Below are 57671 nucleotides of genomic sequence, written 5' to 3' on the forward strand. Positions count from 1 at the left end.
GATTTGGTCCTACCTGTGAAACATTGTGTCACCTTGGAAATAAAGAGGAGGCTCAGCGTTATGGGCAACTAATTCTGGCAAATATCGGATTCAGTAATGATTACAGAGTGCAGAATCCGGATCGCTGGTGGGAAGCTTTGTCGTATATGATTCATTCCCTTTGGGGTGGATTGGTAGCAGGAGCATCCCGGGTTGCCTATGAATTCCTTGGAGACCCTGAATATTTGGAAGCCGCTTACCGTTCTACGATGGCAGTATTCAATTGTTACGATTGGAATGTACGCTCTACTCCACGCCGTTTGTTGCCTGGAGAGGCAGCCTCTACATATAGTGTGGCAGCTCCTAACCTGAACATGCCAGAATTGTCGCGAAACCGTTTTGGGCAATCCGTATTTGTGGGGGCAAGTGATTCCTTGTTTGCTTCGCTGTTCTCGGGTGTGACAGGAGATGATTGGGATATGGGGGAGGAGCTAGTGGCCTATCTAATGGGCTTCGGGACAACCACATATTTGTACAGGGATCCACGCGGAAAGATGCGCTGTATTAACGGTTATATTGAAGAAGACTCGGAGGGCTGGATCGTAACAAGTTACGCTGCATATCCGTCAAGATATGTGCTGCTTGAGGATAAGCTCGAATATCGCACAACTGAGGGGATACTAGAGCCTCGCGTAAGACTGGCAGGCGGAGGAATATTCAGCCCTTGTCTGTAATCGCTAAGAATGACAAACCATGATGATTTTAGGCTAAAGCTTTAAATGCTTGGCTTGAAATAAATAGATATGAAAAAAAGGGAGGCAACAAACATGAAGTTTGGAAAACGTACTCTAGTTCTATCTTTAGCATCAATGATGGTTTTTTCCGCACTGGCAGGCTGTTCGGGCGATTCCAACAACGCGGCTCCAAAGGCATCTGAAGGGTCTGGAGCAGCCAACAAAGAAACTACGCCTGATAAAGATGTAACCTTGGAATTATTGTATTGGGGTGATGATGTACAGAAAAAGCTGGTAGAAGCGGCAGCAGAAAAATATACAGCCGACACCGGAGTGAAAATCAATGCACAAGTACTTCCAGCAGATGGCTCCTTTGATACATTTATTCAGACCCGGCTCGAATCCGGTGAACTTCCAGATATCAGTTATATGGGTGAAGGCGATATCCAAAAGTACAATGAAATGGGAATTATCGAAGATATCAGCGATTTATTAGCGGACGGAAGCATTCCTGAAAAACTATCAGCGATTACAATCCATTCACCTGAGCAAAAAGTGATTGGAGTCGGCCTATCCAACCAGTTGGAGCTGCTTTACTATAGCAAGTCCAAATTTGATGCAGCAGGTCTTGAATATCCACCCTCCAAAGTTGAAAATGCGTGGGATTGGGATACATTCGTGACAAACGCGAAAAAGCTAACGACAGATACTAAAGGAAAAACAGCGGCAGATGAAGGCTTTGATGCTGCTCTGACCGAGAACTACGGGCTTGGTATGACAGCGGGACGGGAGTTCCACCACTTCTGGGCAGCTTATGCCAACGGTGGCGGGATTGTTTCCCCGGATGGAAAGGAGTTTCAATGGGATTCTCCCAAAACGGTTGATGCCATCCAGAAGCTAGCTGATCTCGTTAACAAAGACAAGGTTGCATCCGCTTTCAATTACACTTGGAATTCTGGAATTGGTTCTGCGGTAGACGCTTTGAGTGGTGGTTATGCCATGGCAATCAGCGGCTCTTGGGATCTAGCTAATATCAAAGGTAATGAAGATATCGGCGTTGGCGTTCTGCCTAAGATGGAAAAGGCAGTAACGATGAACTGTGGTGCTCCGCTTGTTGTGTACAATACATCGAAGCACATTGAGGAAGCCAAGAAATTCTATGCTTACATGGTCAACCCTGAGAACAGTCTGGAGCTGCTGAAGAGTGGTGCGTGGTTGCCGAACCAGGCAGATTGGTATACCGATCCTACCTTGGTTGAAAAGTGGACCTCCGATCTTCCTGAAAGCGCAAAAGAAACTATCCTTAGTTATTCCACAACGAAAGACTCTATCGCACAATGGCCTGCATATTACGTTCCTGCCTACCTCAAGATGAATACTGAATATGAGAAATCTATTGATCAGGCGTTGGCAGGTAAGAAAAGTGTTAAAGAAGTCTATGACGCGATCATGCCAGCGATCAAGCAGTTGTTCGAGAGCGGCAAGGTTTCCTAATTAGAGCTTATATTTGAAAAGAGGGCTATTGCTTATGAACCCAGAGAGCAAAACCGAAACGGCTGCGGTCTATGTTAAAAAGCATGCCAGAGGTGTCACCAAAGAGGCGGTGGCTGGATATTTGTTTGCAGCACCGGCCATTATTGGATTTTTGGTATTGACGCTTTATCCGATGTTGGCCAGTTTGTTTTACAGCTTTCATAAAATAACGATTATGAGCGGAAGCCAAGTTATGGAGTGGATTGGGCTGGATAATTTCCGGTACATATTCACCAATACCAGCTCCGAATTCAAGAAATCCATAACGGTAACCTTGATTTATGCCTTCATTAACGTGGCACTTGTAATCACCTTTTGTCTGATTGTTGCACTCTTATTGAACCGTAAATTTATCGGCAGAAACTTGATGCGGGCTATATTCTTTCTGCCGTCTGTAGTTCCGATGCTGGCGACAACGATTGTGTGGCAGATGCTTCTACAGAACCAAGCCAAGGGTGGATTGCTTAACTGGATTTTATTGCAGATAGGAATAGCCCCTGTTGATTTCCTGACAGATCCCATCCGTATTTTTGAGACATTGTTTATCATGAGCTTGTGGACCTGTGGTGGGACGATTGTTGTGTTCATCGCTACGCTGCAGGATGTTCCGGGAGAATTGCTGGAAGCTATCGAGATGGACGGGGGAAATGCTTGGCACAAGTTCCTCAAAGTAACCTATCCGACGATCAAGCCTGTCCTCTTTTTCCAATTGATTATGTGCATGATGACCTCTATCCAGATTTATACGCAAAGTGTGGTGTTGTCCAGAAATGGTGCACCCGATCGGATGACTTATTTTATCAACGTTATGATCTATGACCATTCATTTGTTCAGGTAGGGATGCGCGGTTTGGCGTCTGCTGAGGCATGGGTCGTCTTCCTAATCACTATGGCCATTACTGGTGTGCTGTTCTACTTCCAGGGCGCATTTAAAAGGGACGATTCGATGGGCAAAAGAAAGAAGGCGAGATAATGGCGGCTACCGCAATTATGAATTATACAAGTATCCAGAAAAAAAAGAAAAGAGCTAAAGCCATCAATACCGGGCTGATTCTGCTCTCCTGTCTGCTCGCAGTGGTGTTTGCTTTTCCGCTTTATTGGCTGCTGCGAGGTGCCTTCGTGAGCCATACAGAAATACTGGCGCGGCCGCCTGTGTTTTTCCCTGAGTCACTAAATGTCGATAATTTTCGGCTTGGGTTGGAACGTATTCAGTTCCTGCGGCAGCTCTGGAATTCAGTTTCGATTGTAGTTCCTTATGTGATCGGGACGGTGCTGACGACAAGCTTTGCGGGGTATGCCTTTGCTAAGCTGAACTTTCCGCTGCGCGGGATGTGGTTCGTGCTGGTCATCAGTACGATGATGCTGCCTAGTGCCGTAACCCTGCTGCCACAATATTCTCTGTACACTTCTTTGGGACTGGCTGGCAAACCTGCTCTTATTATTCCGGCCTTTTTCTGTGCAGGCGGCAACGCGTATTTTGTCTTTTTGCTCCGGCAATTTTTCATGACGATTCCGCTAGAACTCAGTGAAGCTGCCAAGATTGACGGTGCGGGTTACTTCCGTATCTACTCCCGCATCATGCTGCCGCTTATACGTCCCGCAATGATTGTTGTGGCGTTGTTCAGCTTTATCAACTGTTGGAATGAATTTTTCTACACCATGATTTATTTGAAGACTGAAGCAGATTATACGCTGCCTATGGGCTTGTATATTGTGAACGGGATGCGCATTCCGAACTATGAACAGGTCATGGCACTGGCGCTCGTCGTTACAGCTCCTTGTCTAGTATTTTTCTTGATCGGCAACAAATATTTTGTTGAGGGCATTACATTAACAGGAATCAAGGGATAAAAAGGAGGAATTCATCCAAATGACAAGTCATAAATGGCCCAGAAGAGCTTCTGTAGCGGCATTATGCGCGGCTGTGGTATTAAATGCAGGGATTGTTCCCGTATCGGCTAACTACACGACTGATTTCTATCATGAAGGTGTAGGCACCGATTACGGGCAGGCGAAGTGGAAGGATAATTCTATTGTTAAGGAAGGCGTTAATTTCAGCGATGTCACCGTCGGAGAAATGATGCAAGCGATTGAAGCTTTTGATTTTGAGGCTTTTGCAAAAGATAATTCCGATTTGCCTTGGCTTGACGCCTTGCTAGTTAACGAAGGTGTCATTCCGGATGATGTCAACGACGAAGTTAGCGCCAATACTCTGTTCAGCCGGGGAAGCGCTTTGTACATGAAGACTCAGGATAATACCAAACTGGGTTTTGTGGGAACAGTGCATTACGCGGATACTTTGAACAAGGACACGATGTATAACATCACCCTTTCTACAGGAGACTTGGCGGAACAGAAAAATGTGCGGAAGAACTACCCGAGTCATGAGAATCAGACCTACACAAGCGGAGGCCTGGAGATTAACCAGCGGAAATTTATTTCCAGCTATAACAGTGCTGTAACGCTGCTTCAATTGAAGAATCCTACAGCCAGCGATATAACGTTGACGATGAAGGTTAAATCACCTTTCGTCTCAGCGGCTGAGGGTGATGAGCTGGTGGGTTACAGAGTGGCTGCTCCGCTAATGATAGGCAAGGCCGGGCAAAAGGTAGTTGAAGCAATGTCCTACGTGGATGTTCACCTGAGCGGAAACGGCATGAGTCCTTCCGGAAATGAACTGGTTAAAGAGATTACAGTGCCCGCCGGTGGCTCCGTTGACCAAAAGGTAGTCATGGGTTGGCTCGCGGATGAAATACCAGGCTCAAAGCTGCATTATGAGAGCTTTAAGGCTGCTGACAGCAATGATACAGCCTTCTCCGCACAGGTGCGGGAGTACAACGAGTGGTGGGCAGAGAACATTCCATATATCGATGTTCCCGATGAGAATGTGAAGAAGGTACTTTATTATCGTTGGTGGTGTAACCGCTTTAATTTGCTGGATGCCAACATTCCGGGCAATGACTGGCAGTTCCCGATGAACATGGAGGGCATTCTCGGCTACAACAACGGGATTACGGTCAGTGTACCTTGGGCGATGCAGGATCTGAAATGGCTGCGTGATCCTTCCTACTTGTATGGAACCTGGCTGGCTCAAGGGGAATATTCCGAGAATAAGAACTATAAAAATAATCCCGGACGTCCTAACATCTGGACTTGGGATATGATGCAGAACACGTCGCAAGTAGGCTGGGATGCTTACAAGATTTACGGTGGTGGTCAGGAAATATTGAAGAAGTTCGCTGATTTTTCCGCCACTGATGTTACCGGCACACTTGAACATTTTAAAGGCACTAATCCAAATCTTGTTTATTATAACCATGGTCCGATTACAGGTAATGACGGAGATACCGTATCCATGCACTGGAATGGCAGTGGTAACTATGCCCGGCTGGATGGCTCTTCTACTACCTACGCCAATGCAGTGGCAACAGCGAAGATGTACGAGCAGCTTGGGGATACTGCGGGTGCAGCTAAAATGAACACTGTGGCGCAGAATATTAAGAATTCAATTCTGAATGAGATGTGGTACGACAAGGCTGACTTTGATGGTGACGGTGTGGCAGATACGAATGGTACAGGCAGCTTTTTGCACAAAAAAGTTGTAGGCGGTACCGATGTATTCAACCCTTGGCGGGATAATAACATGTTTGTCTTTAACTTTGGTGTAGTACCAACTGAAGGTGAAGAAGGATATGAGGCGAAATATTTATCCCAGTTGTCTGATTACGCAGATCCGAATTATTATCCGATCTTTCCTTTCTTTACAGCGGATCAGAACAGCATTATGAAGCGGGTGGAAGATTTCAAGAATGGCAAGACGGATGCCTTCGGTACAGACCAGTTCGCATGGTGTAACTTCGGCAACTATATTAATACCGTTCGTGCCTCTCTGCGCTATTATCCTATAGATAACATCAATAGTGACGTTTACAAAACACTGTTTGATTGGGGCGCTTGGTTGCATACAGTGGAGCCGGGCAATACGGACCACCTGGACTCTAATGAATTTTTCTGGCTGGAGGATTACTTCTTCGGCACGCCATGGACAAAAGACAATCCTCCTAACCCTAGTGGAGATATGGTACGGGCATGGATTCACCACGATACGCTTGGCATGATGAATTACACTGTGGTTGAAGATATGGCGGGTATTCAGCCACGGACAGATGACAAGATCGAGCTATGGCCGATTAATGTTGATTATGACTATTTTGCTGTAGATAACGTGCGTTATCATGATGCTAACTTATCTATCGTATGGCAGGATCCTGCTAAATACAGCGACAATCCTCATTATCAAGGTATTCCAGCAGGTTATTCGCTCTTCATTAATGATGAACTCGTAATGACAACTAACGAAATGTCCCATCTGATTTATGATACAGCTACTGGTAAGGTGGAAAAACCTTCAGGTGATGTAACTGGGGCTGTTGGCGATAACTCGAAGACACAGGTGTTATATGAAAAAGGCAGTGCTACGACACTTGCTGCGGCAGATCAAACATCCCTAGCTAGCAATGAGAAGACTGTCGATATGTTTAATAAAGCAGGCGTAGATATTGTTAATGAAGGTACGAATCTGGCTGTTGCTTCAGGCACTACTGTTGAATCGACTTATATCAAGAGCGGTTCGAACATCCGCAACCTGGCGGACAATTCGACAATCGCATCGATTAATCATACGTCAAACACAGCTTTATTCGGAGGTTCGCCGAATTCCGTCGATACGGTTACGTTCAAATTTGATGGAGTCCAGGCTGTGGACAATGTAAAAGTCTATTTCTATAATGACCGGCTTCTGAACGGTTATGGTACACCACAGACATTCGGTGTCGAATATCAGGATGCTGATGGAAGCTGGAAACCAGTGGAGGGGCAATTCCGCTATCCGGAGTATATTGCTTCCAACTATAACAATGTAGAGTTCCAAAAGGTTAACACTGCAGCGATTCGCATTCATGTGACGCATTCGCTGGAACTTGCGACCGCCATAAAGGAGATTCAGATCTACAACAATAATCTGGAGGTTAAGGCGGCTGCCAATCAGGCACCAAAGGTTTATCTAGAAACACCATTGAAGGTTGAGCAAAATGTGCCTCTGACGATTATGCCGCAAATCGTTGATGATGGATTGCCAAGTGGCAAGCTGACTTATACCTGGGAGAAGATTTCAGGTGAAGGAGAAGTAGAGGAGACAGGGCTTGATAAGGCCATGCTGCAAGCAACCTTTAAGGCGACTGGTGAATACGAATACCGCCTGACTGTCAGCGACGGGGAACTTGAAACTGTCGTGAAGGTTCCAGTCACCGTATTTGTAGCTACTGCAGAACTGACAGAGATGATCGCGAAGTTTGCGGATCGGGATTCCGGCAGACTTGTCCGGAACAAGGATGATTTTACTGCGGCAACATGGCAAGAGCTGCAAGCTGCACTGACTGCTGCCAAGGCATTGCTGGCTCAGGGAGAATATACACTGGAAGAGATCAAAGTGGTAACGGATCAAATGCGGATGGCGGTGGATAACCTTAGATACAGAAATGCTGCCCTTTTGGCTACCCCTAGTGCCTCTTACACTTCGGCATGGGAGTCTGTGTATGGCATTAATGATGGTTATATCCCTTATACTTCAGCAAGTATTTACAATAGCGAAGCAGAAACTCAGTATGGGAACTGGGGCGGTCCCGGTGAAAGCCATTGGCTACAACTGACCTGGAAAGAGCCCGTGACTTTGTCAGGCAGCTCCGTGTACTTCTATGATGATGAAGGCGGTGTACAGGTACCGGGAGATTACAGCTTCGAATATTGGGATAAGGATGCCGGAAAATATGTGCCGGTAACGGGCTTGAGCGAGAAAGGCAAAGCAAGAAATGCATTTAACGAGGTAACCTTTGACGAGGTGAAGACGGATAAACTCCGTTTGATTCTTAATAAGCAGTCCACTAGTATTTGGACAGGCGTTAAGGAATGGCGGGCAATTTCGTCTAAGCCAGAAGGAGAAGTTCCTGCTCCCGGCGACCATGGTGCGATTGTAAGCATTGAACAGATTGCGGTGAGTACGACAGTTAACGTCGTGCCTACTCTTCCAGCTAAGGTTACGGTAACTTACGCCGATAAAACGACAGGCTTGGCAAGTGTGGTATGGGAGGAAATTCCCCTTAACAAACTCACCATTGCTACAGACTTCACTATATTTGGTAAAGTGGCGGGCACCGATATTGCTGCCAGCTGCCGCATCAGTGTGAGGTACGATAAATCTAAACTTAAAGCAGCCATTGATACAGCGGAAGATCCTTCGGTAAATGAAGAAAATTATACCGGAACGCCTGAGCAATGGGAGGCACTACGCATTGCACTAGAGGCTGCTAAAGCCGCTTATGCAAATGACGGTGCTACCGATGGTGATATTAATGTGGCATATTCCAATTTGAAAAATGCCTTTGAAGCCTTACAGCCTGTCGAAGCTCATGATGCAACGATCAGCGGAATCACAATTCCGGGCGGATCTATTGATCAGGTAGCCAAAGAAATTATTTTACCGGATACGACTACACTTGATGAGCTGAAGGAAGGACTTACTGTTCCGGTAGGGGTTACCTTCGCTGTGTATGAACCCGATAGCATTACTATTGCGGGAGAAATTCAAACGGGTTACAAGGTCATTGTGACGGCACTGGATAAAACAACGACCAGAACGTATACCTTAACATTAGTTTCTGTAAATCCACCTCTCATAACTGCAGCCTTGGAGGAGAAGCTTAGAGCAATAGAGGCTCTGGATAAGAGCCTTTATGTAGAGGAGAGCTGGAATACTCTTGAGAAAGAGGTAGCACGTGCAGTGATGTTGCTGGAGAGTGGAACTGCTACTCAGGCAGACATTGATGAGGCATTAAGTCAGCTTACTGGGGCGGTTGCGGGCCTGAAGTTGCTTTCAGAAGCTACGCCAACACCTACGCCAACATCAACACCTGCACCGACAGCGACACCAACGTCAACGCCGAAATCAACAGAGGCACCGGGTACTTATGTGCCGGTAGCCACGGCAAAACCGTCGCCTAGCGCGTCTGCGACAGCTGCCCCTGCTGTAAGCAATGGTAAAATCGTTGTCCAGACGGTCATCGGAGCAGATGGAAATGCATTGGCTGAACTGGCTGCCGCAGATGTTGAAAAGGCAGCAAAGGATGCAAAGGATGGTATTCTGTCCATTGTCGTGAATCCTACCGGAAACGCGAAACAAATTGTAGTTGAGCTGCCACTGCAGTCACTGGCAGCAGCGGGGAATGTTAAATCCCTCAAGATTGATACAGGAACAGCAAGCATAATGCTGCCGGAAAATTTCCTGAAGACTTACAAAGATGCTAAGAACAGCAAACTTAAGCTTATTGTGGGCACTGGAGATATATCCGGATTGCCACTTTCGGTAAGCAGTCAGTTGAATGCAGGTACAATTAAAGACATCAGTCTTTGCGTAGATGGTGTGGTTATTCCAGGCGATGTACTGAAGACATCGGGGATCAAGCTGGCACTTCCTTATACGCTGAAGTCTGGTGAGAAAGCTCATAAAGTAGTGGTTTATTACTTGAACAGTAATCAGCAACTAGAGATCGTTAAGAACGGAAGATTTAATACAGGAACACAGATGCTTGAGTTAAATTTGCAACAGCTTGGCAGTTATGTAGTGGTTCACTCGAATGTTTCATTCAAAGATATCGCTACAGCTAATTGGGCGGTAAACAGTATTGAAGCACTCGCAGCACGAGGCGCAATCCAAGGGATGGATGCTGAACACTTTAATCCAAGTGGAAATGTGACCCGTGCAGAATTCATCAAAATATTGATGAACGCTTTTGATTTACTAGATGAGACGGCTGTAAGCACATTTACAGACGTTAAGGATGGGGCATGGTATGCCAGTCCGATTGCGAGCGCTCAAAAGCTCGGTATTGTTAAAGGCAAAGCGGATGGCAACTTTGGTGCAAGCGAGGAGATTACTCGTCAGGAAATGGCGGTCATGATTTATCGTTTGGCTCAGACGATTAATATCCCATTGACCGACGGAACAAAGGCTTCTGGTGAAGCATTCTCTGATGTGAACCAGTTGTCTGCGGATGCAGCCAAAGCTGTAGAAGCGATGCGTATTAGTGGAATTATTAACGGTATGACATCCAACCAATTTGGACCAAACGGCAAGGCTACAAGAGCGCAAGCAGCGACCGTGATCTTCCGCCTGTTTGAGCAGCTTCAATAATCATGCAGCAATACAAGATATAAAAAAGACGCAGGTGTCCCGTAGTCATGATCATGACTGCTGGGCACCTGTGTTTTTTTGCTGCCAACCCCAAACACCTAATCTCATGCTCGTATCCACCACGCTCTTAAAACAAACTTTGCTTCATGGTATGTAATTTGCACGCAAGAGATCGCTAACGGACCCAGGAGCCCCTAAACGTTGCATTTATCGACTTTTGGTGTGCTATCGGACCCCATAGTCGCTATTGGCATGAAAACCGCCCGATTAGAGCCACTTTTGATGAGATAGCTGCACTGGAGTCCGAAACTGTGCCCAAAAGGCGATAATTGAGCAAATAACGCCTCCTGAGTCCGTAAGCGTCTGAGGATGCACTCGGTGTTATCGTGACTGAGTCCGTAAGTTCCAAGGGATGACTGGGATGCGGCGCTAACGGACCCAGTAGCCCCTAAACGTTGCATTTATCGACTTTTGGTGTGCTATCGGACCCCATAGTCGCTATTGGTATAAAAAACGGCCGATTTGAGCCACTTTTGATGAAATAGCTGCACTGGAGTCCGAAAATGTGCCCAAAAGGCGGTAATTGAGCCAATAACGCCTCCTGAGTCCGTAAGCGCCTGAGGATGCACGGGGTGTTATCGTGTCTGAGTCTGTAGGCCTCAGGGGATGTGTCCGGTGTTATTGCGCTAGGTCAGTAAGCCCAAAGGATGAGTGTGACTCGGCGGCAACGGACCCAGGAGCCCCTAAACGTTGCATTTATCGACTTTTGGTGTGCTATCGGACCCCATAGTCGCTATTGGCATGAAAACCGCCCGATTAGAGCCACTTTTGATGAGATAGCTGCACTGGAGTCCGAAACTGTGCCCAAAAGGCGATAATTGAGCAAATAACGCCTTCTGAGTCCATAAGCGTCTGAGGATGTATGCGGTGTTGCGTGCCTGAGCCGAAAGCGTCTGAGGATGTATGCGGTGTTGCGTGCCTGAGCCGAAAGCGTCTGAGGATGTATGCGGTGTTGCGTGCCTGAGCCGTAAGCGTCTGAGGATGTATGCGGTGTTGCGTGCCTGAGCCGAAAGTGTCTGAGGATGTATGCAGTGAGTCGCTATTGGCATGACCCCAAGGGCTGATTTAGTGACTTACCTGCGGAATCCAGCCTATGGAGCAGTCTCATTTTCTTTCTTGTTGATCCCTTTTCAGTATAATTTTGGCGGATAGGATTTGGAGAGACGGGGGATAATTTCTAGGAAACCTAATTCTGACAGGAGTGACTACTGTGGAGGAACGGCCAGCAGGTGGGAACAGCAATACGTCTCAAAAAAACACAAAATCTGAGCAGACTCTGAGTACGTCACTGGATGAAATGATGACTTTGTTTAGAGACATATTCAAGAACGATGGAACGCTTAGAATCAGAGTGTTTAGCAACATGTTTAGTGATAGTCTTCGCTTTGGATTAGTCTATGTTGACGGAATGGTTGACAAACATATGATCCAAGAGGGGATTATCAAGCCCGTCATGGCATTTGATTTTACCGAAAAGGATTGTGGCAATAAAGCCGAGCTGATGGAGAACATCCGGACGCAGGTCATTAGTATTAGCGATGTGGTTGCCTCTGAGAATTTTGATGAAATGATCTATGCGATTATAGCTGGCAAGACCTTACTGTTGATGGACGGTTATGCCGGTGTTCTGAACATTGGTGCACAGGGTTGGGAGACGAAAGCTCTTGCGGAACCGGTTACCGAAAAAAGTGTGAAAGGTCCAAGGGAGGGATTTACGGAATCACTGTTAGTAAATCTCACTCTTATTCGGCGCAGGGTACAAGATTCCGAGTTAAAATTTGTTTTTAGTTCACTGGGAACACGGTCCAAAACACCGATATGTATCTGTTACATGGAGGGGTTAGCATCACCGGCTATTCTCAAAGAATTACAGAATCGAATGGAACAGATTGACATAGATCTTATTCTAGATACGGCATCTCTGGCGGAATTAATTAGAGACGAGCCCTATTCGCCCTTTGAAATGACAGGAAGTACAGAGCGCCCGGATGCCGTAGTCAGTAACATGATGGAGGGCAGAGTTGCCGTGCTCATTGAAGGCAGCCCGTTTGCAATGACTGTTCCCTATGTATTTGTAGAGAATTTTCAAGCCAGCTCGGATTATTACATTAACTTTTATTTTGGTTCCTTCAATCGAATGTTGAGAGTTTTTGGAGCTTTTTTGTCGATCAGTATACCTGCTCTTTACGTAGCTTTAGTTACCTATAGCCAGGAAATGATCCCAACCATGTTGTTGCTCAGTATTTCTACTGCAAGAGTAGCAGTCCCTTTTCCTACAATAGTAGAAGCGTTATTCATGTTAACTATATTTGAAATATTAAGAGAGGCGGGTGAGCGGATACCTACCTATATAGGACAGGCTATCAGTATCGTAGGCGCTCTCGTGTTAGGACAAGCAGCAGTGGAGGCTAGAATAGTTAGTGCTCCAATGATTATTGTAGTCGGTTTAACAGGGATCATGACGCTACTTAACCCTAGGTTGACCGGTCCTTTAATTATCGTAAGAACATTGCTGCTGGGTGCGAGTTTTTTTCTAGGGATATATGGTTATTTTCTTGGAATGCTTGGTTTAGTAGTTCATTTGATGAGTCTGCGTAGTTTTGGGGTTCCATACATGCTTGGAGTAGGCTCAATCCGTCCTCAGGACATTAAAGATACAGCGATCAGGGCGCCGTGGTGGCATATGTATCTGCGTCCGGCGTTAATTGGGGCACGAAATATGAGGAGAAAAGGTTCCAATAAAATAAGGAGAAGACCATGAGCAAGCTGAAAAGGATACTTCTGATTGTTACATCCATGATGCTTCTGATCTGCAATACAGGCTGCTGGAACTACTTTGAAATTGACGATATGTCGATTGTTGCCGGGGTCGCGATTGATAAGGGGAAAAAAGACGGTCAGTTATTGGTGACAACAGAGATTGTAGATACAAAGGAAGGAATGAAATCAAGTCAGGCTGGCTTCAAAATGATCACGCTCGCGGGCGAGACCATGTTTGATATTGTGAGGGGAATGATCTCGATCACTGGAAAAAAGTTATTTTGGAGCCATTCTAAGGCGATTATCCTTAGTGAGGAGATTGCAAGGGAGGGAGTCACCAAAGTAATAGATTGGTACAACAGGGATACGGAAACCCGATCGGATGTGTATATTTTTGTCGCTAAAGAGAAGTCGGCTCAAGAAATCATAAGTCTCAGCAGTTCGACTGAGAGTATTATGTCCTATGCACTTGCACAGCAGATGAGGACTGAGAAAAATGTAAGTACAGCGCCGGTTGTGGAAATTTGGGACTTCATAGATAAGCTCGAGGCTTCTGGTGAATATGCCATCGCTCCATTAATTTATGTTCATGAACAAAATAAGACGAAGAATGCACGAGTTAGCGGAACAGCTATTTTCAGGATGGATAAAATGATCGGTATGATCAGTGGCGAAGAAACGAAATACATGTTGTTTGCCAACAATCAAATCCAGGGAGGTGTGTTAATCGTAAAGGATGAAAGTGGAGAACCTGCCTTTTCCCTCGAAATTTTATCCAATCGTACAAAAATAAAACCTGTATGGATAAACGGTAAGCTCCAAATAAAGCTTAATACACTGACACACGCAGGACTGGACGAGGTCAAATCTTCGGGGGAATTCAATAATCTGGACAGCAAGAAGACTATAGAAAGGTGGGCTGAAAAAGAACTGGAGGAGCAGATTCTCTCCGTTATTCATAAGGTTCAGAAGGATTACCAAGCAGATATTTTTGGATTTGGAGAGCTTCTTCATGAGAAAATGCCACGGACCTGGGAGAAAATCGAGAAAAACTGGGGGAAGGAATTTTCCAACGTAGAGATAGTAGTGAATTCCAAGGTGATTATCGAGAGCAGTGCACAAACGTCAAGGTCTATCAAGATTCATCAAAAATAGGTGATAAAATTGGTTGTTGTGGTCATATTTATCTATGCGGTAATTGTTTTGAGTGATCCTTATGGTCTATGGAAACAGGGGATGAAGCGGGATTTTTATGTTTCTTCCGCACTATGTCTGGTATCATTCTGTATTGCTTTTGCATTGGCAATGAGATGGTCACTCCCTAGTCCTTCACCATACCTAGAACACTGGATTAAGATGCTATTTTAGGGGACAAGCCTAAGGGAGAATAGAGTATGAACAAAGAGATCGTATCAACAGGGCATGCTATTAGTATTGCTGTCTTGTTTATTATGGGGACTTCAATATTTATGGGTGTGCCGGGAGAATCCGGTAACAGTAACTGGATCGCCGTATTATTAGCCATGGTACTGGTGGTCCCACTGCTGCTGATATATGCCAGACTACACATCCTATTACCAGGCAAGGATCTATTTGATATGTTGATTACCGTGTTTGGAGGCGTCTTGGGTCGAATCATTTCTTGTCTCTATATTTGGTATACCTTTCATCTAGGGACACTAATTCTTAGGGTTTTTGGAGAATTCAGTAGATCCGTTACTTTAACCGAAACACCAATGATAGCACCTATGGCATGTCTTGGACTGTTGTGTATATGGATAGTTAAGGCTGGGATTGAAGTGCTGGGGAGAAGTTCTAAGCTTCTATTACTGTTCGCAATATTTGTTAATCTAGTCATTGTCACCTTAGCTTTTTCCAAAATGGAATATCATCACTTACTTCCGCTGTTGGATAAAGGCTGGAAGCCATTATTTAACGATACGCTGGGCACATTTTCTTTTCCATTTGCAGAGGTTGTAGTCTTTCTGGGGGTATTCGGTAATTTATCGAAGAAGAGCTCAGCGAAGAAGGTATTATTTGGTGGCGTAGCGATTGCTGGGGCAATTATTATTATGGCTACACTACGGAACCTATTGATGCTGGGTCCTGAGGTCTTGTCTAGTTTATATTTTCCGGCTTATGTGTCTGCAGGGCGTATTAATGTAGGAGATTTTTTGACCCGAATTGAAGCGTCATCGGCAGTGGCTTTTGTAATCACAACATTTATAAAAGGAAGTTTATGCCTTTACGTATCTTGCATTGGAGTAGCTAAAGTATTCAAGCTCAAGAGTTACCGCTCCGTTGTGCTTCAGATGGGACTACTCATGATCTATTTTGCCGATTTTGTGTACAAGGATATTATGGAAATGTACTATTTCTCTTACCATATTTATAAAATATACGCCTTTCCTTTCCAGGTGATTATTCCGTTGATATTATGGATTTTCGCTGAAATTGTTGTGAGCCGAGGTAAAAATAAACAGATAGCACCGCAGTCGCAGCAATAGCTCTAAATAGGAGGATACAGGTGTCTCGTGAGCCATAAAAGGTGGCTGTTGGGATGCTTGTGTCCTTTTTTGTTATGAGTAATTAGGTGAAATCCCACATTCGGAATCTTAGCGGAGCGCATAGTTGTTATTGATTAGCGTCCTCTGAGTCCGTAAGTTTCAGGAGAGGGCGATGATGCTATAATGATAGATACATAGAATAGAGGTTACTTTTTTTGAGAACAGGGGAGCTGATCCATCATTGAATACATATATTCTTATATATGATAGCTTTGTGCAGTTTGAGGTTACATTGGCAGCTTATTTTATGAAAACAAAGGGTGAGGTTTATACCTTAGGTTTGGAAGATAAGGCGTTAATCTCCTGCGAGGGTTTTTCTGTGAATCCATCCGTATTGGTTGAAAATGTGGACGTTAGCACCATAGATTTATTGATTATCCCTGGTGGGGAAACAGATAATTTAATAGGGCAGGAGGCTCTATTAGATTTAATCAGAAGCCTGAATCGAGCAGGCAAAGTCATCGCGGGCATTTGCGGTGGGGTATCCATTCTTAAGGCTGCCGGAGTACTGGATGGTAAGGTTTATGTGGACAATGAATCCGGCGTATCTAACGTCGTTGTCGATGGAACAATCATTACCGCTAAGCCGAATGGATATGTAGATTTTGCGCTTGAAATTGGGCGAGTAATGAGTATCTATAAAGATGAGGCAGATTTGCAAGAAACGATAGATTTCTTTAAACATTTTAAATCCGTCTAAGGAGCAGAAGAGGGGAAACATGTATGAACGTTAGCAATATCATTATGTCCTCTTATTGGGGTAGAGAGGTTAAACATAAATATATCACCCAAGGTTCCAAAGCGCTGGCTGTTATTTTTCCGGGTAAAAATTATTCAGCTGATCGCTCTCTTCTGGATTATGCGGCTAAAGCTGCCCGGGAGCATAATTGTGATGTTCTGCTTTTAGAATATGGTTACCAGAGTGCTAGGGTGGATTTCAAGCGTGAAGAAATGAGTATTATCATTGAGGAATGTAAAGCCGTGATTGCTTCTCTGCCGGATTATAAGAGGTTTCTTTTTATAAGTAAAAGCATGGGAGCTGTTATTGCAGGTAGAATAGCTGATGAGCTAGAAATACAGAAGAAGACGTCTCATCTATATATCACCCCGTTGCCTGAGGCGGTGCCGCTGATTCAGCGGAGCCGGGGGACTGTAATTTATGGAGGCAGTGACCCCTTATTTGGTGAAGAGCATTCGGGTGAAATTAGTGGGCTGAATCATTTGAAGGTGTATAGAATCGATGATGCCAATCATTCGCTGGAGGTAGGCAGTGTCAACGAGTCACTAGCAATACTGCTGGTCATCATTAATTTCTATCATGAATTTTTCCGGGATGCTTTAAATCCATAACTTTAGGAGATGATGAGTGTGATTTTGGAAGCTGCGATGCTGCAAGTGAAGCCTGGTTTGACTACCGAATTTGAGCAAAGCTTCAAGGAGGCATCAAGTTTAATCTCCTCGATAGAAGGTTATATGGGCCATGAATTACAACATTGCTTGGAGGATGATCATAAGTATCTGTTGCTGGTGAAGTGGAGAACGCTTGAAGACCACACTGTTGGGTTTAGAGAATCCAGCCAATATCAGGAATGGAAAGCACTCCTTCACCATTACTATGACCCATTTCCGGTAGTTGAGCATTTTACCCGCATTAATCTGGACTAAATGGAGGATGCCGAATGAAGGCGAAGCTTGTTGGGGAAGGCAGAACAGCGGAGATCTGGCAGCATGACGATCAGAGGATTCTTAAATTGTACCGGGAGGATATAGCAGAGCAACACGTCAGCCGGGAATATAAAATCAGCCAGTTTGTACATGCGCGGGGTGTTCGGACCCCCCAGCCTTTTGAGCTTATTTCTGAACATAATCGACAAGGTATCGTTTTTCAACAAATTCAGGGTCCCTCTTTACTAAAGGTGATGGGTGAGAAGCCTTGGAAAGTTACCCAATATGCCAGGCTGATGGCGGGGCTTCATTGTGATTTACATAAGCTTGAAACTACAGAGGAAATCGGCCAGCAAAAGGATATGCTGAAAAGTCAGATCATGGTTGCCCCTATGCTGAGCGAAGAGGAAAAATCCGTCATTTTGAAGTATCTGGAGAAGCTGCCGGAAGGCACTCGTTTATGTCATGGGGATTTTCATCCCGACAATGTGCTTATGGATGAACAGCTCTGGGTGATCGACTGGATGACGGGTGTAGTGGGAGAACCTGCTGGAGATGCTGCGCGTTCCGTAGTGATGTTCAGTTTGGGAGCTATGCCTCCGGGAGCTTCGGCCTTCTCCAAATTAATGTTAGGTTTTATAAGAAAAAGATTAACTAAGGGGTACATTCAAGAGTATCTCAGATTATCAGGACACACTTATGAGGACGTAGACCGCTGGATTTTGCCGATCGCTGCCGCACGTCTGGTGGAGGGGCTTTCGCCTCCAGAGAAGGAGCTGCTGGTAAAAGAAGTTCGTAAACGTCTACACACCTTAGCCGCAGAGGTAAGCTGATCATGGCACAAAAACGGAGGCGTATTCTATGATTACCTATATAGCGCTGCTGCGTGGAATTAACGTGGGCGGGAACAAAATTATTAAAATGTTGGACCTGAAGGCGATGTTTCAAGCGCTTGGATTTGCAAATGTACGAACGTATATTCAGAGCGGAAATGTCGTGTTTGAGAGTGATGAAGGTTCGGTGAGCCTGCTTAGCGGAGTCATTGAACGTCAGATTCATGAGGTTTTTGGATTCGAGGTCTCTGTTATTATCCGTACTTTAGCAGAAATGGAGAATGTGATCGCTAACGATCCCTTTCAGCTGTCCGAGCCAGAGGAATTCAAAAGATGGTATGTTACTTTTTTATCAGCCGAGCCTTCAGTGGAAGCATTGGATAAACTGCGCACTTATGAGAATGGACCGGATAAAGTGCGTTTTGACGGCAGAGAGATGTATATATTATATGAGGTCAGTGTGAGCCAATCGTCGCTTTTTAAAGTCCCTTTTGACAAAATACTCGGGATGCCCATTACCGCACGCAACTGGAACACGGTGAATAAGCTTGTTGCCATAGGCAAGATGGAATAACATAGTTTGGATTGAACAGGGTACCGAAAGGCTCCACATTGTGGGGTCTTTTTTGCGTGCCGGCAGCCTCATTTATTCAGCAAACATTCAGCTTGCACTCATTGAGAGTTAAGGTATGGATGAAATAATACACCTACGGAAAGCTTGGGCCGGAGTTACAGAACTGCCGGCATATAGAATGATCAAGGGATAGGAGTGAAATGGAGATGAGTTTTGCTAGAAAAATAAGCTCGGATCTTATACTGTGGCTCATTTTAATACTCGCTGCTTTTTTGTACGGTTATGGAGTTTGGAATGACCACTATGTGAATACATACTACACCACTGCCGTGGGAAGTATGCTGCAAAACTTTCATAATTTCTTCTTCGCTTCACTCGACTCTGCAGGTTCAGTCACGGTGGATAAACCACCAGTCACCTTTTGGATTCAGACTCTTAGCGCACTCATTTTCGGGCTGCATGGCTGGAGTGTGATTTTACCTCAGGCGCTTGGGGGCGTGGGCTCCGTGTTGCTCGTATACCTTCTGGTAAAACCCACCTTTGGTAAAGCAGCAGCACGTTTAGCAGCGCTGGCCATGGCAACAACTCCAGTAGCGGCGGCTGTTAGCCGGACGAATAACATTGATGCTCTGTTAGTATTCACGTTACTGTTGGCGGTTTGGTTTTTATTTAAAGGAACGAAGAGTAATAAGCTGGGCAGTCTCCTTGCCGCATTTGCTTTAATCGGTGTTGGGTTTAATGAGAAGATGCTGCAGGCTTATATGGTTTTGCCGGCTTTTTATCTCTTTTATGTCTTGGCTGCGAAAGTGAACTGGAAGCGGAAAACCGGAGTATTAGCGGCTTCGACAGCTATATTACTCGTGGTCTCGTTATCCTGGGCAGTGATAGTGGATTCAATTCCCGCTAGTAAACGACCTTATATCGGCAGCAGCGGTACTAACTCCGTGCTCAATCTTGCCTTTGGTTATAATGGTGTCGCCCGATTGACGGGTGATCGGGGGACAGGTGGTGGCGGAGGTGGAATGCCTTCAATGAATGATGGTGAGATGCCGAACATGAATGGCGAGATGCCAGCTATGAACGGTGAAAGACCCGCTATGAACGGGGCAGATGCTGAAAATGGTACGGATAGCGGACGTGGAGCATTTTCGGGTCGGCAAGGTATAAATTCAACCTCAGACAGTCAAAATGGCGCCGATGATGGAGGTTCTCCAGGGCAACCACCCGGCGGTGGAACAGATAATCAAAACCGGCAATTTGGTGGTGAAGGTGGGGGCCAAGGACAACGCGGCGGCATGAATGGCGGCGGTGGCGGAATGTTCAATACTGGAACCGCAGGTCCACTGCGCCTGTTCCAATCAGAGCTGTCAGGTCAGGCAAGCTGGCTGCTGCCTTTTGTATTGTTTGGTTGTATTGGATTATTCGCTAATCTGCGGAGAAGGAACTTTACGCAAGGGCATAAAGAAGCTCTATTCTGGTTAGCATGGCTGGTGCCGGTGATGGGATTCTTCAGTATTGCGGGATTCTTCCATCAATATTATCTGGTGATGATGGCTCCGCCGATAGCCGCGCTGGTCGGTGCAGGCTGGTCAAAGCTCTGGAGTCTGTATCGCGAGCACTCTGGTTGGCTGTCATGGCTATTGCCAGTTGCAACGCTGGTTACAGCAGCTTTTCAGTGGTACATTATTCATCCTTATGACGATACGATTGGCAGTGGCTGGTCGATTGGTATTCTGGCTGCCGGTATAGTTGTTTCTCTGGTGCTGGTCGTTCTTAAAGGCAAACAGAAGCCATTTGTTTTCTCGGCAAGTATTGTTGCTGTACTAGTATTGTTAATTGGCCCGCTCTACTGGGCAGCTACCCCAATTACTTATGGCCTGAACAGTCAAACCCCTGAAGCAGGACCAGGCAGCAGTGAGGGCAGAGGAGGAATGGGCGGCAATTCTAGCAACTTTGGACGTAATAGCGCCACAAGTGCGAATGAGAGTCTGTTGTCCTATCTGGAGGAAAATAATACTGGGGAGCCTTATCTGTTTGCCGTATTGGATTATGGCACAGCAGCTCCTTATATCGTCGATAAGGGGGCATCGGTTGTTATTCTGAACGGGTTTTCCAATTCGGACACAGTATATACCACAGATACCCTAGAGGCGTTAGTAAAGAGTGGAAAGGTGAAATACTTCCTGCTGAGCAGCGGCGGTATGGGGGGGGGACGTGGAGGGAACTCTACGCTATCTACCTGGATTACTGACAATGGTACAGAGGTTCCAGCAGCGGATTGGGCAGGAAACGATGCTGGTAACAGCGGAACGTTATACAAAGTTACAGTTAACTAGTTCAGTGTTTTAGAGTACGAAGCGTGCTAATACATTTGCAGGCACGCTTCAGCATTCAAATTAAAGGAGGAGCTGCTCATGAGCATCAACGTGCGCTATTCCATTATTATACCGATGTTTAATGAAGAGGCAGTCATTCAGGAAACGTATCGCCGTATTAAAAAAGTGATGGCAATGACGGAGGAAGTGTATGAGCTGATCTTCGTGAATGACGGCAGCACCGACAACTGTGCCCAGATGATCGAGGAATATAGCTACTGGGATGAGAGTGTGAAGCTGATCGATTTGTCACGTAACTTTGGACATCAGATCGCTATTACTGCCGGAATGGACTATGCCCTTGGGGATGCAGTTGTCATTATTGATGCTGATTTGCAAGACCCGCCTGAGCTGATCTTGGACATGATTGCGGAATGGAAGAAGGGGTATGAAGTTGTATATGCTAAACGGGTGAAGCGTAATGGTGAATCCTTATTCAAAAAGTGGACGGCCAGCCTCTTTTATAGAATTCTGCGTTATTCAACCGATATTTCTATCCCTGTGGATACGGGTGATTTTCGGCTCATAGATCGTAGGGTCTGCGAAGAGCTCAAACGTCTACCGGAGAAAAACCGTTTCGTGCGCGGACTGGTCAGCTGGGTTGGTTTCCGTCAGAAGGCGATTGAATATGAACGGGATGAACGTCTGGCGGGGGAAACTAAATATCCACTAAAACGTATGATCAAGCTCTCTTTGGACGGAATCACCTCCTTTTCCTATAAGCCGCTGAAGCTGGCAGGATATTTGGGCGCACTGCTGTCGGCTTCTGGTTTTCTGTACCTTATGTATGTTTTGTACCTGGTGATTTTTACAGACTCAGTTGTTAAGGGCTGGGCTTCGATGATTGGAATTACGCTGACCTTCAACGGATTTGTACTCATTATGCTAGGAATACTAGGTGAATATGTCGGCCGGATTTATGACGAAACTAAGGGACGTCCGCTTTATATTGTCCAAGAGTTCTATGAAGGTAAGGGGCAGCAAAAGAACATTCGTGAGCACCCTGTGACCCATCTCCGTAAATAAACTGCAAGGGAGGGATTCATGATGAAGATTAGAAAAGCTGTCATTCCCGCCGCGGGCTTAGGCACTCGTTTCCTGCCTGCCACTAAGGCTCAGCCAAAAGAAATGCTGCCCATTGTGGATAAACCAGCGATTCAATATATCGTAGAAGAAGCCGTCCGCTCTGGTATTGAAAGTATTATCATCGTGACCGGCCGCAATAAGAAGTCGATTGAAGATCATTTTGATAAATCGGTGGAGCTGGAGCAGACGCTTTTGGAAAAAGGGAAAGAGGATCTACTTCGTGAAGTCCAGCTAATCAGTGAGCTAGCGAGCATCCATTACATTAGGCAGAAAGAGCCGCTGGGACTAGGCCATGCCATCCTTTGTGCGGAACAATTTATCGGTGATGAACCTTTTGCTGTTTTGCTTGGTGACGATATTATGGTTTCGGAGGACCCGGCGCTGCTGCAGATGATGAGATTGTATGAGCAAGAAGAGCAGACTATCGTCGGTGTGCAGCAGGTGCCACGGCAGGAGGTTAACAAATATGGGATTATAGCCTCCAGCGGCTCACTAAATGGAGTTCATGAAGTAAAAGGATTGGTAGAGAAGCCCTCGCCTGAAACAGCTCCTTCAGAATACGCCATTATGGGGCGATACATTTTGGAGCCTTCGATATTCTCAGTGCTGGCTAACCTCAAACGTGGAGCGGGCGGTGAATATCAACTGACGGATGCTTTGCACGAGGTATGCCGGCAAGAAGGATTGCTGGCGCTGGATTTAATCGGCAAACGTTATGATATTGGTGATAAATTTGGTTACATTAAAGCCACGCTGGAGGTAGGTTTGATGCGGGAGGATTTGCGCCCATTATTGGTTCCGTATTTGCAGGAGCTGGCTGCTAGTCTTAAGGGAAGAGAAGAAGAAGTGGATTCCTTGCATTGGAGTATACACAGTTGAGGGAGAGAAACTGTTTCAAACGATCATAACATCGGCTTCGGTGGTGGGATGAGGTTTTGAAGCAGTTTTTTTGCGTGTGGTGTTCAAAGGACGGTGAGGGACGAGCAAATAAGTGTACTTTATACAATTAAAAGTATGGGGGGACAGCTGCAAATCGATTTAGTTGCACTTGATACATCTATATCTTTACATTTTAGCTAGAATGCTCAGTTAGCCTGTTTTTAGTTGCATAAAATACACTTAAAACAGCCGTGTGGGTGTTATTGTATGAAATAGCTGCATCAAGTGCAGTTATTTTAAAATTTCGTAACTTGTTTCTCCTGGGTGACGAAAAAATCCGAAAGACCGATTCCTAAGAATCATCCTCCGGATTTATGTTTTGAGTATAGATTAAGCTTTCAGCACATCATGATCAACGTAACGCGTACCATTTAACTCGCTAATTACATTAATAGCTACCTTCGCACCATCGCCTGCGGTAATAATGGCATGTACACTTACTCCAGCAACAGTACCAGCAGCCCAAATACCTGCGATATTCGTTTTGCCTTCAGCATCAACGGCTACTACAGTTTTGATTCTTGGCTCTGTACCATCCTTAGTCTCCACACCAGCTTTGGCAGCTAGATCTGTAAGGGCGCCTGTGGCAAGAATGACATGTTTTGCTTCATAGATAATTCCATCTTCAGTTTCAATGACAAAACCATTGCCGCTGGAGGTGAGGTTGATAGCCTGTTCGGAAACCAGCTCAGCGCCAAATTTAACGGCTTGCTTATGGCCGGTTTCGACCAGCTCAGGACCACCTACTTCGGAAATTCCATAAAAGTTCTCAAACCAACCTCTGCGGGTCATGCCCTTATCGTTGTCGATCAGCAGCGTTTTTTTGCCCGCCTTGGCGGCGAACAGGGCTGCGCTTGCACCGGCAGGACCGGCGCCAATTACGGCGATTTCGTACATGTATTTACCTCCTAAAAGTTTTGTGGAGCGATGCTCCTTAGAATGGACTACATAGCAAAACTGGCAACGAAAGCATACGCTTAAGTTTTGTGGAGCGATGCTCCAGTTCCTCTTAATTATAACGGTTGTTACTCTTCCTTGGCTAATCCTTCCTCGCAAGGCAGACTAACCGTAAACGTTGTCCCCTCGCCAACGGTGCTATTTACACTAATCTTGCCGTGATGTGCCTCGACAATAGATTTTGTGATGGAGAGACCCAACCCTGATCCGCCGTATTTACGTGTGCGAGAGGAGTCACTGCGGTAGAATCGATCAAAGATATGTGGGATGTGCTCTCCGGGAATTCCGTAGCCATTATCCCGCACGCTTAATAGAGCCTGATTTCCTTCCGCTTGTAAAGAGAGATGAATGCTCCCTGTCGTGGCATTGGTATGCTGAACTGCATTGTGGAACAGATTCAGAATCACCTGCTTGAGCTTATAGGGATCATATTTACCACGGATGCCATAGGAGATATCAAAGGTAACTTTACGTTGATCTGCGAGCAAAAGCAGATGCGGCTTCATTTCGTGAATTACCTCGCTGAGAATCAGATCAGTCATCTGCAGCTGTGGAGCTCCATCCATTCGAGCGAGCAGTAGCAGATCCTCGACCAGCTTGTTGATCCGTTTCGATTCACCATGCATGCTTCGCAACGAGTTATATAACTGTTCTTTATTATCGGCGGCGCCCCGCAGCAAGACCTCAAGAAAACCGTGTATTGAGGTAAGCGGAGTTCTAAGCTCGTGGGAAGCATCGGCAGCGAACCTGCGCATCTGCTCCTTGGCCTCCCGTTCATTATGAAAGGATATTTCGAGACGTTCGAGCATACCATTGAATGAATGAGCAAGCTTGTCGATCTCGGCCTGTCCTTGGTCAACTGGAAACCGAATGTCCAAATTACCGGCATTAATGATCTCAGCCGATTCTCCCATATTAGATAGAGGAACTAACGTCTTTCGCAGGGCCGGTAAGTATAGGAATAATCCAGTCAATAAAGCAATCACTGACAAACCTGCGTAGATCAGCAGCTGCTGCATTATCACATCCGTCAATGGCCCTGTGCTCACACTCATTTGCAGCAGCAATCTAGTATTTCCAGGTCTATAAAGATTCATGAATATAGCTAGATGTTCAGTTCCGTCTTCAGCTTGGATGAGCTTGTAATTTCCTGTTGCCCTATCCGTGGTGTGAATCAGCAGCGCATCGTATTGCTCATTGGTCAGCCTGGGTGCTGCTATATCTGAGAGGGTTAATTGCTGTAAATCCCTGAAGGTGCCATCCGAGCTGTACATGGCGAGAGTTGTATGGGCATCAAGCAGAAGCGGGCGCCGGTTCTCGCCAGTTCGCAGCCCACTTGGCATTTTATTCATGTCTTCTCTTTCCAACGGGAAATTGCTGTTAAACTCGTTGTTCGTGTCATTTATACCTGTGCTGTCCTCGTCATAGGAATTAAAAAAGTTAAAAAACATCTCACGGGGGACAGAACGTATTTGCGCTTCCATAGACTCGGCTCTATTGCTGTATATAAAATCTCGCATAAGGATATATTGTAAGACTCCAATTAGCAGCAGCAATCCTGATAGAATAAGCAGCGATGTGGCAAGCAGCTGTTTACGCAAGGAACGTGGTGCAGGCAGTCTGCGAAGCCATCTGAAGATGGGAGTGCTCATAGATCCACCCGGTAGCCTGCGCCCCGCAGGGTACGGATAATACGGTGCTCCTTATCTCCGAGCTTCTCACGAAGCGAACGGATATAGACCTCAACAATATTTTCCTCACCGCCAAAATCATAGCCCCACACTTTATCAAGAATCATAGGCTTGCTGAGTACAAGGCCGTGATTGATAACGAGATACTGTAATAACTCGTATTCCGTAGGGGAGAGTTCAAGTACTTCCTCCCTGAAGCGAATTTCCTTTCGCCGACTGTCAATTCGGAAAGGACCGCAGCGGACCTCACCTAGCAGCCCCGGAAACTGATTCCGCAGCCGCGCTTGGATCCGCGCTAGTAATTCATCAAAGCTGAAGGGCTTGACCATATAGTCGTCAGCACCAATAGATAGTCCTTTTACGCGATCATCCACTTCGTCTTTTGCAGTAAGCATGATGACAGCTACCTCTGTCTCTTCTGAGCGCAGATAGTGACATACCTCGAATCCATCCATACCCGGCATCATAACATCCAGGATAGCTACATGGGGCTTGAATTCAGCTGCAATCGAAATGGCGCTTAGCCCGTCCGACGCGGTTCGTACTTCAAAACCTTCGTTAAGGAGACCCAGCTCCAGGAACTGTAATATATGAGGCTCATCATCTACGAGCAGAAGTCGAACTCCTTGTACTGCTTTCATCATAGGTTCCTCCAAATCGGTGATAGATAGCTTCATTATGCCATATCCGGTTGAATGTTTGCTGAAGACCGAATGATTCTTTTTCTAGAATAAATGAGTGAATTTCTTTCACATGGCTTTAAATTGGTTAATCTAGTTATAAGGAATATTAACGTGTTTAATGACAAACAGGGTTAAAAATTCCGGATTTTCGGAATTGCGATAAAGGGTTTTGACGAAGAATATAGAACACTTTACAATAAGGATAATCTCCTGATTCAGGCTCCTGATTTTGGAGAATGCTCTCCCTATTTTAGGTTAGATCATCCGAACGTGTAAAATTTCCTTCCTCGTTTTTTCAACTTTGTCATCTTCCTATCAAGGCTCATTTCTTTCTGGTGTATTTCTTTTCTAATTCACTTCTTTTTGGAATTCTGTTCATTCATCCTAGGTTTGCTGAACTTTATATTACCCATAAGTCAAGGGAGGCTTTTCCATGAAGAAAAAAGAAATGGTAGCCATGCTATTGGCTGGAGGCCAAGGCAAAAGATTGAAAGGTTTAACCAAATCGCTTGCCAAGCCCGCTGTCTATTTTGGGGGCACTTATCGGATCATCGACTTTCCTTTAAGTAACTGCTCCAACTCGGGTATTGATACTGTTGGTGTATTGACACAGTATGAGCCACTTATACTACATTCTTACATCGGAGTAGGCAGTGATTGGGATTTGAACCGTAAGAATGGTGGAGTATTCGTATTGCCACCGCATGAACGTGAGAATGGAAGCAGCTGGTATCGGGGAACAGCCGATGCGATTTATCGAAATCTTAAATTTGTAGATCAGTTCGACCCCGAGCATGTTCTTATTCTATCCGGTGATCACATTTATAAAATGGATTATCATGCTATGCTGCAATACCACAAGGAGAGAAACGCAGATTGCACGATTTCTGTGATTGACGTTCCGCTGGAGGAAGCAAGTCGATTTGGAATCTTAAATACGGAGGACGATCTGAAAATTTACGAATTTGAAGAGAAGCCTGCACAGCCAAAAAGCACGCTAGCTTCTATGGGTGTGTACATCTTTAAATGGGAAATTCTCCGCAAGCATTTGCTGGAGGACGGAGAGAATATAGGGTCATCTCACGATTTTGGTAAAGATATCATTCCTTTGATGCTGGAAGATGGGAACTCTTTATTTGCGTACCCTTTTGAAGGGTATTGGAGAGACGTTGGTACGGTAGCAAGCCTGTGGGAAGCGAATATGGATTTACTGAGCGATAATCCACCGCTTAATCTAAATGATCCCAGCTGGCGCATATTTACACGTAATCCGAATCAACCTGCCCAATATGTCGCGCCTGGGGCGAAAGTGTCAGGATGCATTATTAATGAAGGCTGCATTGTGCATGGTGAAGTGAAGCACTCGGTTCTTTTTTATGGCGTAGAGGTAGGTGAAGGCAGTGTGATTACGGACTCCGTAATTATGCCTAAGGTTAAGATTGGTAAGAACGTACGCATTCATAAAGCGATTATTAGTGAGAATACGATAATCGACGATTATATGGAAATAGGCATCGAGCGGGAGAACGAGAACGAAATTCTGCTGATCGACAATAAAAGCAAGAAACGTAAATCAGCTGTGGCCAAAACCATATAATCAAGCTAAAACGCCTTCGGCGTCCTTCTAGGGACGGTAAGCGTTTATGCGAGATTTATAAGGATAAAGTATATAGTGAAACTTATACTTTCTTATAAATTATAAGAGGACGGTGGATTCCGATGAAGCAACTCATGGGTGTAATTAATCTGGATCATGAACTCGATAAACTAAATGAACTCACTTATTTCCGCTGTGGTGCAGCCGTACCTTTTGCCAGTCGTTATCGGTTGATAGATTTCGTGCTTTCCAATATGATGCGTGCGGATCTGGAGAGCGTGGGCCTGTTTGTTCGCCGTAAATACCGTTCTTTAATGGACCATTTGGGTGACGGGAAATCTTGGGATATGAATCGCAAGCATGGGGGACTATTTATTTTGCCTCCGGACTGGAATGATCCCACCGATACTTCTCTTGGCGACCTTCAGCATTATCATAATAATCTGGATCTTTTTAAACGGGGATCTGCAAAATATATTGTGTTTTCCGGCAGCCAGCATATTAATACTATCGATCTCCAGGACTTGTACAGCTACCATTTGGAGAAGGGTGCCGATGTTACAGTAGTATACAAAAAAATAGAGCAATTGCAGCCAGAGCATGAGTTATGCCAGCGTATTGAAGTGGACGAAGAGAATAATGTGACCAATATCCATCATGAGAAGGATCATCCCAATTTATATCTCGATATCTTCATTATGGAGAAAAAACTGTTCCTGGAGCAGGTGGAACATTGCATTGCACATGGGGAGAGCTACTTTTTCCGTGATGTCATTCAGAAAAACCGCCATAAATTCAAAATCGCTGCTTATGAGTATCATGGCTATCATGCCGTAATTAATTCATTGGAAAGCTATTATAAGAATAGTCTGGAGCTGCTTCAGCAGGAGAATTACTTTAGTCTGTTCAAAGAAAGTCCAGTACAGACGAAGATTAAATATGAGGCTCCTACCCGATATTTAGAGAGCGCAAATGTCAGCAATTCACTGGTGGCTAACGGCTGCATTATAGCGGGAACGGTGGAGAACAGCGTGATCTTTCGTGGGGTTCAGGTACGTAAAGGAGCGAAGATCATCAACTCTGTAATTATGCAGAAGTGCATTATAGAGGAAGATGCTGTTATTGAGAATGTGATCATGGATAAGGACGTACATTTAAGTAAGAATCGAATTCTCGTCGGGGATAGTAAACGTCCATTTGTCATCGCCAAGAGCAGCAAAATATAAACCAACTGGATTAGATGAAACGAAACAGTATAACCTATCTGATCTACAGGCATAGTCTAATGCATCCCTAAAAAAAGCTTTTGTCAGGAGGAACCTGCTGTTGTTTAACGATAAAGAAACTTTCAAACAGGTGTTTCGCGAGACGCTCATCAGCAAATTGGGCAAACCTTTGGAGGAAGCCTCGAATGCTGATGTCTATAAAATATTAGGCAACATGATTCGCGAGAATGCCGGGAAAAATTGGGCGGATACCAATCAAAAGTACAAGACGGATAAGGATAAGCAGGTATACTATTTTTCTATGGAGTTTCTGATCGGAAGACTTCTGGGGAACAATCTGCTGAATATGGGCGTGCTGGAGGTCGTGCGTGAGGGATTGGCCGATCTTGGTTTCTCGCTGCAGGATATTGAGGAGGTAGAAGCCGACGCTGGGCTTGGCAATGGAGGACTTGGACGTCTAGCTGCTTGTTTCTTGGATTCACTGGCCTCCCTGCAATATGCGGGGCATGGTTGCGGCATACGTTATAAATACGGCCTGTTCGAGCAGAAAATCGTTGACGGGTATCAGGTGGAACTGCCCGATTACTGGCTGCAAAATGATAATGTATGGGAAGTGCGTCGTGAAGACAAGCAGGTAGAAGTAAGGTTCTGGGGCGTGATTGAGACTCGGGAGGAGAACGGGCGGCTTATCTTTGAGCATAGTCAATATGAGGCCGTTCGTGCAGTTCCGTATGATGTGCCTATCATTGGTGCAGATCGGCGGCATGTGAATACACTGCGCAACTGGAGCGCGGAGTCCATCACCCAGCCTACCAGAACCTTTGGCTCTTTTGCCGGATCAGACTATCATAAATTCCTGGAATATAAACGTTCCGTAGAATCCATCTCGGAGTTCCTGTATCCGGATGACTCTCAATACGAAGGCAAGCTGTTGCGGTTGAAGCAGCAATACTTCCTCTGCAGCGCTGGCCTGCAAAGTATTCTGCGAACCTTTGGAAAGCTTGGACTCCCTATACAATCGCTGCCCGACAAGGTTGCACTTCATATCAATGATACACATCCGACGCTTGTAATTCCTGAATTGCTGCGGATTCTGATGGATGTACATGGATTAGGATGGGATGAAGCGTGGAGTATTACAACTCGTATGGTGTCCTATACAAATCATACGATCTTGAGCGAAGCCCTGGAGAAATGGCCTATTCAAATGGTCAGGGACTTGCTTCCACGTATTTTTCTTATTATTGAAGAGATCAATGCCCGCTTCTGCGGCGAGCTGATGAGTCGTTATCCCGGTGATCAGGACCGGATTTCACAGATGGCAATTATTCATGACGATCAGGTTCGCATGGCTCATCTGGCGATTGTGGCGAGCCATAGTGTCAATGGGGTAGCAGCGCTGCATACAGAAATATTGATGAAACGCGAAATGCGGCTCTTTAATGAAATGTACCCGCACCGCTTCAATAATAAGACGAATGGGATTACTCACCGGCGCTGGCTGATGCATGCCAATCCGGATCTGGCTAACCTTATCAATCAATCGATAGGAACCCGCTGGATGAGCCATCCGCAAGAGATGATTGGCTTGATTAAATATTGTGAGGATGCATCCTTCCAGGAACAAGTGGCCAGCATTAAACGGCGGAATAAGCTCAAGTTGGCTGAATACATCTACAGCAAGCATTCGGTACATGTAGACCCCGACTCTATTTTTGATGTCCAGGTGAAGCGCCTGCATGCTTATAAGCGGCAGCTGCTAAATATTTTGCATATTCTGCATATGTACAACCAAATCAAAGATAATCCTTCGATGGATATGGTACCGCGCACATTTATATTCGGAGCAAAGGCGGCACCAAGCTATCATTTGGCGAAGCGAATTATCAAGCTGATCAATACTGTGGCGGAGGCTGTCAACAAGGATCCGGATGTTAAAGGCAAGATCCGTATCTTTTTCCTTGAGAATTATTCGGTATCCTTGGCCGAGAAGATCATTCCTGCTGCGGATATTAGTGAACAGATCTCTACTGCGAGTAAAGAGGCCTCCGGCACGGGGAATATGAAGTTTATGATGAACGGTGCATTAACCGTAGGTACGATGGACGGTGCTAACGTGGAAATGCATGAGATGGTAGGGGACAACAATATGTTCCTGTTCGGTCTTCGTGCTGAGCAGGTAATGGATTATTATCAGCATGGCGGCTATCACGCACGTGATATCTACAATGGGGATAGCCGTGTGAAGGAAGTATTGGATCAGTTGGTTAATCCGGGACCTATATGCTGTCATGGTGCGGAGTTTGAGACCATTTTCCATTCTCTTTTGGATAATAACGATGAATTCTTTGTGCTTAAGGATTTCGCAAGTTATGTCGAGACTCATGTCGAGATTGACCGGGCATACCGCAACCGTCAGGAGTGGCTGAAAAAGTCTATTATAAATATTGGTCATTCCGGTAAATTCTCAAGTGATAACACGATTAGCCGCTACGCGGCGGAGATTTGGAATATCAGTCCGGTACGGCTATAGGCTCAACAAGAATAGGCTGTCTTATAAGTAGGAGATTCCTACAAATGAGACAGCCTATTTCTTATGCTCTATAGAGCTGCTTTAGATAACTTCCGATACCAGGGCTGCGAACCGCTCCAGGAACCGGCGTTCCTCATCATCAAAACGATCTTTCAGCGGACTGTCGATGTCGAGTACGCCAAGCAAACGATCATCCTTGATCAGCGGGACTACAATTTCGCTGTTTGAAGCGGCGTCACAGGCGATATGTCCCGGGAATGCATGCACATCTCCTACTACTAACGTGCGTCGTTCCGCAGCAGCCGTTCCGCAGACTCCACGAGACAACGGGATGCGGATGCAGGCAGGAAGACCTTGGAAAGGCCCGAGCACAAGCTCCTTGCCATCAAATAAATAAAAACCGGCCCAATTCGTATCCGGCATAGCGTGTTTAAGCAGTGCCGAAGCATTGGCCAGGTTGGCCGTTGCACTTGGTTCGTCCTTTACTAATGCTTCTAGTTGGATTAGAACCGCTTCAAACTGCTCGTTGCGTGTTCCATCGTAAGGCATAGCTTGAAACATGAAGCATCACCTTCCTGTACTTTAAATTCAAATATGAACTCCTAACTGTAATTATCAACATAGTACAGCTAGACATAATACGTCAAGCGACAATACCAATCTGTAACAATATGGAATCTTCCTTGAAGTCCATGAAATGCGGAACAGCCACAATAATGTTTCCGGGGATCGGTCAGAGGGTAATGCTAGTATAAATACCGAAGGCTATATAGCCGGAAGAGGTGGAATATGCGCGCTGATGTACAGAACTTGTTCATAGGAATTCATATGCTTTATTGTGCACGGGATAAAGATGTGACGATCTCAGAGATGCTGCTCGGACTTGAAGATCTGGGGTATCGTGTAGGAGAACGCGAAGTGAAACAGGAATTGGAAAAGCTGACACTGGACAACTTTCTGACTGCCCATACCGAAGGGTACAGTATTACGGGGACTGGAATTGAAGAGTTCAAGGATATTCGAGCCAAACTTCAGGTGTTATGCAGTGAAGTTATTCATGAAGCAGAATGAAATCATTGTAGTTAAGTTGAATAAAAAGCGTCTGTATTTAGGGAGTGTTTGCTCCCTGCTGCAGACGTCTTTTTACGTTAACGCGTAGAATTTGTTCTTTTCAATGTTAAAGAATTTAGAACTTTTATCTTAAGGATATACTCTTGAATGATGTATAATTGATAAGTTGAAGGGGGGCAGAGACTTGTATATCTGCAATGGAGTGATACCCACACTGGTCGGCAGTAGAGTGAAGCTGTGTGCTATGACTACTGAACATGCTTCAGCATTATATCAGGTCTGGTCTCATCCAGAGGTCACCCGCTGGCTGGGGGCTCCAGCATTATCCTCTATCGAAGAGACTAAGCAACTGATTGCATTTTTATCACAGATGGCTCAGGAAGAGGACAGCTTACGCTGGAGTATTGTAGGACCCGGAGGTGAAGTTATAGGGAGCTGCGGGTATAACTATTGGCAGTTACAGGGAGCTTACCGCGGGGAAATTGGCTGCGATCTGGCGCCTGCCTTTTGGGGGCTTGGATATATGAAAGAAGCGCTTGGTTTAGTGCTCGACTTCGGCTTTAATAGGATGGGGCTGAATCGGATAGAAGCGCTGTGTCATCCTGATAATAATCGTGCGGAGAGGCTGGTTCAAACGCTCGGCTTTCAGAAGGAAGGTATATTACGTCAATATCGTCAGACATCTTCCGGCTTTCAGGATGTGACTCTACATGCGCTTCTGCGTGGGGAATGGCAATGATTTTATTACATAAAGAGAGGGTTTGGAACATTGAAGTCAACAGGGGATTTAGAACGTAAATTAATACTGATAGGGGTGCTGCTAGCTACCTTTTTGGCTGCGATTGAAGGAACGGTAACAGGACCAGCGGGTCCAGCTATCGTAGGTGAATTTCAGGGAATGCAGTGGCTTAGCTGGATATTCACTTCTTATTTGCTGGCAATGGCTATTACTACTCCTATTTTCGGCAAAATCAGTGACCTCTTTGGACGCAAGCCGGTGTTCATGTGGGGGGCAGCTGTTTTTTTATTAGGCTCATTATTATGCGGTATTTCGCAAAGTATGGAACAGCTGATCCTGTTCCGGGCAATACAGGGGATTGGCGCGGGTGCGCTCATTCCAATGACCTTTACCATTATCGGGGATATTTACAGTATTGAAGAGAGAGCGAAGACACAAGGATTACTTAGCTCTGTATGGGGGATTTCCTCTTTGGTAGGCCCTCTTCTTGGAGGATATGTTGTAGATTACCTAAGCTGGCGCTGGGTATTTGTCTTTAATCTGCCGTTTGGTTTACTAGCAATGGTATTTATTGCCCGTTATTTGAAGGAAGAAAAGGTACGCCGGAAAGCACAAATTGATGTGGCAGGTGTGCTGCTGTTCGCTGCTGGTATGGGCGCATTACTCTTCGGTCTCTCCACAGGAGGACAGAATCTGGAGTGGACATCCCCACTGCTAATCGCAACTCTAAGTGTGGCTGTTATCCTGCTAGTCTTATTTTTCTTTGTGGAGCGTCGTGCTCCTGAACCTATGTTGCCGCTGGGTCTATTCTCGAACCGCAATATCGCAGTATCTACAGGCGCTAACCTGCTGGTAAGCACATTAATTATTGGGCTTTCTACGTATGTGCCATTATGGGTGCAGGGTGTATCCGGAAAAAGCGCCGCCATCTCAGGTTTGCTACTGGCGCCGATGTCGGTAGGCTGGATGTTTGGTTCGATCGCCGGAGGGCGGATGATTCTAAAAGCGGGTTCGCGTCGAACCGCAATGCTTGGATTGATTATGATCGCTGCCGGAGCTATTGGTCTGGCTTTCTTAACAGGGGAGTCTTCACAGCTGCTGCTCTTATGCTTGATGCTGGTCTGTGGAGTTGGCTTTGGGTATTCTTCTACAGTCTTTACGATTATCGCGCAGTCCTCTGTTGCGTATGAGCAACGGGGAGCATCTACAGCGCTTAATGCGTTCACGCGTTCTTTAGGACAGACTGTTGGGGTGGCTATTTTTGGTTCCTGGCTGAACTTGAATATTGATAAGCTGTTAAGAAAACAACCGGATTCGAACATCTCAGGAGATGATATTAATAAGCTGCTTGGATCACATGCAGGAACCAACCTGTCTGGGGAAGTATCAAACAGTCTGCGTGATGCCCTTGAAGGTGGTCTTCATTCATTATTTATCGTAATGGCAGTTTTCGCTGTTTTGTCGCTGATAATTTCCTGGGGTTTGCGAAAGGGTGTGCCTTCAGTAGAGGATGCTTCATCGTCCTTGAAAAAGGCATAACTTATTAGGTAGATAGCGTGTTAAAGTGGTTGAACCATACGAATTAACTCCCTGGAGTGGCGTACGGAGTGACGCATGGAATGACCGACGGTGTGGCATATGGAATGACGCATGGAGTGGCGTACGGAAAGACACATGGAATGACACACGGAAAGACGCATGGAATCACGCACGGAAAGACGCATGGACTAACGGAGAGTAGCACATGGAATGACGTATGGAGTGACACATGGAATCACGCACGGAGTGGCGAGCGTAATAACACACGAGATTGACTTGAACTTTAGAGTAGAGCGTCGGTGGAAGCAATCGTTAGGCAAATTTAGTTGTATTTTGTACAACTATAATCCTGCCGTTAACTCTTCAATGGATATAGCTGTATTTAGTACATCTATTTTCTTGATTTACTCGCCTAGGGGTACTTTTTCTGGTTTTTAATTGTACAGAATACACTTAAAGTTAGAATAATCCGATTTGCATACGAAATAGCTGTATAGAATGCAGTTATTCCTTTAGCTACTGCTCAGGTTCCCATCAAGATCGGGCGCTGAAAATATAGCGGGTTATATCAAAAGTGGATTTTACTGAGAGTGGTAGTTACGGTCAGCTAGAAGGGACGTCCAATCGGAAGTGTGTTCGCCAAGTCCAATCGGAAGCGTGCACGACAAGTCCAATCGGAAGCGTGCACGCCAAGTCCAATCGGAGGTGTGCTACGCCAAATCCAGTCGGAAGTGTGCTCGCTAGTCCTGCCGAATAAGGATGACTATGATCCGAGGTTTGCCAAAAGCGGATCTCAAGGTCCGTCTTCGGCATCGACTTACTGCCCTAACTGATCAGTTCTCAACTAATGTTCGGCTAACGGAGGCTGTAAAAAGGCACTCAAATTTTGCTCAGAGGGGTCATAAGGACTTATATCATCTGCTCAAGTAAGCTGCCGCAGAACAAAGAAAACCAATGGGCGATTCTCAAATAAATCGGAGAATCGCCTATTGGTTTTCTTTTTACCATTAACAGAAATCAATAACAGCTTGTCTAAAACACATAAATAAGCGACTCTTACTTACGAGGAAGAGGGGATAGCTTCTCAGCTTGTAGACCCATCTTTTTGAGCAGAACAATCATTTGTTCCTTCTCATCATCATTTAGACCGCTGAAAGCAAGATGCAGGCGTTCTGAATATTTCGGATACATCTCATTCATGAGACGTTCACCTTCCGTAGTCAGCTCCGCAAAAATCACACGGCGGTCGCTCGGACAAGGCTTACGCTGCAAATAGCCGCGTTCCTCAAGCTTATCGATTACGTAAGTAACGTTGCCGCTTTGCAGCAGCAGCTTGGCGCCAATTTGTTGAATGGGTTGTGGTCCCTTATAGTACAACACTTCCATAACGGCAAAGGCAGTCGGATTAAAACCTTCAATTTTGCTGCCGGTAACAGCATGTTCATTAATGCTCTTAAAAGACTTGGCAAATACCCGGTACAAATGTAGTGTTAATTGCGTATCACGTTCGTAAGATTGTATCATGCTTCTCCACCCTCTATCGTTAATCATGTGTGAACTCATCGCACAGTTTGCAATCAATAGTCATTAGTGCACGGGTTACCTGTGCAACGAACCTTGAGATAACCTTAGAATACGTGAAAGAGCGAATGAAGAACATGTGATTTGTCACAATGAGCACACTTTTAATTATTAAAAATCAAACAATTTTTTGAATACGATAAAAACGAAGGTTTTTTTGATTTCAGTCTTTGAAAGGATAAGAATTTCAGTCTTAGGTTCAAGCGCTATTTACGCCTCCAGACGGATGATTGATGTTCTCCAATATTTTACTATTACTTCATCGAGAAATAGTAACGGGGAGTGAAGTAAGATGGAGGAACAACTGGCTCATGATTCAAAAGAAGGAAAGCTGACGGCGAATAAGCCCTTTATGCTGCTTATTGCCGCACAGCTTGTATCGAATGTGGGAGACTGGTTGCATATCCTAGCGCTACTGACAATGGTAGGTTTTAAATGGAATGCGACACCGTGGGAAATTACGGCTATATCTTTATGTATGGCTGTGCCGTTGCTCTTAGGAGGACCGTTCGCAGGTTATTTAAGTGATCGTTTTAACCGCAAGGCGCTGATGATTGGTTCGGATCTAGCTCGTGCCGGAATCGTTGTTTGTTTGGTATTTGCAGGTTCTCTCTGGCAGGTATATGTCCTGCTGGTGGCTAAAGGGATCATGGATGTACTCTTTTCACCAGCCAAAAGCGGAAAGCTCAAGGAGCTTGTCCCTGCGGCCCAGATGGATAAAGCCATGGCGCTTAGCTCATCTATCGAACAAATAACCAAAATTGTAGGTCCTGCTCTAGGTGGACTGCTGGTTGCCGCATTTGGTATTGCCGCTTGTTATGTGATTGACTCGGCTACCTTCATTTTATCGGCGGTCATCTTAATAGGACTGCCGCGTGCGGCTGCACTGAAGAAAGATGCAGCAGAGGATAACACAGGGGAGAATGGTGCTCGGAAGTCTTTTCGCCAAGAAATGTCGGCGGGTCTGCAGGTGATCGTGGGAATGCCAGTAGTACTTTGCGGGATTGCTATGCTGGTACTAGTGCTGCTAATGCTGCAAATTGGTGATTCGCAGATTGTAACGTTATTCCGGGAAATTCCGGGTGTGAACGGTGATCTGCTGGGTTGGTGTGTGGCAGCCAGTGGTCTTGGCACCTTACTGTCAGCCCTGCTTGTAAGCCGTATAGGCAGTGGTAAACATACGCTCGTCTTCATGGGATTGGGAGCTGTAATTATGGGGGTTGTTTTCTCAAGTGCAGGAATTGTAACTGCCCACGGTCAGGCTGGATTATGGATGAACATCGCTTTGTTTGGTTCTTTTATGTTTGCTGGTGTGGGGGCAGGCCTTGCGTTCATTCCCTTCAATTCAATGCTGCAACAGCGGACCCCTGCGGAATACACGGGCCGTGTATTTGGGACTATAGGCAGTCTAACAAGTGCGGCTGTTATCTTGGGACCTGTAGCCGGTGGGGCTTTAGTTACAGCGTCAGGACCTGTCCCGGCTTTCATTCTCTCTGGTTTGCTTACAGCCCTGCTCGGAGTGTTACTGTTAATGCTGCGTGGTAAAATCGAGCGTAGAGATGAAGCGGCAATTAAACGTGAAGAAGAAATTTCAGCAACAAATAACCTAGAGCTTCTCGGACAGACCTCTCTTTAATGGGAGGTTTCTTTTTTAAATAGGAGAGTAGTTCTCTGAGCTGTGAAAAAATCAGTTTGCTTCCTTGGAGAAAGTATATATAGTACGATTAGAGAAGCTATCTTTCTGGATTGGAATTTCGATAATAATATTCATTAGAAATATTTAGGAGTTGGCGAATATGGAGAATGTAGAAATAACAGGGGATACCGAGAGCGACGAAGAGATTGTACTCGATGTTGAGATCGATGAAGCAGGCTATGAAGCAGGTGCCCCGTGCATATTCGATATTTCATTTCAGGTGCGGCGTGGACAGCTGCTCGGACTGATCGGACCAAACGGTGCGGGAAAAAGTACTACAATCAAAACACTGCTCGGTTTGCTTAAGAATACCAAAGCTAAGGTCTCCTTTAATGGAGTTAATAAATCCTATGCTTATGTACCGGAGCAGCCGGTGTTTTATGAGGACTTGACCTTATGGGAGCACTTAGATTTGGCTGCTGCTGCTTATGGACTAAAATATGAGCAGTTTCAAGAAACGGCGGAGAGGTTACTGAAGCAGTTCGGCATGAATCATGTCCGTGATGATCTTCCAGCTGGTTTCTCTAAGGGTATGAAACAGAAAATGATGCTGATGCTTGGCTTTTTGGTGCAGCCGGATGTTTATATTGTGGACGAGCCTTTTATCGGCTTGGATCCTCGGGCCACTAAAGATTTCCTGCGGCTGCTGGAAGCGGAGCGGCAGCGCGGAGCTGGTGTATTAATGTCTACGCATGTATTGGATACTGCTGAGAAAATTTGCGATGATTTTGTGCTGATCTCGGGTGGCAGGGTTGCCGCTGCTGGAACGCTCGAAGATATACGTGATTATGCTGGGTTGCCGGAGGCGTCGTTGTTTGATTGCTTCGACGAACTGACATGAGTAAGCAGAAGCAGCGAGGGTTTGCTTTTCCTACCTCCAAAAAGCTATTCTGGCGGCGATTATTTTCTCATTGGCGTGAGCAATCTGCTATTATCCGTACGGCTGCCGATTGGACTGTGCTGTTATATATACTGATTCCCGGGGGATTTCTGGGAGGACGGTTATATTACGGGTTCTGGAACGAGGCATTGCCAGCTTGGAGTGGAGATTTGCCGTTTATGCTCATTCCTTCATTATTAGTGCTCCTGCTCTGTAGAGGGGGACTGGTGCTATTATTGCAGGAAGGCGATCTATTATTTCTAAGACAACGGCAGCGATGGATAAATACGATCATGTTTCGCGGGTTGCTGTACAGCCTGATCGTAACATCGTTGAAGTTCTGTGTAGCTTTTGTGCTGTTATTACCTTTTCTGGTTCGGGGATATGGAATGCTGTCATCCGAGGTATGGGCGCTGTTCGCTCTGACTCTGGCATGTAGCTGGTGCATTAAATTACTGGGGCATATTGTAAAAGTACAAAAGCAAGGCTGGCGGCGCTGGCTGTGGCTGATCCTGGCCATCTCCGTTCCTTGTGGGATTTATTTCCGTGCAGCTACGTTTTGGAACAACAGTCCAGTTTTTATGCTGCTGATTGCGGCACTCTTTGCAGTCGTAGCGGTAATCGCTCTTCAGAGGCGTATAGTGATGCGTGGGACGTTCATGAACGATGTGCGTGAAGATTATAAGCAGCGGATGAAAATAGCGGCCCTATTACTCCGCGGCGTACTGGATAAGCCACGTCCGACCCGCCATAAGCCGTGGATTTTCCGGAAATCACAGCCTTTGCTAAAATCAAAAACTGCCGAGAGCCGTTTCTCTGCGGCAGCGATTAAGGCACTTGTACGGAATCCGGCTCATTTAAAGCTCTACTTATCGTTTACTGCTGTGTCCCTTCTAGCGATATTTATCATTCCATCAGGGTTCAAATGGCTGGGCTTTATAGTTTTAGTTTCTCTCATGACCAATTGGCTGTTGTCGTTCTGGTCGTTATTCGTGGGAGATGATTACATCGGAATTCTGCCGTTTACAAAGGAACAAAAAGCCGAAGCGGGGCTGCGTGCGGTCCCTATCTTACTGCTTCCTTTTTCAATCATTTGTTCTGCGCTGATCTGTATTTCCTTATATGGATGGTTTGGGATTATCCTGTTCATCCCGCTAGGTTATATCGTTGCACTGTTTAGCTCTAGAATATTTGGAACATTTCGCTTAGCGAAATAAAGATATAAATAGAACGGAAGAGTGCCCCATAAGCCGTGAAAAGGCTGCTGGAGCACTCTTCTTTTGTTGTCTTGATTCGATCTATTGCACGCACGTACGTATGAGGTACCTAGCTAGCCTATCGGACACAGCTGCCCCTAAACATACTATTTTTCCACTTTTGTGATGCTAACGGACTCCATAGTTGCTATTGCCATGAAAAACACCCTATATGAGCCTCGCTATAATGAATAGCGTCGTTGGAGTCCGAAACACTGCCCATAAGGTGATAAATTCGCAAATAACGTCATCTGGGTCCGAAGCCGCAGTAGCTGATTAGGACAGACGCTCCACATAGCAGCTGAGGAACCCAAAACAGAGGAGCGATTCTCCAATTAATGAGAGAATCGCGCAGACCGCCATTTTCAAAGTAGTAAGCTGCTTGGAGGATATTCACGTTGCATTAGAGATTATCCCAGTCGAATGTCAGCAGCGTGCTTGCCTGCTGTATATCCTGTTGAGAAGGCCGCTGTTATATTGTAGCCTCCTGTATAGCCATGGATATCGAGTACCTCGCCGCAGAAGAATAACCCCGGCATAAGCTTCGATTCCATTCTTTTGGGATCGATTTCCTTCAGGTTTACCCCGCCCCCGGTAACAAAGGCCTCGGATAGGGAACGGGTGCCATGCACATAAACCGGCATGCGTTTCAAAATCCCAGCTAATAGAAGCAACCCATTCTTGGAGACGTGATGGCCAGTTGTATCCCCATCTAAGTCAGCTTTAGTCAGCAAGAGGGGGATGAGACGTTCTGGCAACAGTCCTTTCAGCGAATTGCGGATCGCTTTCTTAGGTTCCTGATCCAGCTTATCCTGCAACATTGATTCTACTTCCTGTGTGTTCAGATCAGGGAAGAGATCAATGGACATCTCCACCGTATCTGTGCCGGATTTACGTTGGACTTGTCTCAGAAATTGGCTGCACCGCAGTGCAATGGGCCCTGATAATCCAAAATGGGTGAATATCATATCTCCTCGATGAGAGATGACCTTCTTTCCTTTAGGATTCCACACAGTGAGGGCTACATCACGTAGCGACAGGCCTTGCAGCTCGCCGGACTTAATCCATTCTTCCCGTGAAAGAATCGGCACCTCTGTCGGAAACAGCTCGGTGATCGTGTGCCCTGCGGCTTCTGCCCAAGGGTAGCCATCTCCAGTGGAGCCGGTCTGTGGTACAGACTTGCCTCCGGTGGCGATGATAACAGCTGTGCAGGCGATCGTCTTGCCCGAGCTCAGCTGGACTCCCTTAACAGCCCCTTCGTTATAGATTATTCTTGAGACGGGACTGTCGGTCATAATCTGCACGCCTAGACTCCGTACTTTGCTAATTAAGGCAGATACGACACTAGAGGCCTTATCGGAAACGGGAAACATCCGCCCGTTATCTTCTTCTTTTAATGCAATGCCTAAACCTTCAAAAAAGGCGATGATATCCTGGTTATTAAAATGGTCGAAGGCACTATACAAAAAACGCCCGTTTCCTGGAATATGGGCGATTAGCTCGTCTCTTTCCTTGACGTTGGTAACATTGCAGCGTCCGCCACCAGATATTCCGAGCTTTCGGCCTAGTTTTGCTCCCTTGTCGATTAGCAGAACGGATGCCCCGTGTTCTGCAGCGGCCACGCTTGCCATTAGACCCGAAGGGCCGCCCCCAATGACGATCACATCGTAATTGCTCATGAAATTTTACTCCTTTACATGTTAAGACACGGAAGCGATTTCCGCGGGTATTCCTAACGGAATCATACCATTCTGATTCACATGTAACCAGTCTTGTCCAATCATTAGGTGATTATCGTTGTCAGGAGAGTAATCCTGTGCTTTAATCTAAGCATGTAGGGTAATTTGTCCATTTTGGGGTGTGATTGTAATTATTGGTGCGGTTAAGGATATCTTATTGCAAATATCGGCAGCATGCTCCTTTCTTTTTCTTTTTCAATGGTGGGTGGACCGTAGATTTGTGACTCGGAAAAAGGGGAAGCTCCCAAATGATCAGACCTTTTTAATTTTGGCGTGTACGTTTAGTCTTATCCTGTGCTCTCTTCTTTCGACAACTCTGTTTGGTGTAGCCTATTTGAATTTAGGATTAATCCCTGCGTATATTGGTATTTTATATGGAACTACCCGTTCGGGCATTTTGCTGTCCATTTTCTTGCTTATCTGCAATGTAATCATTGCGGAGCCTACAGGAATCAGTAACGTGATATTGAATTCAGGGGTTTTATTATATCCGCTACTGTTTGGATTGGCCAAACCTTTTAAGAAAGGTACAGTAGTTGAGAAGATCGGTATGTTATGGATGATTCTTTGTCCAAGCATGCTATTTATTGCGTTAGTCCCGATTATAGGCGGGGAAAATATATATGAATCAAATTCCGTACAAGCATTTCTAATTACGGTGTATCTGTTTTTTACCATCGCGCTAGGTGGTGTTTTTGTATATTTTGTTGAGATGGTTAGAAGTAGATTGCAGGATAAAGTACAAATGGAGAGTATCAGTGAAAGTTTCCAGTGGGAGTCCGAGAAGCTGCAGCAGATTACCAATGTAGTCCCTCTGAGTATTATGTCTCTGGATGAACACGGAGTTGTAACTGATCTTAATGATTGTATGTTAGGAATGATGAGGACTCATTATCCCAATTTGCGAAAAGAGGATATTATTGACGAACCGGTAAAAAAGTTTTTTCACAGCTCAGTGGATACACAGGCATATATGCGGGTAAGTGATAATATCCGCTCTAAACGGCGTTCCAGTGAAAAAATGATTCATGAGTCGCGCATCTATCAGATTTATTCAGCGCCGTTAATGCATAAGAGCTCAGGGGTAACAAGTGGTGCTGTAATTATTGTGCAGGATATGACCAATGAGGAAAAACTACGTGTAGAGCTGGATCATGTGGAACGTTTGAGCTTGGTCGGGCAGATGGCTGCTGGAATTACCCATGAGATTCGTAATCCTATGGCGGTAGTTCGGGGTTTTTTGCAGCTGATGAGAGAAAAGAGTGCTCAAGAATTGGATTCTTATTATCAGATTGTGATGGAAGAGCTGGACCGCGCTAATAGTATTATTAATGATTTTTTATCCTTGGCACAGAGCCGGGTTTCTGATAAAGAGAAGGTGCTGCTGCACCATATTATAGAAGAAGTTAGTCCATTGCTGTGGGCTGATGCTAATCTTCGCGGTCAAAGTGTGGAACTGAAGCTGAGCCCATCACTGCATGAATTGGAGCTAAATGTCCGGGAAATCAAGCAGCTTATTCTCAATTTAGGACGTAATGGTATGGAGGCTATGGGACCCAAGGGGGTGCTGACGCTGGAGACACGCAGTACTCATGATAAAGTGGAGTTGATTGTCACCGATAGCGGTGTTGGTATGTCAGAAAGTCAACGCGAGAAGCTGTTTTTACCCTTTTTTACGACGAAAATTCAGGGAACAGGTCTAGGCTTATCCTTGTGTCTTAGTATTGTGGAGCGGCATAACGGTAAAATAAATGTAGAGTCTGTAGAAGGAGAGGGCACGGTATTTACGATCTCCTTCCCATTGAATAAGGAGGAACCCAGCGAGGTTCGCTCTTAGATTGAATCACCCTCTACAGCATCTCTTGCTTTCACAGAGTATGAATGTATAATAAAGTTAGTAAGTACTGCTGTAATATTATCTGACAAACAGTTGAAAAGTGAAGGAGAGTGCAGAGAAATGTCCATGTCTTTTAATCAATATATGAGAGATTCAATTCAGCCTATGCGTGATGACCTGACAAGTATCGGGTTTCAGGAGCTTATGACTCCAGAAGAGGTGGAAGCTACTCTTCCAACCGCAAAAGGAACATCGCTTGTAGTCGTAAATTCGGTCTGTGGTTGTGCTGCTGGACAATGTCGTCCAGGTGTAGCTCAGGCTTTGCAAAATGAAATCACTCCGGATCACTTGTTCACAGTGTTTGCAGGTCAAGAGAAAGAAGCTACTGCTAAAGCACGTGAATATTTTGCTCCTTATCCGCCATCCTCACCTTCCATCGCACTGATGAAGGATGGAGAACTCGTTCACTTTATTGAACGTCATGGTGTAGAAGATCGTTCGGCTGCTGAAATTGCTGCTGAATTGAAAGAAGTCTTCAATCGTTTGTGCCAGTAAAAACAGTTATTCCATATAATCTCGCATCAGCCGGTAAATCGGCTGCATGCGGGATTTTTCAAAATATAAGAGCAATAATGGGATAGAATATGCTTAGAAGCATGAGCTTCGTTTTGGGTGGATATTTTGATGGATATGGAACCATTTCTGATGGAACGAGGTGTGTTTGGTGAGTTTACAGAAAGAAATTATTGCTGATCTTGGCGTGAAGCCAACGATTGATGTAGAGGTTGAGGCACGAAAACGGGTTGATTTCTTAAAGTCGTACGTGCTGAACGCAGGGGCTAAAGGATTATTGATCGCCATTAGTGGTGGAGTGGACAGTGCGGTAGCCGCGGGTCTTTGTAAACAGGCTACGGACGAGCTGTCGGCAGAAAAAGGCACAGAGTATATGACGCTTGGAGTATTCCAGCCTTATGGGGTTCAGGAAGATATTCAGCACAGCTACGATGTTGCCAAAGCTTTTAATCTGACTCATACTGTGGAGACCAACATTGAGGAAGCGGTAAATGAAATTGCCCTTGAAGTTGAGCATGGTCTGAAATCAATAGGCCAACACCGTCATATGACGCATCAAGGCAAAGGAAATGTTAAAGCCAGAACACGTATGGTTATGCAATATGCACTCGCTTTTGAGAACAATCTGATTGTAGTAGGAACGGATCATGCTTCTGAAGCGATTACCGGCTTCTACACGAAGTGGGGCGATGGCGCTGTAGATATTACACCACTATCCACACTTAATAAACGTCAGGTACGTCAATTGGCTGCACATATCGGTGTGCCTGCGGATATTGTCACAAAAGCACCTACGGCGGGCTTATGGCCGGGTCAGACGGACGAAACCGAGCTGGGCATTACTTATGACGATAACAGCGACTATCTGGAAGGTAAACAGGTTAACCCTGAAGTAGCTGAGAAGCTTGAGAATTATTACCGGAGAACGGCACATAAGCGTAATGTTATTCCGGGGATTTAGAATAGGTTGAACTAGAAATCGCCACGGGTCTGCGTAGCAGCAGAGCTCGTGGCGGTTTTTGTGAGTTGGATAGCTGGATAGACTAAGAAGAATAATTATTCTGTAAGCGTAAGTGTCTGATCGATAAAATTAGTTGTCGCAGCAATCGCGAACTCTAATTGCGGAGTCGTGCCAGCAAAAGGATGCACAGTGTTGAACGTATGATTACCCTCAGGAACCTGCACCCAGCTAATATCTGGCCGAAGTTTGATGAGATGCTCAGATCCTTGGCGGAGATGTACTCCATCTTGACTGCCTTGAATAAGGACAACTGGGAAGGACGCTTTCTGTATGCGTTCAAGGATGTTATAGCGTTCTTTGTTGTTCTCCATGTCTTCTAAAATTACAGCATCCAGCGGCATTTGCTGGCCAGTACGTCCATTAAGGACATAGGTTCTTCCTGTTTCCTTCATCTGCTGCTTTTGTTCTTCCGTCAGCAAATCGAGTTTCGTAACTCCGTTCCAGGAGATTACTCCGCTGATCTCATTGGGATGATCAAGCGTGTAGACCAAACAAATTCCCCCTCCGAGACTGTGACCGAGAAGGAATAACGGCAGGCTGCCGAATTTCGGGTGTTGACTAAGATAGGACAACAGGATTTCCATGTCCTTCAAGCTGCGGCGATAGGTGTTGCGGGCGAACTTCTCAAGTTCAGTGAAATGCAGCAGATCTTCCCCGATGCCAGCATGAGAGAAGTTAAAAGTAATTACTTCATGCTCTTGGCTGAGAGTTGTGGCTATGTAAGGAAACATTCCCCAATCTTTAAAACCTTTGTAGCCATGGGCTATAACTATAACGCTTTTGGCTTTGCCTTGGGCTGGGAAGTGTGAGCAGCGGAGAACAGCTCCGTCTCCGGCAGGTATTTCAAAATTACGATGATTCATAGGGTAATCCCCTCTCCATATATAAAAATGAAGTAAATCAGCTAGTCTATCGTGAAGTCGCTGGATAGTCTTATTAGACTTAGAGCGCATTTTCTTTTAAGATAGCAGAAAGAATCTTGCAGGACTATTACTTTTAATAATACTTCATATGATTGATCATACCATTATTGAAGCAAAATGGGATACACGTCCATAAGGAGCGTGAAGTGTTGATTTACGGAATCGGACATGATGTGTTAGAAATTGAACGAATCTCAGAGGTAATAAATAGAGGACTGGGTAAGAAATTTAACCAGCGGGTCTTAACAGAGCAAGAATATCAACTTGCTGAAGAGCGAAGCGGGAGGTTGGCTGAGTTCGTAGCCGGACGTTTTGCTGCCAAGGAAGCAGTTGTGAAGGCTTTAGGCTGTGGCATCGGCAATGTAGTTGGGTTTCAGGATATTGAGATATTGCCTGATGCTAAAGGAAAACCAGAGGTAACTTTATCGTGTGAAGCTTGGAGCAGACTAGATCTGCCAAATGGACAGAGGTACACCATTCATCTTACGATAACACATGGCCGTGATTTGGCTTCGGCTTTTGCTGTCGTGGAAGGGCCAGGTTCATAAATTGAACCCTGATTATAGAAGGGCAAGGAGCGTTATAATGACACAACAAGATCTACAAGTTCAAGACGAACAGGAGCTGCGGGAGGCTAAGCAATATTTCAGCTATCATTTGCTGGAGTGGTATCAAGGGCAGAAACGGGATTTGCCTTGGCGTCGGCACCGCAATCCTTATTATATTTGGATTTCTGAAATAATGCTGCAGCAGACAAGGGTGGATACGGTAATCCCGTATTTCAATCGGTTTATCGAAAGGTTTCCTACCGTGGAGTCGCTCGCCGATGCACCAGAAGAGGACGTGCTTAAGTGCTGGGAAGGCTTAGGTTATTATTCTCGTGCTCGCAATATACAGCATGCGGCCAAACAGGTCAAAGAGCTGTATGGCGGGCAGGTGCCGAATGATCGCGAGGCTGTGTTCAGTTTAAAGGGAGTGGGACCTTATACGGCGGGGGCTATCCTTAGCATTGCGTTCAATCGGCCGGAGCCAGCGGTCGACGGCAATGTGATGCGGGTGTTGTCCCGATACTTCCTGATAGAGGATGATATCGCCAAGGGACCCACCCGCGTAAAAATGGAGCGCCTGGCAGCTGAACTGATCCCGGAGGGGGAAGCGGCATCTTTTAATCAGGCGCTGATGGAGCTCGGGGCGCTCGTATGCACTCCTAAATCACCGCGCTGCTTAACCTGCCCGGTGATGGAGCATTGCGCCGCGCGCCTGGCGGGCTGCGAGACCTCGCTGCCCGTCAAGACCAAGGCCAAGCCGCCGCGCCCTGAGGAGCGGCTGGCGGCCTTAATCGAGGGCCGCGGTGCCCACGCGGGCCAAGTGCTCATCCGGCAGCGGCCACAAAGCGGGCTGTTAGCCCGCATGTGGGAGCTGCCGCACTGGCCGGCGCCGCCTGTGGAAGGCGGCGCCAAAGGCGCGCGGCTGCCGGAAGCGGCGGCGCTGGATGGCTGCGCCGGTCACTGCGGGAGGCCGGGATCTCTGCCCGGCCTGAGAAGCACTGGATGGCTGCTGAGCATATCTTCAGCCATATCGTGTGGACGCTGCAGGTGTACCGCTGCAGCGAAGAGGACGCCCTTCCGCTGCCGATAGCGGCAGAAGGACGGGCGGTGTACAACGCGGATGCGGACTTATTCTCGGGGATCGACAGCAGCATGCCTATCGAGAGGTTTGAGGACGGGACCGCTAGTCCAGAGGACGGCGGAGCTGTGCGCTGGATCAGCCGCGAAGACATGGCTAACTATGCGTTCCCTAACGTTTTTCTGAAGCTACTGAACCTTTATTTTGATGAGCAGGAAGAGCGGGCGAAGCTAGAGAAGTAGAAGATTCGCCGTGTTGTGTTGCTAAAGTACTAAATGTACAAAACCTGAGTTTGGTGTAACCTAAGTATGGTCATATGCACCTAAGTAGGGTCGTATGCACTTAAGTAGGGTCGTATGCACCTAAGTATGGTCAAATGCACCTAAGTATGGTCATATGCGCCTAAATAGGGTCATATGCACCTAAGTATGGTCGTATGCGCCTAAGTAGGGTCGTATGCTTCAGTCTCTTCGTAGCAAATATTTGTTTATTTGTTTCAGATTAGTTCAGTCTTGTTCCAACTAAATTCTTCTGGTGTTCTATGGCTACGAGAGTGGTAAAGACTTAATTAGGGAATTTTTCCCTAAAAATAGGTCGATTTGGCTTGTAATTGATCATTTTAGGGAAAACCTCCCTAATAATTAGGAAAATATCGGTTTTATGCCCAAAACGGATAATTTTTAGGGAGTATTTCCCTAATTACTCGTGTTTATGGAGTATATCGCAGAATTTTAGGGAGTTATTCCCTAATCTATTGCTCAGCGACTCCAAACGCAGATTCTCGTAAGCCGAGTATAGATTTATTGCGATTTATTGCGATTTATTGCGATCTCTTCCGATTTATTCTCATCTATACCGATCTATTCTGATCTATACCGATCCAGCGCATCCATTTAAGCGACGCAAGCGGCGTGAAATGCGGTGTCTGGGAGGATCTCAACCAATCAGTCAGTCAATCTCTGTCTTTATCTTTATCTCTCTATATCTCCAACCTAAACAAAGAAGGTATCCCTTAGCCTATTCGGCTCTGAGATACCTTCTTTTTTAGTTAAATGGCATAAGCCAAATGGAATTTCTTATTTTGCGCTTTCGTAACGTTTGCCAACTTCTTCCCAGTTTACTACGTTCCAGAACGCTTTGATGTAATCAGGGCGTTTGTTTTGGTAGTTCAGGTAGTAAGCGTGCTCCCATACATCCAGTCCGAGGATTGGAGTAGCGCCTTCGCTGATTGGGTTGTCTTGGTTAGGTGTGCTTGTTACTGCCAGTTTGCCATCTTTAACAACTAGCCAAGCCCAGCCGCTGCCGAAACGAGTAGTTGCTGCTGCTGCGAAATCTTCTTTGAATTTTTCGAATCCGCCCAGTTCTTTATCGATAGCTTCAGCCAATGCGCCAGTTGGTGCGCCGCCGCCGTTTGGTCCGATAACTTCCCAGAACAAAGTGTGGTTAGCGTGTCCGCCACCATTGTTGCGAACAGCAGTACGGATAGCTTCAGGTACAGCGTTCAGATCTGTAAGAAGCTCTTCAATGCTTTTGCTTTGCAATTCAGGTGCTTTTTCCAAAGCTGCATTCAGATTAGTTACATATGTGTTATGGTGTCTGTCATGGTGAATTTCCATCGTCAATGCGTCGATGTGTGGTTCGAGTGCGTTGTTCGGATAAGGAAGTGCCGGTAATTGAAATGCCATGGAAAAATCCCTCCTGAGTTATATTAGAATTTTGTTATAGATAAAGAATTCTGGCGAACTAACGTCAAAATCCTTTATTGTAAATATGTACTATAGGGTTTCGCCCAATAGGATACTTTAATTAAACCGTATCTAGACCAATAATGCAACACTAAACAAACATAAATGTTTATAAAGTATAATTGGAGAGGGAAAGGGTTTTACAATTGTATTTAGAATGTTAAAATAAATAGTCCCTAACCTATAGACATATATCCTTATTAATACCCTTTTAATGAAGAAATGAACCCCATCCGAAATGTAAACGCTTGATATTAAGCGCTTTCAAAAGAAAAATGATGATATCACGAGAAAAGTGTGCTTTAATAGATTTAAAAGCAGGTATTCCTCGATATTTGATGCTTTTTTTTATTTTCTCTATGTTAAGGGAACCCCTTCTTTTTGTTAAATTCATAAGCCATAGACAAGGGAGATTTTAAAGAATGCACGTTCGTTCCTTTCAATTAAGCGACGTTAGCCCTGTGACTGATTTGCTGCAAACCGCATTATCGGAAGAGTGTTTCGAGAACACTATCGAGCCTTTCTCCAGGCAGCTTTCTTGGGATTCAGATCTCATTGTAGTTGCGGAAGATGAAGAAGAAATTGTTGGAGCACTGATTGGTACAATTGAGAAAAACCACGGTTGTTATTTCCGGATTGCTGTACATCCTGATTATCGCCGCAGAGGAGTCGGTAGAAGTCTGGTATCAGCTATGGAATCCAGGTTTCAAGCTCGTAAAGTCAGTGGTATCTATGTAGCCGTCGATGAGCATAATTCTTTTGCTTTGCCATTGTATGAAGCTATGGGATATAGCGAGAATCAAATCTTCAAATCTGTCCGGAAGCTGAGCATTGTTGGGTAATTTTGATCACTCAGCTGCGAAAGCGGAAACATTTTCTAGAAAAAAGAACTATAGCTGACGATATAGTCTGTTTCATTCATACTCGAGCGTATTTTCCAGAAGTCCATTGCTAATGGCTGGGAGATATGCTTTTTTATTGTTATAATATCTGCAAGTATAGACTTCAATTATTGAGAACAGAGGTGACATATTGAATCAGGAGCCCCAAGTAGATTACACGAGAAATAGGAAACAAAGACATAGATCCTCCAGATCCAAGACTACCCTGGGCGGTCGTTTGGTCTCGGAAATGAAGGATTGGCTGCTTACAGCTGTGATTGTTTTTGCTGTGATGTCTGTTCTTAATGTTTTTGTGTTCAATATATCAACGGTTAAAGGTCAGTCTATGCAGCCAACGCTCTGGGAGGGTGAGAGGCTCTTCATTAATAAAATTTCATTGCTCTTCGTAAATCCAAAACATGGTGATGTTGTCATTCTTCATGATCCAAGTACTGGACCTAGTCATAAGGAGTATTTAGTGAAGCGAGTGATTGGCATACCTGGAGATATCATAGAGGTACGGAATCATCAGTTATACGTGAATGGAAAAATAGTGAATGAGCCCTATATCGATACTGAGATTGAAGATCCGGATTTTGCAGCGTTAACCGTGGAAAGTGGCAATTATTTTGTAATGGGCGATAACCGTCATGCTTCAGCCAGCAAGGACAGCCGTTACTTCGGCTCTATTTCACAGGATATGATTGTCGGCAGGGCTGATTATATATGGTGGCCTCTGTCAAAACTGAATAGATTATAAGAAAGTCAGCGAAGATATGAAAGGAGAAGGCGGAAATGACCAATACATTTCAGTCATCGTATGCTCCCCCGCCTTCCAAGTGGGCACAGCTTAAAGCAGAGATTCAGGAGGCTGCGACATCACTCGGTATTGATGATATCGGGTTTACAACAGCAGAACCTTTTTTATATTTAAAAAATATACTGCAAGACCACCGGGACAAAGGATATGAATCTGGCTTCGAGGAACCCGATCTGGATAAAAGGACAGTTCCAGCATTGTCTTCTGGAGACAAGCCGTTATCTATTATTTCGATTGCAGTGGCTTACCCTTCTAAAATGGAGAACCCTCCTAAATCTGAGCCGGGTGCACGTAGAGGCATCCTCGCCCGGGCATCTTGGGGCAGGGACTATCACCATGTGCTGAGGGAAGCCTTAAGTAAGCTAGAGGAATTTATTCACGAGCGTGTACCGGAGGCTGTGCTGGAAAGTATGGTGGACACCGGTGTTCTAGTAGATAGAGCGGTAGCGGAAAGAGCGGGAATAGGCTTCAGCGGCAAAAACTGTTCTATCATCTCACCCAAATGGGGATCATGGATTTATCTTGGGGAAATGGTTACGAACATTCCTTTTGCTCCGGATGAACCTGTTGAAGAAGGCTGCGGGGAGTGTACTAAGTGCATTGATGCTTGTCCGACCGGAGCGCTTGTGGGTCCGGGTCAGCTTAACGCACAGGCGTGTATTTCTTTTTTGACGCAGACTAAAGGGTTCCTCAGCGAGGAGTATATGACCAAGATCGGCAATCGTCTATACGGCTGTGATACTTGCCAGATTGTATGTCCCAAGAATAGAGGTAAGAACTGGAATCATCGCCCTCAGATGCAACCTGATCCTGAAATCGTGAAGCCGCTGCTGCTGCCGATCCTTGATCTTAGCAATCGTGAGTTCAAAGAGAAATTCGGCAATAGCTCAGCAGCCTGGAGAGGCAAAAAGCCGATGCAGCGAAATGCGATCATTGCCCTAGGCAATTTTAAGGAAGCCGGGGCTGTGCCAAAGCTATCAGAGATTGTTCTGAAAGAGCCGCGGCCAGAGATGCGGGGCACTGCTGCTTGGGCGCTTGGACGTATTGGCGGTGATGAGGCTCTAGCGGCTGTAGAAGCGGGTTTAGAGCGCGAGGAGGATAGCACGGTGAGGGAAATGCTAAGCCGGGCGCAGGATGTGCTCCTTACTGGGAAGAAGGCACGAGAGGACAGCGATATTAATGGAGGAAAAAGTTCATAGACAGGTTGCATATTGCCAATTGCTGTCCAGTTCCTGAAATGCTATGATAGATTCGCGTGCCATATGGCGATGCAGACAATAGAGTGTAGAGGTGGGCTTTAGATGAGTATCGCATTACCTATTATTACATTGGTCGTAGGTCTCATCGGTGGTTTTTTCATCGGTGTATATTATCTGCGCAAACAAATGACAAACATGCAGAATGATCCTGAAATGCTGCAAAAGGTTGCAAAGCAAATGGGTTATAACCTGAACGGGAAGCAAATGCAGCGTGCCCAGCAAATGATGAAGACTCAGGGACAGCCAGGTGCGCGCCCAGGAGCAGCTAAAGGGAATAAACGTAGAAGTAAGTAACCGGGTCCGGATAACATGTATACGGGTGCGGAAGGGGGAGACATCATGGGGAACATCAAGGAATATGTGAACGGTAAAGTTGCAGAGAACCGTGAGCAAATCGAGTATCACGTTGAGAAAATATTAGAATTAATCGGTGAAGATACCGGCCGCGAGGGACTGCTGGAAACACCGGCACGTGTTACGCGGATGTACGAGGAGATATTCGGCGGTTATTCGATAGATCCCCGCGAGGCGCTCGGCGTTACTTTTGATGAGTCTCATGAAGAGCTAGTGATCGTTAAGGATATCGTCTATTACAGCCAATGTGAACACCACATGGCTCCTTTCTTTGGTAAAGTGCATATAGGATACATTCCGAGCGGACGTATTGCTGGACTCAGCAAATTAGCTCGGCTTGTTGAAGCAGTAAGCCGGCGTCTACAGGTTCAAGAACGCATTACGGCGCAAATTGCTGATATTATGACGGAGGTGTTAGGCCCCCACGGTGTTATGGTTGTTGTGGAGGGAGAGCATCTGTGTATGTGTGCACGCGGAGTGAAGAAGCCAGGCAGCAAAACGGTAACTATGGCTACTAGAGGGGTCTTCCGTGAGGATGCCGCCGCTCGTGCGGAGTTTCTAAGCTTGATTAAGGAATAAATATCGGGGTGCATACCTCGAAATTGGAAGGACCCATCGTTCACGTAATGTGAATGATGGGTCCTTTTTGGTCAGGGTGTGGGAATAAGAGTGATGTTCACTGTGAATTGAAATAATATCAAAAAGGCTTCCAGGCCAGTTTACTGGCAGCAGCATAACGTTCTGAGACGTAAGGCCAGTTAACGACCTTCCACCAATCCTCAATATAATCGGCCCGATTATTCTGATGTTTAAGGTAATAGGCATGCTCCCATACATCCAGAGCCAGTAACGGAACCACGTCCCATTGTGACAGGTTCTGATGTTTCTCCGCAGTCAAAATCTCCAGTCTATGACTGCGTGGACTCCAGACGAGAATAGCCCAGCCGCCACCTTCAACCTTATTCGCAGCTTCTGTGAACTGTTTCTTGAAGCTGTCATAGCTGCCGAAGCTTTGTTCAATGGCTTCCAGTAAGGCTCCAGTTGGACGCCCGCCACCTTGTGGAGACATTACGTTCCAGAAGATTGTATGGAGATAGTGGCCTGCCCCATTAAAGGCTAGCTCCCGCTCCCAATGCTTAACGAGATCGAAATCTCCTTTCTTGCGAGCCTCAGCTAGCTTGTTCTCCGCTTTATTTAGTCCATCTACATAACTTTGATGGTGTTTATCGTGATGAATCCGCATGGTTTTCTCATCGATGTATGGTTCCAGCGCATTATAAGCATAAGGCAATGGAGGCAGCGTATGTCCGCCAATTGGCACAGCACTCATTTCACGAATATCAAGGATAGTATCTGTAGAAGGAATAAGTCCCTCATTCCGCGTGACATTGTCCTCTTCTGTTCTTACGACATAGTCGGCTGCTGTATAATCTCTCATAATTTGCGTGAGCTGTCCGGGCGAGCTCAGAGTGTGCAGTACGGCAAGGAAATACTCTGATTCGCGAATAATATGCAGGATCACAGTGGTTGCAAGGGGGACGGCTTTGACGGCTGCGCTACTTTCCATAATGGCAAAAAGCTGTCGAACAAATTCTTGGGATTGGGTACAGGAGATATGCAGCAGCTTTTCTGTTTCCGCAGTGAGTTCAGCCTGACTTGGTGGAGAAGCAGAGAGGGCAGAATTCAATAACTGCTGAGCGGCCATCTCTGTGGCACCGAAGACCACTGCCCATTCATCCAGCAGTTTAACATAGGGTTCCTCCAGGTTAGGTACGATTGCTTTGATAACCTCGGTATGCTCTTTCTCTTGTGTTTTCCAGAATACGATTTCTTCTAAAATACGTACTGGCAGCATCGGCCCGTATACATATAACATTCCAAGAAAACCTCCCGTGATATGTCTTCATCAGTCCATTATATGTGTGCTCATGATAGCTTATGAAGAGCATAAGAACGCGATAATAATATCGTTGACAACCGTTTGACATGGTGAAATAATACAGGAAAATAAAGGCAATGATACCGAAAGGTACAACCTCGCGAAAAGGAGGGTGTACCTTTTTTTTTGTCGTGTGGACCGATTAATGAAATCCTATGGGGTAGTAGAAAAACTTTGAGAAATGAGATGAGGGTATGAACAAGCTTGAGAAGAAGCAATTTTATAATCAGCTGTTAAAATTAGCGGTACCGATATCCCTCCAAAGTCTAGTCATGGCGGTGCTGTATTTAGTAGATCAATTGATGGTAGGGCAGCTTGGGGGTGTAGCAATCGCTTCGGTTGGGATGGCTAGTAAAATCTATAGCGTGATTTCAGTGGTGCTGGCGGGTCTTGCTACGGGTCTTGCTATATACGCGGCTCAATATTGGGGGAGTAAAGACCGAAAGAGCGTCACACCACTACTGGGATTAAGTCTTGGAATTGGCCTGATCTTGTCGGGTTCATTTACGATATTTGTTTTTTTCAACCCTCGGCTATGTCTGTCTATTTTTACAACGGATAAAGAAGTGTTGGAGAAGGGGTACATTTTTCTGAAAATCGTTGCCCTCAGTTATATTCCAACGATGTTGACGATGCTCTATTCGGCGGTTCTACGAAGTTCAGGACATGTAAAGTATCCAATGATTGTTAGCATAGCTGCTGTAGGAATGAATATTATTTTAAACTATGCGCTTATTTTTGGGCATTGGGGATTTCCAGCGCTTGGACTTGCAGGTGCGGTATATGCAACGTTAATCTCACGTATAGTCGAAAGTGCTTTGATTGTCGGAGCCGTATATCGTGGAAAGCTGCCGGGTGCCGGAGGTATTAAGGAACTCAGTTCGTTTTCGAAAGCGCTGTGCATACCTTTTTTAAGAACGATAGCGCCTATTGTTTTAACGGAATTGGTTTGGGTCTTAGGGGAGGCTTGTTATTCCGTAATATATAGCCGTATGGGCACAGCAGAGATGACCGCTATGACAGTGACCTTTCCGCTGCAGGGGTTGACGATTGGGCTTCTGGCAGGGCTTTCTGGTGCAGCTGGCATTATGGTCGGACATAAGCTGGGAGAGAATAATAATGCAGGTGCTTTTCAGTATGCTCGTTTTTTTGTTCGAATAGGAGCAGGGATTTCATTGCTGCTTGGTGTTCTTATTGCTGTTCTTGCCCCGCTCTACGTCTCAGCCTTTAACTTAACAGTGGAAGAGCGCCGAATGGCCACTTCCGTTATCTGCTTTTTTGCTCTTTTTTTATGGATAAAGGTGGGCAATATGATGATTGCGGGAGGGATCCTGCAGAGTGGTGGCGATAGTAAATTCGTCTTTATTATGGAAGCCTCCACAACTTGGTTGCTTGGGGTGCCTCTAGGGCTACTGTTGTCATGGGGATGGAAACAGCCTCTTCCCTGGGTATACTTCTTTCTGTCCCTGGAAGAGGCTGTTCGATTGGTTATAGGTTACGTGCGTTTTCGCCGTGGTAAATGGTTGAAGCAGCTGACCCATCAGGGGACAGAGGCGGATTGTAGTGCTTAACTAGTTACTTGCCATCGCCGGCTGGTTGCCATTGTAGGTTTTGGCTAGTTGAACATTTCCTAAGAAAGCAGAGACTCGCCGCAAATACTCACGCGGGTGCTCACGGAATAGCAATTCATGATGGCTGCCCTCTACGACCCAGGAATCTGAGAACGGATTGCTTTGGTTCGCGGCCAGCTTTTCGGCAATAGGATAAGGAGCTTTATCATCTTCGGTTCCATGCATGAGTAGAATAGGGAAAGGATAATCTTCGGATTTGACCTTCGCATAAGGAATTTGATTCAGCCCCGTACCGTTCAGAACTGGGAACAGCATTTCCATAATCGCCAGGGAAGGCTGGCGGGGCAGATCAATATTTTGCTTAATATTATGATACAGCGTATCTGGTTCTAACAAAAAGGTGCTGTCCAGAATCATCGCGTCAATGTCCTCTGATACTAATCCTGTTTGCAGTGCTGTGCCTGCTCCCATGGAGAAGCCCCATACCACTAACTCCTCAGCTCCACGTTCCTTAGCAAAATCAATAGCGCCTAGAAGCTGCTGGGACTCTTTTTTACCTCCGGTTGCAATATCCTTGTTGCCTT

General features: G+C 45.6%; 45 protein-coding genes and 2 pseudogenes (2 of these 47 cut by a window edge). 37 read left to right on the forward strand and 10 right to left on the reverse strand.

All coding sequences use genetic code 11. The features are described 5' to 3' along the window. From MHH50_RS02835 to galU, 16 genes are all read left to right on the forward strand, one after another. A protein-coding gene (locus tag MHH50_RS02835; protein ID WP_076310498.1) for a hypothetical protein crosses the window boundary here: on the forward strand, positions 1-713 show its 3' portion. 1702 nt of this gene lie to the left of the window's left edge; 713 of the gene's 2415 nt are visible here — the last part of the coding sequence; the start codon falls outside the window, past its left edge; the stop codon is at positions 711-713. A gap of 93 nt (positions 714-806) precedes the next feature. Next, positions 807-2207, forward strand: coding sequence for an extracellular solute-binding protein (locus MHH50_RS02840; protein WP_076124434.1), 1401 nt, complete (start codon positions 807-809; stop codon positions 2205-2207). Positions 2208-2241: 34 nt separating this feature from the next. Then, positions 2242-3219: a sugar ABC transporter permease gene (locus tag MHH50_RS02845; RefSeq protein ID WP_081383334.1), complete on the forward strand. Its 978-nt coding sequence runs from the start codon at positions 2242-2244 to the stop codon at positions 3217-3219. After that, positions 3219-4097, forward strand: coding sequence for a carbohydrate ABC transporter permease (locus MHH50_RS02850; RefSeq protein WP_081383335.1), 879 nt, complete (start codon positions 3219-3221; stop codon positions 4095-4097). Before MHH50_RS02845 ends, MHH50_RS02850 begins: the two co-directional genes overlap by 1 nt. A 19-nt stretch (positions 4098-4116) precedes the next feature. Beyond that, a complete protein-coding gene (locus tag MHH50_RS02855; protein WP_340033911.1) occupies positions 4117-10491 on the forward strand; it encodes an S-layer homology domain-containing protein in 6375 nt (2124 codons plus the stop codon). Between the two features lie 1270 nt (positions 10492-11761). After that, positions 11762-13312 (forward strand): spore germination protein, encoded by a 1551-nt coding sequence (locus tag MHH50_RS02860; protein ID WP_139330151.1) that lies wholly within the window; start codon positions 11762-11764, stop codon positions 13310-13312. Next, entirely contained in the window at positions 13309-14466 is a 1158-nt protein-coding gene (locus MHH50_RS02865) for a Ger(x)C family spore germination protein (RefSeq protein ID WP_076278130.1), read from the forward strand. Before MHH50_RS02860 ends, MHH50_RS02865 begins: the two co-directional genes overlap by 4 nt. A 239-nt stretch (positions 14467-14705) precedes the next feature. Next, the gene (locus tag MHH50_RS02870; RefSeq protein ID WP_076124427.1) at positions 14706-15818 is read left to right on the forward strand and encodes an endospore germination permease; all 1113 of its coding nucleotides are present in this window, start codon (positions 14706-14708) and stop codon (positions 15816-15818) included. Positions 15819-16059: 241 nt separating this feature from the next. Then, entirely contained in the window at positions 16060-16578 is a 519-nt protein-coding gene (locus MHH50_RS02875; RefSeq protein ID WP_076124426.1) for a DJ-1/PfpI family protein, read from the forward strand. Positions 16579-16601: 23 nt separating this feature from the next. Next, positions 16602-17228 carry a hypothetical protein gene (locus MHH50_RS02880; protein WP_076278133.1) on the forward strand — a complete coding sequence of 209 codons (627 nt, stop codon included), beginning with the start codon at positions 16602-16604 and terminating at the stop codon, positions 17226-17228. Between the two features lie 18 nt (positions 17229-17246). After that, positions 17247-17543, forward strand: a complete 297-nt coding sequence (locus MHH50_RS02885) for an antibiotic biosynthesis monooxygenase (protein ID WP_036676767.1) — start codon at positions 17247-17249, stop codon at positions 17541-17543. A 14-nt stretch (positions 17544-17557) separates the two neighbouring features. Next, positions 17558-18376, forward strand: coding sequence for an aminoglycoside phosphotransferase family protein (locus MHH50_RS02890; RefSeq protein ID WP_076124423.1), 819 nt, complete (start codon positions 17558-17560; stop codon positions 18374-18376). Positions 18377-18404: 28 nt separating this feature from the next. Then, the gene (locus tag MHH50_RS02895; protein WP_340033912.1) at positions 18405-18950 is read left to right on the forward strand and encodes a DUF1697 domain-containing protein; all 546 of its coding nucleotides are present in this window, start codon (positions 18405-18407) and stop codon (positions 18948-18950) included. Between the two features lie 206 nt (positions 18951-19156). Next, positions 19157-21286, forward strand: a complete 2130-nt coding sequence (locus MHH50_RS02900; protein ID WP_340033913.1) for a glycosyltransferase family 39 protein — start codon at positions 19157-19159, stop codon at positions 21284-21286. 78 nt (positions 21287-21364) lie between these two features. Next, positions 21365-22351, forward strand: a complete 987-nt coding sequence (locus MHH50_RS02905) for a glycosyltransferase family 2 protein (RefSeq protein WP_076138397.1) — start codon at positions 21365-21367, stop codon at positions 22349-22351. A gap of 18 nt (positions 22352-22369) precedes the next feature. Beyond that, entirely contained in the window at positions 22370-23290 is a 921-nt protein-coding gene (gene galU / locus MHH50_RS02910; RefSeq protein ID WP_175617382.1) for a UTP--glucose-1-phosphate uridylyltransferase GalU, read from the forward strand. 390 nt (positions 23291-23680) lie between these two features. Here the strand turns inward: galU and MHH50_RS02915 are convergent, their stop codons facing one another. The 3 genes from MHH50_RS02915 to MHH50_RS02925 all read right to left on the reverse strand — a co-directional run bounded on the left by MHH50_RS02915 (position 23681) and on the right by MHH50_RS02925 (position 26639). Continuing rightward, on the reverse strand, positions 23681-24247 hold the full coding sequence (locus MHH50_RS02915) for an FAD-dependent oxidoreductase (RefSeq protein ID WP_076124415.1): 567 nt from the start codon (positions 24245-24247) through the stop codon (positions 23681-23683). Positions 24248-24375: 128 nt separating this feature from the next. Further along, positions 24376-25959 (reverse strand): HAMP domain-containing sensor histidine kinase, encoded by a 1584-nt coding sequence (locus tag MHH50_RS02920; RefSeq protein ID WP_076186276.1) that lies wholly within the window; start codon positions 25957-25959, stop codon positions 24376-24378. Continuing rightward, positions 25956-26639 (reverse strand): response regulator transcription factor, encoded by a 684-nt coding sequence (locus MHH50_RS02925; RefSeq protein ID WP_038568592.1) that lies wholly within the window; start codon positions 26637-26639, stop codon positions 25956-25958. Before MHH50_RS02925 ends, MHH50_RS02920 begins: the two co-directional genes overlap by 4 nt. A gap of 475 nt (positions 26640-27114) precedes the next feature. On the opposite strand from MHH50_RS02925, the gene MHH50_RS02930 reads away from it, so the two are divergent. The 3 genes from MHH50_RS02930 (at position 27115) to MHH50_RS02940 (ending at position 32037) form a co-directional block, all read left to right on the forward strand. After that, complete coding sequence (locus MHH50_RS02930) at positions 27115-28278, forward strand: glucose-1-phosphate adenylyltransferase (protein ID WP_076275458.1); 1164 nt, start codon at positions 27115-27117, stop codon at positions 28276-28278. Between the two features lie 122 nt (positions 28279-28400). Next, positions 28401-29504, forward strand: a complete 1104-nt coding sequence (gene glgD, locus MHH50_RS02935) for a glucose-1-phosphate adenylyltransferase subunit GlgD (RefSeq protein WP_036676786.1) — start codon at positions 28401-28403, stop codon at positions 29502-29504. 100 nt (positions 29505-29604) lie between these two features. Further along, positions 29605-32037: a glycogen/starch/alpha-glucan phosphorylase gene (locus MHH50_RS02940; RefSeq protein ID WP_036676789.1), complete on the forward strand. Its 2433-nt coding sequence runs from the start codon at positions 29605-29607 to the stop codon at positions 32035-32037. Between the two features lie 81 nt (positions 32038-32118). Here MHH50_RS02940 and MHH50_RS02945 read toward each other — a convergent pair whose 3' ends face one another. Next, positions 32119-32598 (reverse strand): GAF domain-containing protein, encoded by a 480-nt coding sequence (locus MHH50_RS02945; protein WP_036676791.1) that lies wholly within the window; start codon positions 32596-32598, stop codon positions 32119-32121. A gap of 228 nt (positions 32599-32826) precedes the next feature. Here MHH50_RS02945 and MHH50_RS02950 point away from each other — a divergent pair, with 228 nt between their 5' ends. The 4 genes from MHH50_RS02950 to MHH50_RS02965 all read left to right on the forward strand — a co-directional run bounded on the left by MHH50_RS02950 (position 32827) and on the right by MHH50_RS02965 (position 35661). After that, the gene (locus tag MHH50_RS02950; protein WP_036676794.1) at positions 32827-33108 is read left to right on the forward strand and encodes a hypothetical protein; all 282 of its coding nucleotides are present in this window, start codon (positions 32827-32829) and stop codon (positions 33106-33108) included. A gap of 184 nt (positions 33109-33292) precedes the next feature. Next, positions 33293-33847 (forward strand): GNAT family protein, encoded by a 555-nt coding sequence (locus tag MHH50_RS02955; RefSeq protein ID WP_076124410.1) that lies wholly within the window; start codon positions 33293-33295, stop codon positions 33845-33847. Between the two features lie 30 nt (positions 33848-33877). Beyond that, positions 33878-35386, forward strand: coding sequence for an MDR family MFS transporter (locus MHH50_RS02960; RefSeq protein ID WP_076124409.1), 1509 nt, complete (start codon positions 33878-33880; stop codon positions 35384-35386). Positions 35387-35442: 56 nt separating this feature from the next. Next, on the forward strand, positions 35443-35661 hold the full coding sequence (locus MHH50_RS02965) for a hypothetical protein (protein WP_340033914.1): 219 nt from the start codon (positions 35443-35445) through the stop codon (positions 35659-35661). A gap of 781 nt (positions 35662-36442) precedes the next feature. Here MHH50_RS02965 and MHH50_RS02970 read toward each other — a convergent pair. Further along, positions 36443-36910 carry a MarR family transcriptional regulator gene (locus tag MHH50_RS02970; protein WP_036676802.1) on the reverse strand — a complete coding sequence of 156 codons (468 nt, stop codon included), beginning with the start codon at positions 36908-36910 and terminating at the stop codon, positions 36443-36445. Between the two features lie 349 nt (positions 36911-37259). Between MHH50_RS02970 and MHH50_RS02975 the strand changes: the two genes are divergently transcribed. The 3 genes from MHH50_RS02975 (at position 37260) to MHH50_RS02985 (ending at position 40760) form a co-directional block, all read left to right on the forward strand. After that, the gene (locus tag MHH50_RS02975; RefSeq protein ID WP_076278143.1) at positions 37260-38603 is read left to right on the forward strand and encodes an MFS transporter; all 1344 of its coding nucleotides are present in this window, start codon (positions 37260-37262) and stop codon (positions 38601-38603) included. Between the two features lie 160 nt (positions 38604-38763). Next, entirely contained in the window at positions 38764-39504 is a 741-nt protein-coding gene (locus tag MHH50_RS02980) for an ABC transporter ATP-binding protein (protein ID WP_036676805.1), read from the forward strand. Then, on the forward strand, positions 39501-40760 hold the full coding sequence (locus MHH50_RS02985) for an ABC transporter permease (protein WP_339281631.1): 1260 nt from the start codon (positions 39501-39503) through the stop codon (positions 40758-40760). The genes MHH50_RS02980 and MHH50_RS02985 overlap by 4 nt, the downstream gene beginning before the upstream one ends. Before the next feature lie 449 nt (positions 40761-41209). Here MHH50_RS02985 and MHH50_RS02990 read toward each other — a convergent pair whose 3' ends face one another. Further along, positions 41210-42478 carry an NAD(P)/FAD-dependent oxidoreductase gene (locus tag MHH50_RS02990; protein WP_076124402.1) on the reverse strand — a complete coding sequence of 423 codons (1269 nt, stop codon included), beginning with the start codon at positions 42476-42478 and terminating at the stop codon, positions 41210-41212. A 394-nt stretch (positions 42479-42872) separates the two neighbouring features. Between MHH50_RS02990 and MHH50_RS02995 the strand changes: the two genes are divergently transcribed. From MHH50_RS02995 to nadE, 3 genes are all read left to right on the forward strand, one after another. Next, positions 42873-44375 (forward strand): ATP-binding protein, encoded by a 1503-nt coding sequence (locus MHH50_RS02995; RefSeq protein WP_340033915.1) that lies wholly within the window; start codon positions 42873-42875, stop codon positions 44373-44375. 120 nt (positions 44376-44495) lie between these two features. After that, positions 44496-44930: a BrxA/BrxB family bacilliredoxin gene (locus MHH50_RS03000; RefSeq protein WP_036676813.1), complete on the forward strand. Its 435-nt coding sequence runs from the start codon at positions 44496-44498 to the stop codon at positions 44928-44930. A 169-nt stretch (positions 44931-45099) separates the two neighbouring features. Continuing rightward, complete coding sequence (gene nadE, locus MHH50_RS03005) at positions 45100-45909, forward strand: ammonia-dependent NAD(+) synthetase (RefSeq protein ID WP_076124401.1); 810 nt, start codon at positions 45100-45102, stop codon at positions 45907-45909. 95 nt (positions 45910-46004) lie between these two features. On the opposite strand, the gene MHH50_RS03010 is transcribed toward nadE, so the two are convergent. Beyond that, positions 46005-46832, reverse strand: coding sequence for an alpha/beta fold hydrolase (locus MHH50_RS03010; protein ID WP_076124399.1), 828 nt, complete (start codon positions 46830-46832; stop codon positions 46005-46007). Positions 46833-47041: 209 nt separating this feature from the next. Here MHH50_RS03010 and acpS point away from each other — a divergent pair, with 209 nt between their 5' ends. After that, a complete protein-coding gene (gene acpS, locus MHH50_RS03015; RefSeq protein ID WP_076124398.1) occupies positions 47042-47440 on the forward strand; it encodes a holo-ACP synthase in 399 nt (132 codons plus the stop codon). A 37-nt stretch (positions 47441-47477) separates the two neighbouring features. After that, positions 47478-48760, forward strand: a pseudogene (gene mutY, locus MHH50_RS03020) (A/G-specific adenine glycosylase). An 834-nt stretch (positions 48761-49594) separates the two neighbouring features. Here the strand turns inward: mutY and MHH50_RS03025 are convergent. After that, positions 49595-50203 (reverse strand): superoxide dismutase, encoded by a 609-nt coding sequence (locus MHH50_RS03025; RefSeq protein WP_036676820.1) that lies wholly within the window; start codon positions 50201-50203, stop codon positions 49595-49597. Between the two features lie 482 nt (positions 50204-50685). Between MHH50_RS03025 and MHH50_RS03030 the strand changes: the two genes are divergently transcribed. The 5 genes and pseudogenes from MHH50_RS03030 (at position 50686) to folE (ending at position 54156) form a co-directional block, all read left to right on the forward strand. After that, positions 50686-51105 (forward strand): GNAT family N-acetyltransferase, encoded by a 420-nt coding sequence (locus tag MHH50_RS03030; protein WP_036676822.1) that lies wholly within the window; start codon positions 50686-50688, stop codon positions 51103-51105. Positions 51106-51295: 190 nt separating this feature from the next. After that, positions 51296-51904, forward strand: coding sequence for a signal peptidase I (gene lepB, locus MHH50_RS03035; protein WP_076101394.1), 609 nt, complete (start codon positions 51296-51298; stop codon positions 51902-51904). Between the two features lie 35 nt (positions 51905-51939). Next, positions 51940-53094: pseudogene (gene queG, locus MHH50_RS03040) on the forward strand (tRNA epoxyqueuosine(34) reductase QueG); the annotation flags it as partial. Between the two features lie 171 nt (positions 53095-53265). Next, positions 53266-53517: a YneF family protein gene (locus tag MHH50_RS03045; RefSeq protein ID WP_036676828.1), complete on the forward strand. Its 252-nt coding sequence runs from the start codon at positions 53266-53268 to the stop codon at positions 53515-53517. A 45-nt stretch (positions 53518-53562) separates the two neighbouring features. Further along, positions 53563-54156: a GTP cyclohydrolase I FolE gene (gene folE, locus MHH50_RS03050; RefSeq protein ID WP_036676830.1), complete on the forward strand. Its 594-nt coding sequence runs from the start codon at positions 53563-53565 to the stop codon at positions 54154-54156. 118 nt (positions 54157-54274) lie between these two features. On the opposite strand, the gene MHH50_RS03055 is transcribed toward folE, so the two are convergent. After that, positions 54275-55453: a Fe-Mn family superoxide dismutase gene (locus MHH50_RS03055; RefSeq protein WP_076138416.1), complete on the reverse strand. Its 1179-nt coding sequence runs from the start codon at positions 55451-55453 to the stop codon at positions 54275-54277. A 257-nt stretch (positions 55454-55710) separates the two neighbouring features. On the opposite strand from MHH50_RS03055, the gene MHH50_RS03060 reads away from it, so the two are divergent. Beyond that, on the forward strand, positions 55711-57087 hold the full coding sequence (locus MHH50_RS03060; RefSeq protein ID WP_340033916.1) for an MATE family efflux transporter: 1377 nt from the start codon (positions 55711-55713) through the stop codon (positions 57085-57087). Here MHH50_RS03060 and MHH50_RS03065 read toward each other — a convergent pair whose 3' ends face one another. Then, positions 57088-57671 carry the 3' portion of an alpha/beta hydrolase gene (locus MHH50_RS03065; protein WP_139329954.1) on the reverse strand. 457 nt of this gene lie beyond the right edge of the window, so only the last 584 of its 1041 coding nucleotides appear in the window; its start codon lies beyond the right edge, outside the window — the gene reads right to left on this strand; its stop codon occupies positions 57088-57090.

The organism is Paenibacillus sp. FSL H3-0302, from assembly GCF_037982245.1.
GTDB lineage: Bacteria > Bacillota > Bacilli > Paenibacillales > Paenibacillaceae > Paenibacillus_AQ > Paenibacillus_AQ odorifer.

Bases quoted from the DNA above. Each gene is read 5' to 3' on its own strand.
- folE (WP_036676830.1), top strand. From the start codon at position 53,563: ATGGGGAACATCAAGGAATATGTGAACGGTAAAGTTGCAGAGAACCGT.
- MHH50_RS03060 (WP_340033916.1), top strand. From the start codon at position 55,711: ATGAACAAGCTTGAGAAGAAGCAATTTTATAATCAGCTGTTAAAATTA.
- MHH50_RS02925 (WP_038568592.1), bottom strand. From the start codon at position 26,639: ATGAAAGCAGTACAAGGAGTTCGACTTCTGCTCGTAGATGATGAGCCT.
- MHH50_RS02890 (WP_076124423.1), top strand. From the start codon at position 17,558: ATGAAGGCGAAGCTTGTTGGGGAAGGCAGAACAGCGGAGATCTGGCAG.
- MHH50_RS02975 (WP_076278143.1), top strand. From the start codon at position 37,260: ATGGAGGAACAACTGGCTCATGATTCAAAAGAAGGAAAGCTGACGGCG.
- MHH50_RS02905 (WP_076138397.1), top strand. From the start codon at position 21,365: ATGAGCATCAACGTGCGCTATTCCATTATTATACCGATGTTTAATGAA.
- MHH50_RS02915 (WP_076124415.1), bottom strand. From the start codon at position 24,247: ATGTACGAAATCGCCGTAATTGGCGCCGGTCCTGCCGGTGCAAGCGCA.
- MHH50_RS02985 (WP_339281631.1), top strand. From the start codon at position 39,501: ATGAGTAAGCAGAAGCAGCGAGGGTTTGCTTTTCCTACCTCCAAAAAG.
- MHH50_RS02850 (WP_081383335.1), top strand. From the start codon at position 3,219: ATGGCGGCTACCGCAATTATGAATTATACAAGTATCCAGAAAAAAAAG.
- glgD (WP_036676786.1), top strand. From the start codon at position 28,401: ATGAAGCAACTCATGGGTGTAATTAATCTGGATCATGAACTCGATAAA.
- MHH50_RS03000 (WP_036676813.1), top strand. From the start codon at position 44,496: ATGTCCATGTCTTTTAATCAATATATGAGAGATTCAATTCAGCCTATG.
- MHH50_RS02870 (WP_076124427.1), top strand. From the start codon at position 14,706: ATGAACAAAGAGATCGTATCAACAGGGCATGCTATTAGTATTGCTGTC.
- MHH50_RS02920 (WP_076186276.1), bottom strand. From the start codon at position 25,959: ATGAGCACTCCCATCTTCAGATGGCTTCGCAGACTGCCTGCACCACGT.
- MHH50_RS03010 (WP_076124399.1), bottom strand. From the start codon at position 46,832: ATGAATCATCGTAATTTTGAAATACCTGCCGGAGACGGAGCTGTTCTC.
- MHH50_RS03025 (WP_036676820.1), bottom strand. From the start codon at position 50,203: ATGGCATTTCAATTACCGGCACTTCCTTATCCGAACAACGCACTCGAA.
- MHH50_RS02880 (WP_076278133.1), top strand. From the start codon at position 16,602: ATGAACGTTAGCAATATCATTATGTCCTCTTATTGGGGTAGAGAGGTT.
- MHH50_RS03045 (WP_036676828.1), top strand. From the start codon at position 53,266: ATGAGTATCGCATTACCTATTATTACATTGGTCGTAGGTCTCATCGGT.
- MHH50_RS03030 (WP_036676822.1), top strand. From the start codon at position 50,686: ATGCACGTTCGTTCCTTTCAATTAAGCGACGTTAGCCCTGTGACTGAT.
- MHH50_RS02950 (WP_036676794.1), top strand. From the start codon at position 32,827: ATGCGCGCTGATGTACAGAACTTGTTCATAGGAATTCATATGCTTTAT.
- MHH50_RS03055 (WP_076138416.1), bottom strand. From the start codon at position 55,453: ATGTTATATGTATACGGGCCGATGCTGCCAGTACGTATTTTAGAAGAA.
- MHH50_RS02895 (WP_340033912.1), top strand. From the start codon at position 18,405: ATGATTACCTATATAGCGCTGCTGCGTGGAATTAACGTGGGCGGGAAC.
- MHH50_RS02900 (WP_340033913.1), top strand. From the start codon at position 19,157: ATGAGTTTTGCTAGAAAAATAAGCTCGGATCTTATACTGTGGCTCATT.
- MHH50_RS02970 (WP_036676802.1), bottom strand. From the start codon at position 36,910: ATGATACAATCTTACGAACGTGATACGCAATTAACACTACATTTGTAC.
- MHH50_RS02990 (WP_076124402.1), bottom strand. From the start codon at position 42,478: ATGAGCAATTACGATGTGATCGTCATTGGGGGCGGCCCTTCGGGTCTA.
- MHH50_RS02865 (WP_076278130.1), top strand. From the start codon at position 13,309: ATGAGCAAGCTGAAAAGGATACTTCTGATTGTTACATCCATGATGCTT.
- MHH50_RS02840 (WP_076124434.1), top strand. From the start codon at position 807: ATGAAGTTTGGAAAACGTACTCTAGTTCTATCTTTAGCATCAATGATG.
- MHH50_RS02980 (WP_036676805.1), top strand. From the start codon at position 38,764: ATGGAGAATGTAGAAATAACAGGGGATACCGAGAGCGACGAAGAGATT.
- MHH50_RS02945 (WP_036676791.1), bottom strand. From the start codon at position 32,598: ATGTTTCAAGCTATGCCTTACGATGGAACACGCAACGAGCAGTTTGAA.
- MHH50_RS02855 (WP_340033911.1), top strand. From the start codon at position 4,117: ATGACAAGTCATAAATGGCCCAGAAGAGCTTCTGTAGCGGCATTATGC.
- MHH50_RS02845 (WP_081383334.1), top strand. From the start codon at position 2,242: ATGAACCCAGAGAGCAAAACCGAAACGGCTGCGGTCTATGTTAAAAAG.
- MHH50_RS02930 (WP_076275458.1), top strand. From the start codon at position 27,115: ATGAAGAAAAAAGAAATGGTAGCCATGCTATTGGCTGGAGGCCAAGGC.
- galU (WP_175617382.1), top strand. From the start codon at position 22,370: ATGATGAAGATTAGAAAAGCTGTCATTCCCGCCGCGGGCTTAGGCACT.